The organism is Devosia elaeis (assembly GCF_001650025.1).
In the GTDB taxonomy this organism is placed as follows: Bacteria; Pseudomonadota; Alphaproteobacteria; order Rhizobiales; family Devosiaceae; genus Devosia; species Devosia elaeis.
In genome coordinates this window covers 54,551-110,695 of sequence record NZ_LVVY01000001.1, presented here as the reverse complement: position 1 = coordinate 110,695, position 56,145 = coordinate 54,551, and the positions used below count along the sequence as shown (strand labels likewise).

The 56,145-nt window shown below is 64.4% G+C and carries 55 protein-coding genes and 1 tRNA gene (2 of these 56 only partly in view); 34 read left to right on the top strand and 22 right to left on the bottom strand.

Annotated features, from left to right (window positions below; genetic code table 11):
- On the bottom strand, positions 1 to 747 hold the 5' portion of the coding sequence (locus A3840_RS00570) for an LptF/LptG family permease (protein WP_067450249.1). Its footprint begins 324 nt before the window's first position; only the first 747 of its 1,071 coding nucleotides appear in the window; it begins with the start codon at positions 745 to 747; its stop codon lies beyond the left edge, outside the window.
- A gap of 150 nt (positions 748 to 897) precedes the next feature.
- Here A3840_RS00570 and A3840_RS00565 point away from each other — a divergent pair, with 150 nt between their 5' ends.
- The gene (locus A3840_RS00565; RefSeq protein WP_067450246.1) at positions 898 to 1,341 is read left to right on the top strand and encodes a DNA polymerase III subunit chi; all 444 of its coding nucleotides are present in this window, start codon (positions 898 to 900) and stop codon (positions 1,339 to 1,341) included.
- Complete coding sequence (locus tag A3840_RS00560) at positions 1,338 to 1,955, top strand: YitT family protein (protein ID WP_067450243.1); 618 nt, start codon at positions 1,338 to 1,340, stop codon at positions 1,953 to 1,955. The genes A3840_RS00565 and A3840_RS00560 overlap by 4 nt, the downstream gene beginning before the upstream one ends.
- Here A3840_RS00560 and A3840_RS00555 read toward each other — a convergent pair.
- Both A3840_RS00555 and A3840_RS00550 read right to left on the bottom strand, forming a co-directional pair.
- A complete protein-coding gene (locus tag A3840_RS00555; protein WP_067450240.1) occupies positions 1,952 to 2,761 on the bottom strand; it encodes a DUF4344 domain-containing metallopeptidase in 810 nt (269 codons plus the stop codon). The genes A3840_RS00560 and A3840_RS00555 overlap by 4 nt on opposite strands.
- 407 nt (positions 2,762 to 3,168) lie before the next feature.
- Positions 3,169 to 5,034, bottom strand: coding sequence for an ABC-F family ATP-binding cassette domain-containing protein (locus tag A3840_RS00550; RefSeq protein ID WP_067450237.1), 1,866 nt, complete (start codon positions 5,032 to 5,034; stop codon positions 3,169 to 3,171).
- Positions 5,035 to 5,218: 184 nt separating this feature from the next.
- On the opposite strand from A3840_RS00550, the gene A3840_RS00545 reads away from it, so the two are divergent.
- From A3840_RS00545 to A3840_RS00535, 3 genes are all read left to right on the top strand, one after another.
- Positions 5,219 to 5,596 (top strand): hypothetical protein, encoded by a 378-nt coding sequence (locus tag A3840_RS00545; RefSeq protein WP_067450234.1) that lies wholly within the window; start codon positions 5,219 to 5,221, stop codon positions 5,594 to 5,596.
- Positions 5,597 to 5,852: 256 nt separating this feature from the next.
- On the top strand, positions 5,853 to 6,275 hold the full coding sequence (gene ndk / locus A3840_RS00540; protein ID WP_067450394.1) for a nucleoside-diphosphate kinase: 423 nt from the start codon (positions 5,853 to 5,855) through the stop codon (positions 6,273 to 6,275).
- A gap of 325 nt (positions 6,276 to 6,600) precedes the next feature.
- Complete coding sequence (locus tag A3840_RS00535; RefSeq protein WP_067450231.1) at positions 6,601 to 8,520, top strand: DEAD/DEAH box helicase; 1,920 nt, start codon at positions 6,601 to 6,603, stop codon at positions 8,518 to 8,520.
- 53 nt (positions 8,521 to 8,573) lie between these two features.
- Here A3840_RS00535 and A3840_RS00530 read toward each other — a convergent pair whose 3' ends face one another.
- Both A3840_RS00530 and A3840_RS00525 read right to left on the bottom strand, forming a co-directional pair.
- The gene (locus tag A3840_RS00530; protein ID WP_082903533.1) at positions 8,574 to 9,782 is read right to left on the bottom strand and encodes an MFS transporter; all 1,209 of its coding nucleotides are present in this window, start codon (positions 9,780 to 9,782) and stop codon (positions 8,574 to 8,576) included.
- A gap of 79 nt (positions 9,783 to 9,861) precedes the next feature.
- Entirely contained in the window at positions 9,862 to 10,464 is a 603-nt protein-coding gene (locus A3840_RS00525) for a MarR family winged helix-turn-helix transcriptional regulator (protein WP_067450225.1), read from the bottom strand.
- Between the two features lie 140 nt (positions 10,465 to 10,604).
- Here A3840_RS00525 and A3840_RS00520 point away from each other — a divergent pair, with 140 nt between their 5' ends.
- The 3 genes from A3840_RS00520 (at position 10,605) to A3840_RS00510 (ending at position 15,306) form a co-directional block, all read left to right on the top strand.
- Positions 10,605 to 12,182: an MDR family MFS transporter gene (locus A3840_RS00520; RefSeq protein ID WP_067450222.1), complete on the top strand. Its 1,578-nt coding sequence runs from the start codon at positions 10,605 to 10,607 to the stop codon at positions 12,180 to 12,182.
- 214 nt (positions 12,183 to 12,396) lie between these two features.
- Complete coding sequence (locus A3840_RS00515) at positions 12,397 to 13,014, top strand: hypothetical protein (RefSeq protein ID WP_131798197.1); 618 nt, start codon at positions 12,397 to 12,399, stop codon at positions 13,012 to 13,014.
- Between the two features lie 201 nt (positions 13,015 to 13,215).
- The gene (locus tag A3840_RS00510) at positions 13,216 to 15,306 is read left to right on the top strand and encodes a molybdopterin-containing oxidoreductase family protein (protein ID WP_067450216.1); all 2,091 of its coding nucleotides are present in this window, start codon (positions 13,216 to 13,218) and stop codon (positions 15,304 to 15,306) included.
- A 140-nt stretch (positions 15,307 to 15,446) separates the two neighbouring features.
- Here the strand turns inward: A3840_RS00510 and A3840_RS00505 are convergent, their stop codons facing one another.
- A complete protein-coding gene (locus A3840_RS00505; RefSeq protein ID WP_067450213.1) occupies positions 15,447 to 16,214 on the bottom strand; it encodes a sulfite exporter TauE/SafE family protein in 768 nt (255 codons plus the stop codon).
- Positions 16,215 to 16,494: 280 nt separating this feature from the next.
- Here A3840_RS00505 and A3840_RS00500 point away from each other — a divergent pair, with 280 nt between their 5' ends.
- The 3 genes from A3840_RS00500 (at position 16,495) to A3840_RS00490 (ending at position 19,228) form a co-directional block, all read left to right on the top strand.
- Positions 16,495 to 16,935, top strand: a complete 441-nt coding sequence (locus A3840_RS00500; protein ID WP_067450210.1) for a glyoxalase superfamily protein — start codon at positions 16,495 to 16,497, stop codon at positions 16,933 to 16,935.
- Positions 16,936 to 17,100: 165 nt separating this feature from the next.
- Positions 17,101 to 18,102 carry a serine hydrolase domain-containing protein gene (locus A3840_RS00495; RefSeq protein ID WP_067450207.1) on the top strand — a complete coding sequence of 334 codons (1,002 nt, stop codon included), beginning with the start codon at positions 17,101 to 17,103 and terminating at the stop codon, positions 18,100 to 18,102.
- Between the two features lie 7 nt (positions 18,103 to 18,109).
- Positions 18,110 to 19,228, top strand: a complete 1,119-nt coding sequence (locus A3840_RS00490) for an anhydro-N-acetylmuramic acid kinase (protein ID WP_067450204.1) — start codon at positions 18,110 to 18,112, stop codon at positions 19,226 to 19,228.
- 109 nt (positions 19,229 to 19,337) lie between these two features.
- Here A3840_RS00490 and A3840_RS00485 read toward each other — a convergent pair whose 3' ends face one another.
- The 8 genes from A3840_RS00485 to murQ form a co-directional block, all read right to left on the bottom strand.
- On the bottom strand, positions 19,338 to 20,258 hold the full coding sequence (locus A3840_RS00485; protein ID WP_067450202.1) for an ABC transporter ATP-binding protein: 921 nt from the start codon (positions 20,256 to 20,258) through the stop codon (positions 19,338 to 19,340).
- Positions 20,255 to 21,073, bottom strand: a complete 819-nt coding sequence (locus A3840_RS00480; RefSeq protein WP_067450199.1) for an ABC transporter ATP-binding protein — start codon at positions 21,071 to 21,073, stop codon at positions 20,255 to 20,257. The genes A3840_RS00485 and A3840_RS00480 overlap by 4 nt, the downstream gene beginning before the upstream one ends.
- Positions 21,070 to 21,957, bottom strand: a complete 888-nt coding sequence (locus A3840_RS00475) for an ABC transporter permease (RefSeq protein WP_067450196.1) — start codon at positions 21,955 to 21,957, stop codon at positions 21,070 to 21,072. The genes A3840_RS00480 and A3840_RS00475 overlap by 4 nt, the downstream gene beginning before the upstream one ends.
- A 3-nt stretch (positions 21,958 to 21,960) precedes the next feature.
- Positions 21,961 to 22,938 carry an ABC transporter permease gene (locus tag A3840_RS00470; protein ID WP_067450391.1) on the bottom strand — a complete coding sequence of 326 codons (978 nt, stop codon included), beginning with the start codon at positions 22,936 to 22,938 and terminating at the stop codon, positions 21,961 to 21,963.
- A gap of 184 nt (positions 22,939 to 23,122) precedes the next feature.
- Positions 23,123 to 24,787, bottom strand: a complete 1,665-nt coding sequence (locus A3840_RS00465; RefSeq protein WP_067450193.1) for an ABC transporter substrate-binding protein — start codon at positions 24,785 to 24,787, stop codon at positions 23,123 to 23,125.
- A 30-nt stretch (positions 24,788 to 24,817) separates the two neighbouring features.
- Entirely contained in the window at positions 24,818 to 25,843 is a 1,026-nt protein-coding gene (locus tag A3840_RS00460) for a glycoside hydrolase family 3 N-terminal domain-containing protein (protein ID WP_067450389.1), read from the bottom strand.
- Between the two features lie 2 nt (positions 25,844 to 25,845).
- A complete protein-coding gene (locus A3840_RS00455; RefSeq protein WP_067450190.1) occupies positions 25,846 to 26,337 on the bottom strand; it encodes a GNAT family N-acetyltransferase in 492 nt (163 codons plus the stop codon).
- Positions 26,338 to 26,342: 5 nt separating this feature from the next.
- Complete coding sequence (gene murQ / locus A3840_RS00450) at positions 26,343 to 27,275, bottom strand: N-acetylmuramic acid 6-phosphate etherase (protein WP_067450187.1); 933 nt, start codon at positions 27,273 to 27,275, stop codon at positions 26,343 to 26,345.
- A gap of 185 nt (positions 27,276 to 27,460) precedes the next feature.
- Here murQ and A3840_RS00445 point away from each other — a divergent pair, with 185 nt between their 5' ends.
- The 9 genes from A3840_RS00445 (at position 27,461) to A3840_RS00405 (ending at position 35,802) form a co-directional block, all read left to right on the top strand.
- Positions 27,461 to 28,312: a MurR/RpiR family transcriptional regulator gene (locus A3840_RS00445; RefSeq protein WP_067450184.1), complete on the top strand. Its 852-nt coding sequence runs from the start codon at positions 27,461 to 27,463 to the stop codon at positions 28,310 to 28,312.
- Positions 28,313 to 28,492: 180 nt separating this feature from the next.
- Entirely contained in the window at positions 28,493 to 29,554 is a 1,062-nt protein-coding gene (locus tag A3840_RS00440) for an ABC transporter ATP-binding protein (RefSeq protein ID WP_067450181.1), read from the top strand.
- Between the two features lie 50 nt (positions 29,555 to 29,604).
- Complete coding sequence (locus A3840_RS00435; RefSeq protein ID WP_067450178.1) at positions 29,605 to 30,846, top strand: extracellular solute-binding protein; 1,242 nt, start codon at positions 29,605 to 29,607, stop codon at positions 30,844 to 30,846.
- 164 nt (positions 30,847 to 31,010) lie between these two features.
- Positions 31,011 to 31,931, top strand: coding sequence for a carbohydrate ABC transporter permease (locus A3840_RS00430; protein ID WP_067450175.1), 921 nt, complete (start codon positions 31,011 to 31,013; stop codon positions 31,929 to 31,931).
- The gene (locus A3840_RS00425) at positions 31,928 to 32,794 is read left to right on the top strand and encodes a carbohydrate ABC transporter permease (protein ID WP_067450172.1); all 867 of its coding nucleotides are present in this window, start codon (positions 31,928 to 31,930) and stop codon (positions 32,792 to 32,794) included. The genes A3840_RS00430 and A3840_RS00425 overlap by 4 nt, the downstream gene beginning before the upstream one ends.
- Positions 32,791 to 33,456 (top strand): N-acetylmannosamine-6-phosphate 2-epimerase, encoded by a 666-nt coding sequence (locus A3840_RS00420; protein WP_067450168.1) that lies wholly within the window; start codon positions 32,791 to 32,793, stop codon positions 33,454 to 33,456. Before A3840_RS00425 ends, A3840_RS00420 begins: the two co-directional genes overlap by 4 nt.
- On the top strand, positions 33,453 to 34,394 hold the full coding sequence (locus A3840_RS00415) for an N-acetylglucosamine kinase (protein ID WP_082903532.1): 942 nt from the start codon (positions 33,453 to 33,455) through the stop codon (positions 34,392 to 34,394). The genes A3840_RS00420 and A3840_RS00415 overlap by 4 nt, the downstream gene beginning before the upstream one ends.
- 46 nt (positions 34,395 to 34,440) lie before the next feature.
- On the top strand, positions 34,441 to 34,797 hold the full coding sequence (locus A3840_RS00410; protein WP_067450165.1) for an iron chaperone: 357 nt from the start codon (positions 34,441 to 34,443) through the stop codon (positions 34,795 to 34,797).
- 144 nt (positions 34,798 to 34,941) lie between these two features.
- Complete coding sequence (locus A3840_RS00405; protein ID WP_067450162.1) at positions 34,942 to 35,802, top strand: hypothetical protein; 861 nt, start codon at positions 34,942 to 34,944, stop codon at positions 35,800 to 35,802.
- 9 nt (positions 35,803 to 35,811) lie between these two features.
- On the opposite strand, the gene A3840_RS00400 is transcribed toward A3840_RS00405, so the two are convergent.
- Positions 35,812 to 36,699 carry a LysR family transcriptional regulator gene (locus A3840_RS00400; RefSeq protein ID WP_067450159.1) on the bottom strand — a complete coding sequence of 296 codons (888 nt, stop codon included), beginning with the start codon at positions 36,697 to 36,699 and terminating at the stop codon, positions 35,812 to 35,814.
- A 96-nt stretch (positions 36,700 to 36,795) separates the two neighbouring features.
- Here A3840_RS00400 and A3840_RS00395 point away from each other — a divergent pair, with 96 nt between their 5' ends.
- A complete protein-coding gene (locus tag A3840_RS00395) occupies positions 36,796 to 37,518 on the top strand; it encodes an SDR family oxidoreductase (RefSeq protein WP_067450156.1) in 723 nt (240 codons plus the stop codon).
- 57 nt (positions 37,519 to 37,575) lie between these two features.
- Entirely contained in the window at positions 37,576 to 37,887 is a 312-nt protein-coding gene (locus tag A3840_RS00390; protein WP_067450153.1) for an Atu4866 domain-containing protein, read from the top strand.
- 114 nt (positions 37,888 to 38,001) lie between these two features.
- On the opposite strand, the gene A3840_RS00385 is transcribed toward A3840_RS00390, so the two are convergent.
- Positions 38,002 to 38,205 carry a YMGG-like glycine zipper-containing protein gene (locus A3840_RS00385; RefSeq protein WP_067450150.1) on the bottom strand — a complete coding sequence of 68 codons (204 nt, stop codon included), beginning with the start codon at positions 38,203 to 38,205 and terminating at the stop codon, positions 38,002 to 38,004.
- A 344-nt stretch (positions 38,206 to 38,549) separates the two neighbouring features.
- Between A3840_RS00385 and A3840_RS00380 the strand changes: the two genes are divergently transcribed.
- Positions 38,550 to 39,077, top strand: a complete 528-nt coding sequence (locus A3840_RS00380; protein WP_067450147.1) for a hypothetical protein — start codon at positions 38,550 to 38,552, stop codon at positions 39,075 to 39,077.
- Positions 39,078 to 39,303: 226 nt separating this feature from the next.
- A complete protein-coding gene (locus A3840_RS00375; protein ID WP_067450144.1) occupies positions 39,304 to 39,837 on the top strand; it encodes a hypothetical protein in 534 nt (177 codons plus the stop codon).
- Positions 39,838 to 40,157: 320 nt separating this feature from the next.
- Here the strand turns inward: A3840_RS00375 and A3840_RS00370 are convergent.
- A tRNA-Ser gene (locus tag A3840_RS00370) sits at positions 40,158 to 40,247 on the bottom strand.
- A gap of 212 nt (positions 40,248 to 40,459) precedes the next feature.
- Between A3840_RS00370 and A3840_RS00365 the strand changes: the two genes are divergently transcribed.
- The gene (locus tag A3840_RS00365; protein WP_082903531.1) at positions 40,460 to 42,892 is read left to right on the top strand and encodes a bifunctional diguanylate cyclase/phosphodiesterase; all 2,433 of its coding nucleotides are present in this window, start codon (positions 40,460 to 40,462) and stop codon (positions 42,890 to 42,892) included.
- A 63-nt stretch (positions 42,893 to 42,955) separates the two neighbouring features.
- On the opposite strand, the gene A3840_RS00360 is transcribed toward A3840_RS00365, so the two are convergent.
- Positions 42,956 to 43,432 (bottom strand): SRPBCC family protein, encoded by a 477-nt coding sequence (locus A3840_RS00360; RefSeq protein WP_067450381.1) that lies wholly within the window; start codon positions 43,430 to 43,432, stop codon positions 42,956 to 42,958.
- A gap of 176 nt (positions 43,433 to 43,608) precedes the next feature.
- Positions 43,609 to 44,514: an N-acetylmuramic acid 6-phosphate etherase gene (locus A3840_RS00355; RefSeq protein ID WP_067450141.1), complete on the bottom strand. Its 906-nt coding sequence runs from the start codon at positions 44,512 to 44,514 to the stop codon at positions 43,609 to 43,611.
- Positions 44,515 to 44,738: 224 nt separating this feature from the next.
- Here A3840_RS00355 and A3840_RS00350 point away from each other — a divergent pair, with 224 nt between their 5' ends.
- From A3840_RS00350 to nagA, 3 genes are read left to right on the top strand one after another with little or no spacing between them, the layout of a single operon-like run.
- Entirely contained in the window at positions 44,739 to 45,521 is a 783-nt protein-coding gene (locus A3840_RS00350) for a GntR family transcriptional regulator (protein ID WP_067450138.1), read from the top strand.
- Positions 45,518 to 46,546 (top strand): SIS domain-containing protein, encoded by a 1,029-nt coding sequence (locus A3840_RS00345; RefSeq protein ID WP_067450136.1) that lies wholly within the window; start codon positions 45,518 to 45,520, stop codon positions 46,544 to 46,546. Before A3840_RS00350 ends, A3840_RS00345 begins: the two co-directional genes overlap by 4 nt.
- Complete coding sequence (nagA, locus tag A3840_RS00340; protein ID WP_067450133.1) at positions 46,543 to 47,712, top strand: N-acetylglucosamine-6-phosphate deacetylase; 1,170 nt, start codon at positions 46,543 to 46,545, stop codon at positions 47,710 to 47,712. Before A3840_RS00345 ends, nagA begins: the two co-directional genes overlap by 4 nt.
- An 8-nt stretch (positions 47,713 to 47,720) precedes the next feature.
- On the opposite strand, the gene A3840_RS00335 is transcribed toward nagA, so the two are convergent.
- On the bottom strand, positions 47,721 to 48,461 hold the full coding sequence (locus tag A3840_RS00335) for an SDR family oxidoreductase (protein WP_067450130.1): 741 nt from the start codon (positions 48,459 to 48,461) through the stop codon (positions 47,721 to 47,723).
- Positions 48,462 to 48,841: 380 nt separating this feature from the next.
- Here A3840_RS00335 and A3840_RS19535 point away from each other — a divergent pair, with 380 nt between their 5' ends.
- A complete protein-coding gene (locus A3840_RS19535; protein ID WP_067450126.1) occupies positions 48,842 to 50,203 on the top strand; it encodes a hypothetical protein in 1,362 nt (453 codons plus the stop codon).
- Positions 50,204 to 50,390: 187 nt separating this feature from the next.
- Complete coding sequence (locus A3840_RS00325; RefSeq protein ID WP_067450123.1) at positions 50,391 to 51,875, top strand: OmpA family protein; 1,485 nt, start codon at positions 50,391 to 50,393, stop codon at positions 51,873 to 51,875.
- A gap of 21 nt (positions 51,876 to 51,896) precedes the next feature.
- On the opposite strand, the gene A3840_RS00320 is transcribed toward A3840_RS00325, so the two are convergent.
- Complete coding sequence (locus tag A3840_RS00320) at positions 51,897 to 52,841, bottom strand: alpha/beta fold hydrolase (protein ID WP_067450120.1); 945 nt, start codon at positions 52,839 to 52,841, stop codon at positions 51,897 to 51,899.
- Positions 52,842 to 53,008: 167 nt separating this feature from the next.
- On the opposite strand from A3840_RS00320, the gene dapA reads away from it, so the two are divergent.
- On the top strand, positions 53,009 to 53,884 hold the full coding sequence (gene dapA / locus A3840_RS00315) for a 4-hydroxy-tetrahydrodipicolinate synthase (RefSeq protein ID WP_067450379.1): 876 nt from the start codon (positions 53,009 to 53,011) through the stop codon (positions 53,882 to 53,884).
- A gap of 93 nt (positions 53,885 to 53,977) precedes the next feature.
- Entirely contained in the window at positions 53,978 to 54,475 is a 498-nt protein-coding gene (gene smpB, locus A3840_RS00310; protein ID WP_067450117.1) for an SsrA-binding protein SmpB, read from the top strand.
- A 63-nt stretch (positions 54,476 to 54,538) separates the two neighbouring features.
- On the opposite strand, the gene A3840_RS00305 is transcribed toward smpB, so the two are convergent.
- Positions 54,539 to 55,090, bottom strand: coding sequence for a LabA-like NYN domain-containing protein (locus A3840_RS00305; protein WP_067450114.1), 552 nt, complete (start codon positions 55,088 to 55,090; stop codon positions 54,539 to 54,541).
- 222 nt (positions 55,091 to 55,312) lie between these two features.
- On the opposite strand from A3840_RS00305, the gene rpoZ reads away from it, so the two are divergent.
- Positions 55,313 to 55,681: a DNA-directed RNA polymerase subunit omega gene (rpoZ, locus tag A3840_RS00300; protein WP_067450376.1), complete on the top strand. Its 369-nt coding sequence runs from the start codon at positions 55,313 to 55,315 to the stop codon at positions 55,679 to 55,681.
- A 112-nt stretch (positions 55,682 to 55,793) separates the two neighbouring features.
- Positions 55,794 to 56,145, top strand: the 5' end (the start) of a protein-coding gene (locus tag A3840_RS00295) for a RelA/SpoT family protein (RefSeq protein WP_067450111.1). It continues 1,934 nt past the right edge of the window; the window shows 352 of its 2,286 coding nt (coding positions 1-352); the start codon lies at positions 55,794 to 55,796; its stop codon lies beyond the right edge, outside the window.

Genomic DNA, 56,145 nt, shown 5'->3' with positions numbered 1-56,145 from the left:
GAAGCTGTTCCGTTCCAGCAGCGGATCGGCCCAGGCTGCCGGCTGGCTCAGGCTTTCCACATTGATGTCGTAGCGCGCGAAGCGGATTTCCGAATAGCGCCCGTCATCGCCCAGATATTGCATCACCCCGTCATGCAGCTCGAGGATATATTCATCGCCCAGCGCCATCACCCGCGCCGATTTGGCAATATAAGTGCGGCGCGTTTCCGGGTCGCGGCGGTCGTCGGCGAAGAATTCGGTGATTGCCCCGCCATCCTCGCGCCCGCCGATCAGCATCACCACGCCCGGCGTCGCCTGGGTGAAGCGATTGGGCTTGAGCGTCGAGCTGACCAGGTCCGCCGCGATGGCCGAGGACAGCACGTTGAGCTGCCGGTTGGCCCAGGGCTCGGCGACATGGGACAGCAGCAGCGCCGCCACGCACGCCGCGCCGATCGTGGCCATGGTCGCGTGCCACAGGCCGGGCAGGCCGCGGCTCGTATGGATGATGTGCAATTCGTGGCTGTTCTGCAACGCCGTCAGCGCCCGCACCATGCCGATGCCCACGCAGATATAGAAGAACGACAGCGCCAGCGGCGGCATCGTATAGAGCGCCTGCAGGGCCAGCGTCCCGAAGCCCTGACCCTTCACCGACACCACCTCGAACGAGCGCAGGCAGTTCACCAGCCACAGCAGCACGCAGACGATCCCGAACAGGACCAGCGAGTCGGTCGCGAACAGGCGCGTCAAATAGGCGGTGAGTTTCTTCATCGATATCCGTTCGAGGTCCGGCCGGCGGCACCTTGCGGTAGTTCGCGTGGCGAAACAATGGTCGATTGACCCATCCCCGTTCGCAGGTCCACCCCTCGTGGCCGCAAAATGCCCTAGCCGAAACACCGCGCGAAACGCTAAGCTCCGGCCATGGCCGAAGTCCTTTTCTACCACCTCGAATCCCAGCCGCTGGAGGCCGTCATTCCGCTCCTGCTGGAAAAGACGCTGGAGCGCGGCTGGCGCGCCGTCATCGAGGTGGGCTCGCGCGAACGCGCCGAGGCGCTGGACAGCCATCTCTGGACCTTTCGCGACGACAGTTTCCTGCCCCATGGCCTGGCCGGGGACGAGGCCGATGCGCTCCAGCCCATCGTGCTGACCACCGAGCCGGACAATCCGAACGGCGCCTCGGTGCGCTTCTTCGTGGATCGCGCCGTGCCGCAGTCCGGCGATGGCTATCAGCGCCTCGTCTATCTCTTTTCTGGCCACGATCCCGATGCCGTCGCCGAGGCGCGCCTCGCCTGGAAGGCGTTGCGCGAGGGCAACGCGGTCACCTATTGGCAGCAGGAATCGGGCCGCTGGGTGAAACGGGCATGACCCCCGACCTGTCCTCGCCCAGCCATCACCGCTGGTACGAGGACATCTTCGCCATTCTCATCGGCACCATGCTGGTATCGCTCGGCATCGCCTTCTATGCCGAGGCGCAATTGACCACCGGCAGCACGGCCGGCCTGGCGCTGCTGTTGCAATATGTCACCGGCATTCCCTTCGGCTGGCTGTTCTTCGCCATCAATCTGCCCTTCTACGCGCTGGCTCTGCTGCGCATGGGCTGGCCCTTCGCCCTCAAGACCATGGCTTCGGTGGCGCTGGTCTCCCTGTTTACCGGCCAGGTGCCGGGCTGGATCGGCATCGAGCGCATCGATCCGCTGTTCGCCGCCCTGGTCGGGGGCGGGCTCATGGGCCTGGGCATTCTCTCGCTGTTCCGCCACAAGGCCAGCGTCGGCGGCATCAATATCCTGGCGCTCTATCTCCAGGACAATTTCAACATCCGCGCCGGCTATTTCCAGCTCGGCGTCGATGCGGTGATCCTGGTCGCGGCCTTCTTCATCCTGCCCTTCGACCGGGTGCTCTATTCGGTGGCCGGCGCGCTGGTGCTCAACATGATCATCGCGCTCAATCACCGGCCCGGCCGCTATGTCGGCTTCAGCTAATAGCGCCGGCCGGGGCCGCCGATCTCGGCGGCATACATGTCGAGAAAATCCTGCACCAATTCGTAGCAGAAGATCACTTCGGTCGTTTCGGTATCGTAGAAGGCATTGGGCTCGCCGCAGCGCTGCGCGGTGAATTTCACTCGCCCTTCCATGCGATAACCCCGACGCACCTCGTCGGCCACGGCGTCGAAAATGCCGCTCTGGCGCAGCACGCGCTCGGCCTGGCGCAGCCGCCCGCCCGAAGCCTGGTAGTCCACGACGACCTTGGTGCCCGGCCCCTGGCCGTCCAGCAGCGCGCTGATGGAGCGGTCGACCACCTCGTAGTCGAAATGGCAGCTCCGCTGGCGCTCGGCCTGCATGGAGAAGGAATTGGCCACCGGCCGGAAGGCCGAGCCATCCGCGCCCACCATCAGGCAGACGATCTGCATCGAGCGATGCCGGTCCGGCGTATAGCCGGCGGCGAAATCGGCGTCGTCATAGCGGTCGCCGTAGAGCTCGCCCGACATTTTCCAGCCCTTGGCCGCGTCTTCCAGCGCCTGGTTGGCCTCGGGCGTGCCCTTCTGCAACAGGATCCAGGTGGCGATATTGTCCGCCGCGTCCTCTTCCCGCCCCAGAAGCGGCAGCTTCAGCTTGTCGATGAGCAGGTGCCCCACCTCGTGATAGAGCGTGAACAGGCTGTTATTGACCGCGAAACGCAGCGTCTCGGCGCGCTGCGCCTTGCTCATCCCGGCCAGCGGATCGGCCTGCGCGGGGCTGGCGACAAGGCCCGAAAGGGCGACGATCATAAAGAAAAACAGCCGTCGCATTACATCCCTCAAGCCAGTCACCGGGCCAGCAAAGGTCAAGACCGCCGCCAAGTCAACGCCCTCGCGCCGGCTTGGTGAACATGTGGAAGGTCCGGGCGCCATCCCCCTTCGCGGAAGTGTTCACGTTGAACGCTTCCGCTCGTTGTGCACGTTCGGCTCTTTCTCTCCCTCCCCCTTGAGGGGAGGGCCGGGGTGGGGGTTCTGAAGGTGCAGCATGCTCACATGCTTGTGGGGATTGCTGATAGGCCTGAACCCCCACCCTCATCCTTATCCTCATCCCCATCGTCATTGCCGGGCTTGTCCCGGCAATCCAGTCTTGCCGTTGCATCGCATAGACCACCGGGACAAGCCCGGTGGTGACGGAGCCGCGGGGCGCTGGCCCCGCACCCCCAAACGCAAAACGCCCCCTAAACCCGCTCCGCCTCTTCCAGCTCCGCGCTCAGCTCCAGCCATTTTTCCTCGATGGCTTCGAGGTCGCTGCTGAACCGCGCCTTGTCCTTGCCCAGCGCGATCAGCCGGTCCGGCGCCCCGTTATAGACCGCAGGATCGGCCAGTTGCGCCTCGATCTTGTCGATCTCGGTCTTGAGCCTGCCGATCTTGTTTTCGGCATCGCTGATGGATTTCTTGAGCGGGGCCAGTTCCGCCCGCCGCGCCGCCGCCTCCTGCTTGCTGGCCTTGCGCGCGCCGGTTCCCCCGCCGCCCTTGCCGTCCTTGTTGGAGGTGATGTTGCGCTGGTAGCTGTCGAGGTCCTCGTCCAGCTCGCGGATCGTCCCGCCCTCGGCGATCCACAGCGTGTCGCAGGTCGCCTCGATCAGGTGCCGGTCGTGCGAAATGATCAGCACCGCGCCCTGGTAATCGTTGAGCGCATAGACCAGCGCATCGCGGCTATCGATATCCAGATGGTTGGTCGGCTCGTCGAGGATCATCATCGATGGCCCCGAAAAGGTGATCAGCCCCATCAGCAGCCGCGCCCGCTCGCCACCCGAAAGGTTTTTCGCCTTGGTGTCCATGCGGCTCGTGGTCAGGCCCATCTGCGCCAGCCGGCTCCGGCGCCTGGCCTCGTTGTCCAGCGGCATCAGCTCGGCCACATGCTCCAGCGGCGTCTGCTCGGGCTTGAGCTTGTCCATCTGGTGCTGCGCGAAATGGGCGATATTGAGCTTCTTGTGGATCCGCATATGGCCGTCGATCACCGGAATGTCGCCCGCCAGGAGCTTGGCAAAGGTTGACTTGCCGTTGCCGTTGACGCCGATCAGCGCGATGCGGGCATCGGGGTCGATGCGCTGGGTGATATTGCGCAGGATCACCTTGTCGCCATAGCCCGTGGAGACGCCGTCCAGCGTGATCATCGGCGTCGGCAATTCCACCTTGGGCTGCTGGAACTGGAACGGCGCCGCATGCTCGTCGAACATCGCCTCGGGCGGCTTGAGCTTTTCGATCATCTTCACGCGCGCCTGCGCCTGCTTGGCCTTGGTCGCCTTGGCCTTGAAGCGGTCGACGAATTTCTGCAGATGCGCGATCTGCTCCAGCGTCTTTTCGCGGCTCTTGTTGTTGAGCTCCATCTGCATCCGGCGCGTCGTCTCGAACGTGTCGTAATTGCCCTTGTAGAAGGTCAATTTGCGATGCTCGAGATGCACGATGGAATTGACCGCCTTGTTGAGCAGGTCGCGATCGTGGCTGATGAGAAAGACCGTATAGGGATAGGTGGCCAAGTATTTTTCCAGCCACAGCGTTCCTTCGAGGTCGAGATAGTTCGTCGGCTCGTCCAGCAGCAGCAGGTCGGGCTGGCTGAACAACACCGCCGCCAGGGCCACGCGCATGCGCCAGCCGCCGGAGAGTTCCCGCGTGGGCGCATTCTGCTTGTCCTGCTCGAAGCCGAGGCCCTTGAGGATCGACGATGCCCGCGCTTCGGCCGTATGCGCGTCGATATCGGCCAGCCGCGTGTAGATTTCGCCGATCCGGTCCGGATCGGTCGCCGTCTCGGCCTCCGCCATCAGCGCCGTGCGCTCCTTGTCGGCGGCCAGCACCACGTCCAGAACGCTTTCCTCGCCGGCCGGCGCTTCCTGCGCCACCGCGCCGATCCGCGCCTTTCTATTGACGTCGATGGAGCCCGAATCCGCGCCGATATGGCCCTGGATCAGATGAAACAGGGTGGTCTTGCCCGTGCCGTTCTTGCCCACGAAGCCGGCCTTCACCCCGTCGGGCAGCACCAGCGAGGTGTCTTCCAGCAGCACGCGGCCCTGGATGCGATAGGTCAGGTTATTGATGCTCAGCATGGCAATTCGTCTATCCGCTGCGCGTCGACCCCGCGCGCGCAGAGGGGCAGGGGACGCAAGAAATTCCTTGCCGCTGAATTAGTTTCTCTGCACCGATAAGGCAACCGCACGTCACTCTGTCGCCCGATTTGTCTCTATCCATGCGGATCGGGCGGATGTTCATCGCCAGCAAAAGAGGTTTTCAATGATCGCCAATCGTATTGCCATCGTCGCCCTGGCCAGCGCCGCCCTCGCATTCCCCGCCATGGCCCAGGACCGCGTCAAGCTCGACGATCTCGATGCCGACCGCCTCAATTCCCGCCAGGTGCTGATCGAATTCGAATATGACGGCGGCGCCTGCGAGGAAGTCGGCGAAGCTCAGCTCGGCGACGTCACCGACGGCACGCTCGCAGTGACCCTGCAGATCGCCAGCACCGCCGAAGTCTGCACCATGCAATTGGTCGAACACGAGATCAAGGAAGCCATCCCCGCCGGCCCCGAAGTTACCCGCGTCGAAGTGACCTTGCTCGCCCCCGACGGCCAGGTCATGGCCGTCGACACCACCGAAGTCGACAAGGACTGATCACGGCAAACGCCGGACTTCACCTCTCCGCTAGGGGGAGGATGCGCCATCGTGGCTGGCACACCGCCACGGCAAACACCGGACTTCACCTCCCCCTCGATGGGGGAGGTAGCGCAGCTTGGCCGAACGCCTAGCGGAGCTAGGAGGGGGTGCTCCCACACACCGGCGCCCAATACCAAACACCCCGTCTTGCGCCCGACACAGGCTCCCGCTAAAAGGCCCCACCTTTTCCAAGCTAATGCAGGACATGACCGCCATGGCGATCGAACGTACCTTCTCCATCATCAAGCCCGATGCCGTCCGCCGCAACCTGATCGGCCAGATCATCGCCAAGTTCGAAGAGAACGGCCTGCGCCCGATCGCGCTGAAGAAGATCCACATGACCCGCGAACAGGCCGAAGGCTTCTACGCGGTCCACAAGGAACGCCCCTTCTTCGGCGAACTGGTCGAGCAGATGATTGCCTCGCCCGTCGTGGTCCAGGTCCTGGAAGGCGAAGGCGCCATCCTCAAGAACCGTGAGATCATGGGCGCCACCAACCCGGAAAACGCCGCCGAAGGCACCATCCGCAAGCTCTTCGCCCTCTCCGTCGGCGAAAACTCGGTCCACGGCTCCGACGCGCCGGAAACCGCCGCCCAGGAAATCAAGTTCTTCTTCTCCGACGACGAATTGGTCGGCTAACCTCTGACAAGGGGCGGCTCTTTCTATTCCTCTCCCCCTCGGGGAGAGGGTGGATCGGCCAAAGGCCGAGACGGGTGAGGGGGATTCCTCCCAGCCGTTACGGCCATCCCCTCATCCGGCGCTTCGCGCCACCTTCTCCCCGAGGGGGAGAAGAATAGGGGCCGCCCGCCGGGCGGCCTTTTTGCTTGTTCGTGCTATAGTGCCGAATGTTGACCGGTCCGCCATGATGGCCAGGACCCCAAAGATGAACACCATTTTTCTGTCGGAGCACCCCACATGAACGGGGCACGGCACCCATGGTGTAATCCGCTCCGAAAGAACGACATTGTCTCTGCCTGAAACTATTTCGCCCCCCATCGCCCGCGCCCTCACGGCCAAGGGCTATGAAACCCTCACCCCGGTCCAGTCCGCTGTCATCGAGGACAATATCGATGGCCGCGACCTTCTGGTCTCGGCCCAGACCGGCTCCGGCAAGACCGTCGCCTTCGGCATGGCCATCGCGCCGACCCTGCTGGGCGAGGCCGACATGCTGCCGCCGCCCGGGGCGCCGCTGGCCCTGGTCATCGCCCCGACCCGCGAACTGGCCATGCAGGTGCAGCGTGAGCTGACCTGGCTCTATGCCGAAACCGGCGCCCAGACCGCCGCCGGCGTCGGCGGCATGGACCAGCGCACCGAGCGCCGGGCGCTGGAACGCGGCGCCCATATTGTCGTCGGCACGCCGGGCCGCCTGCGCGATCACATCACCCGCGGAGCGCTCGACATGTCGGCCCTGCGCGCCGTCGTGCTCGACGAGGCCGACGAAATGCTCGATCTCGGCTTCCGCGAGGATCTCGAATTCATCCTCGCCGCCGCCCCCGAAGATCGCCGCACGCTGCTCTTCTCGGCCACCGTGCCCAAGCCGATCGCCGAACTGGCCAAGACCTTCCAGCGCGATGCCCTGCGCATCAGCGCCGCCGCCACCGGCCAGCAGCATGCCGACATCGAATACAAGCTGATGTCGGTCCCCGCCGCCGAGCGCGAAAACGCCGTCATCAACACGCTGCTCTGGTATGACAGCACCAATACCATCGTCTTCGCCTCCACCCGCGAGGCGGTAAAACACCTCTCCGCCCGTCTCCACAATCGCGGCTTCGACGTCGTTACCCTCTCGGGCGAACTGAGCCAGGCCGAGCGCACCAGCGCGCTGCAATCCATGCGCGATGGCCGCGCCCGCATCTGCGTGGCCACCGACGTCGCCGCGCGCGGTATCGATCTGCCCAATCTCGATCTGGTCATCCATGCCGACCTGCCGATGAATGCCGAAACCCTGCTGCACCGTTCGGGCCGCACCGGCCGGGCAGGGCGCAAGGGCACCTGCGTCGTCATCTCCCCCGCCCATCGCAAGCGCGTCGCGCTGTCCATTTTGCGGACGGCGAAAGTTGAGGCGGAAATGATCGCGCCGCCCTCCGCCGAGGCCATCGATGCCCGCTATCGCGAGTCCATTCTCACCAATGCGCTTTTGAGTGACGCGATCACCGAAGAGGAGAGGGTCAGCGTTGACAGTCTGCTAGCGAATTGGGCCCCGGAGGCACTGGCTGCGGCCTATCTGCGCCTGCAATTGGCGGCCCGTCCCATCCCCGAGGAAATCACCGCCACCGAGCCGGATTCGCCCCGCGAAGCCCGCAATCGCGAGGCTTTCGCCGGCGGCACCTGGTTCCGCATCAGCGTCGGCCGCAAGCAGCGCGCCGAGCCGCGCTGGCTCCTGCCCATCATCTGCAAGGCCGGCGGCGTCACCAAGCAAGCCATTGGTTCCATTCGTATTTTTGACACCGAAACCATCTTCGAAATCGCCGCCGACAAGGCCGATTCCTTCCTCCGCAATGTCGGCAAGAACGGCACCGGCGAAAAAGGCGTCCATATCAACGCCGTAGACGGCCCCGGCGAACGTCCGCAGTCCAGGAGGCGTCCGCCCGGCCCGCCGGAAAAATACGATCCGATGAAGCCGCGCCCGGAAAAAGCCGACCGCAAGGAACGCTATGCAAAGCCCAGGTCCGACGACTTCGAGGCCTTTATGGAAAGCCCCAGGCCGCCCCGCGATGCCAAGCCTTCTAAGGCCGCAAAGCCTTTTGCAGCCAAGGAAAAACCGGTCTCCAAGGATAAGGGTAAGCCCAAATGGTCCAAGCCCGTCGCCGAGGGCGAGGCGCGGCCACCCAAGAAGAAACCGGCCAAGCCCAAGGACCACAAGAAGAAGCGGGCCGAAGACTGACCGACGATTTATCCCCGCCCTCCGGCGGGGATTTATTCTTGCGGGTAAAAACTCTAGGCCGCCGCTTTTTTCAAGACGCCCAGCCTTGAGACATTGCCCAGGGCCATGATCGCCGCGCCGAGGACCGAAATCCCCGCCGCGACCATCAGCGCGAAACGGTAATCGCCGCCGGCTGCCAAAACGCCAAAAGCCGCCGCGCCCAACAGGTTGGCGGCAATGGCCACCACATCCATCAGCGATGTCGACAGCCCGACCCGGCCTTTGATGGCGTCCTGCACATAGGCGATGTTGACGCTCATCAGCGCCGCCGTGCCCAGCCCGTTGAGGGCCAGCAGCCAGAACAATTCCGCCACGTTGCTCAGCATGCTCGCCAGCCCGATGAACAAAGCCATGACCAGCCCAGCCCCGGCCAGCAGCGTTTCCTTGCTCACCCGCGTGGTGAGATAGGCGAGCAGCAGCATGAGCGGCGCCTCCGTCGCCGCCGTGATCCCGGCATAAAGCCCCACATCGGTCAGCGAGCCGCCCAGATCGGTGACGATGAACAGCGCGATCGTCAGGGTCAGCAGCCGCATCGCCCCGGTCATCACGACAAGGCCGGCCAGGCCCGCCAATATGCCCGGCTGCAGGGCGAAGACGGAAAGCCATGAGGCACCCTCGGCCCTGACGGGGGCGGGCATCTGCACGGCGGTCGCCCTGTCGCGGATCAGCAGGGCGAAAATGGCGGCGATGCCCGCATAGCTCAGGGACGAAGCGAGGAAGACGTCGAAAATGCTGAAGGTTGCGGCCAGCCAGCCGGCAACAGGCGGCACCACGATCCAGGCCAGGGTGAACACCGTGCGCAAAGCCGTGACCATGAAATCGGCCCGCTGCGGCTGGTGGGTGAGATAATAGACCCGCACATAACCGAAACATTGCCCATAGCAGGCGCCGGCCAGCGGCATGATCCCCGCCATGGCGATGGTGAAGCCGGCCTGTGTGGGCCACAGATAGATCAGGCCGTGGGCGAATATGCCGGCCAGCGCGGTGATCAGCACCAGAAGACGCCGGTCCCGCAGCTTGTCGGAAAGATATCCCAATCCCAGCGAAACGAAGGTGCCCAGGATCGAGCCCGCGGCCATGATCGTGGCGAACCAGGCCGGCGTCAGGCCCAGGATGTCCACGCCCACCAGCGAGGCGGAGGGTATCGTGGCGGCATAGGTGACGCCCGAGAAGAACATGTTCATCCCGAGCAATGCCGTTACCTTCAGCCGCGCTACACCCATTGTCCGTTCCTCCCAGAACGGCAGGATTGCTACCGCGCGGCCTCCGGCCTGTCTAACAAATGGTTTTCATGGCATCCATTCACGCCGCGACATCGGGTTTGCCGGCCGCCGGTGACAGCGCCTTGATCTCGTCCGCATATTTCTCCGCGGCCGCGTCGATCCCGTCGCTCCATTTGGCGAAGCGCTTGAGCAGGGGCACGAAGGCGGCCAGGTCCTCCGGGGCCCAATGGCTGAGGAAATCCCCCATTATGAGATATTTATAGGCCCGCACCGCATCGACGATGGCGCGCCCCTGTTCGGACAGCTCGATAATGGTGCGCCGCGCATCCGCCTGGCTCACGGCCCGCCGCGCGAAACCCCGTTCCACCATGTCGCTCACCAGCCGGCTGGCCCGCGACGGGTCGATGTTCAGCCGTTCGGCCACCGTCGCCACCATGATTTCGCCGCGCGCCTCGCCGAATTCCGGCTCCGGGCCTTCGATGGCCACCAGCACGTCGAATTGCGCCAGGTCGATGCCCACACCCAGGTCTACCAGGGCGCGCTGCCCCAGCTCGCGCTTCATGGCGCGCCGCCGCCATTGCTGCAACATGCCGTCAATATCCATCACCGCCTCTCGAATGGACGCGTCGATCCCCGCCTTGCGCAGCAGCGCGTCGAGTTCGGTCTGTGCCGTCAGAGGCATGGCTGCCCTTGTCATTTTGCATGTTTCCGGCAAATGCATGCTATTGACATGTAATTGCTGGAAGCACATGTGTGCCCGCGGAATTGATTTCGCAAGGGCCGACGCTGGGCGCCGACCCTCTCTCTTTGAGGATTGCCCCAATGTCTGAACCCATGCAATCGGCCGATGCGCCGCAGGAACAGTCCGTTCGACTGGTCATCGGCGCCGTGGCGGTCACGCTGCTGCTGGCCTCGCTCGGTCAGACCATCGTTTCCACCGCCCTGCCAGTCATTGTCGGGCAATTGGGCGGTCTTGATCACCTCACCTGGGTGGTCATCGCCTATCTGCTCAGCTCCACCGTGGTCGCGCCGATCTATGGCAAGCTCGGCGACCTTTTCGGTCGCAAGATCGTGTTGCAGGCCGCCATAATCATCTTCCTGATCGGCGCCGTGCTCTCGGCCATGGCTACCTCCATGGCCTTCCTCATCATCGCCCGGGCCATCCAGGGCCTCGGGGGCGGGGGGCTCATGGTGGTCGCCATGACGGTGGTGGCCGACATCATTCCCCCGCGCCAGCGCGGCAAGGTCCAAGGCCTGTTCGGCGCTGTTTTCGGCGTCGCCACCGTTATCGGCCCCCTGGCCGGCGGCTTCATCGTCGAGCACCTGTCCTGGCAGTGGATTTTCCTCATCAACCTGCCGCTGGGCGTGCTGGCGCTGGCCGTCATCGCGCTGGCGCTCAAGCCGCGGGGCGAGCGCGTCAAGCATTCCATCGACTATGCCGGCTTCGTCCTGCTCTCGGGCGGGCTCACGGCCTTCGTGCTGGCCACCTCGCTGGGCGGCAATACCTGGCCCTGGCTTTCGGTCCAGATCATCGGCCTCGTCGTCTTTGCCGTCGCCGCGCTCGGCGCCTTCCTCTGGGTCGAATCCCGCGCGGCCGAGCCGGTCCTGCCGCTCAGCCTCTTCCGCAACAACACTTTCGCCGTCACCAGCGCCGTCGGCTTCCTGGTGGGCATGGCCATGTTCGGCTCCATCACCTTCCTGCCCATGTATCTGCAATTGGCCAAGGGCATTTCCCCCACCGATTCCGCGCTGCAATTGGTGCCGATGATGGTGGGGCTCATCGGCGCCTCCATGACCTCGGGCTTCATCATGACCCGAACCGGCCGCTACAAGCTGCTGCCGACGCTGGCCACGGCCGTGCTGACCATCGGCCTGCTGCTGCTGGCCAATATGCAGCTCGATACGCCCGCCTGGCTCGTCGCGATCTACATGTTCCTCGTCGGCGCCGGCATCGGTCCGGTCAACAGCGTCAGCGTCACCGCCACCCAGAACGCCGTGCCGCGCGAGGTGGTGGGCACGGCCACGGCTGGCACGACCCTGTTCCGCCAGATCGGCGGCTCCGTCGGCGTGTCGATCTTCGGCGCCATCTTCTCCAGCGGCCTCGCCGCTCGCCTGGGCGATGTCATGCCCGAAGGCGGGGGCACCGGCGGCTTCAGCGCCCAGGCGGTAGCCGCCTTGCCGGAGCCGGTGCGCAACATGGTGCTGGAGGCTTTTGCCAATGCCCTCCATCCAGTCTTCTACACGGCCGCCGGAGCTGCCGTTCTGGCCTTCGCTCTGAGCTTCCTGCTCGAAGAACGCGCCTTGGCCACGACCCTGCGGCGCGAGCCCGAGGCGGAGATCGATGCCGAGGAGCAGGCCGCCGCCGCCGTGGTTGGCGCCCCGATCACGGTCACCCGTTAGGGTGCGAGCGGCCTGAAAAGGCAGCCCCGGCAAACTCTTATCGCCAATGGCGGACTCTTTTTGCCAGGCGCTTGAATCACCTTCTCAAGTGCCTGGAATCGGCCCGCCGCACTTATGGCGAAATTGTGAATAGCCAAATCACCCGTGATGCGTACCTTGACCGCATCAGATTTTGCCGAAATGCGTCGCCGGCCTGCACCCTGGAGAGACAAGCGTGCCTTTGCGTTGGCAGGAAGTGGCTTTGCCGCTCGTTACCATCACCCTTCTCATCATCCTGAAATATATCCCGGCCACCGAACATCTGCCGCTCGCGCGGACGGCGGGCGTCGTCGCCTTCGGCTATGCGGCCTTCCTGGCCCTGCGCCTGGTGCAGCCCGAAGAGGGGATCATGGTGGAGGGCGGCTGGGCCGAATTGCGGCCCTCGTTGGTGGAATATTTCGCCTGCTACGGCTCGGCCGCGCTGGCCGCGATACTGCTTTTCGCCGTCATCTTCATGGGTAGCGTCGCCGATCCCACCCAGTTGATCGCCACCTATATCGCCGTCGTCCTCCTCGGTGCCGGCGCGGTCGGCATCGGCATGGCCGGCCTGTTCACCCAGACGCGCTGGGACAATCGCCAGGTGCGCCATCGCTCCGCCATGGGCCGCGAAACCGTGCTCGACTGGTCGGATGTGCGCCATGTCCGGCCCAATTGGCGCGGCATCACCATCAGCGCCGGCAATGGCCGCATCACCTTCTCCCAGTTCCACGCCGGCGCGGCTCAGCTTGCCAAGCACGCCGCCACCCGGGCGAAGCGCAACGCGGAAACGGCCACCAGGGCTTTCGCGGCGTAATCAGGTCCAATCCCAGATCGTCACCCTCGGGCTTGACCCGAGGGCTCTTCACTTTCAGGCCTTAGGCACGCCCCCTCGGTTCAAGCCCGAGGGGGATGCGCGGTGTATGTGGAGCGGATAGCCGAACCCATCACCGGTCCTGATCCCTCCCATCACCACAATGCGATTGCCGCCATGCGCCGGCTCATTTAGCGTTCCTCCATGAACGCTCCGGTCCCGCAACGAACGATCCGCTCCGTCTGCCCGCATGACTGTCCTTCGGTCTGCGCGCTCGATGTCGATATCCTGCCCGACGGCACGATCGGCCGCGTGCGCGGCGCCAAGGACGATCCCTATACGGCGGGGGTGATCTGCGAGAAGGTCGCCCGCTATGCCGAGCGCATCCACCATCCCGAGCGCTTGACCCATCCCTTGCGCCGCGCTGGCCCCAAGGGGGCAGGGCATTGGCAGCGCATATCCTGGGACGAAGCCCTGGACGAGATTGCCTCCCGTTTCCTCGAAGTCGAGAACACGCACGGGCCCGAGGCGGTCTGGCCCTATTTCTATGCCGGCACCATGGGCCATGTGCATCGCGACGGCATCGAGCGCCTGCGCGCAGCGCGCGGCTATTCGCACCAATACGACACCATCTGCGTCGGTCTTCCCTGGCCAGGCTACATCGCCGGCACCGGCCTGCTCGGCGGCGTCAATCCCGAGCAGATGGCCGAGGCCGATTGCGTGGTCATCTGGGGAACCAATGCGGTCCATACCCAAGTCAACGTCATGACCCATGCCATGCGTGCCCGCAAGCAGCGCGGTGCGCAGATCGTGGTGATCGACATCTACCGCAATGCCACCATGGAACAGGCCGATATGGGTCTCGTGCTCCGCCCCGGCACCGATGGCGCGCTCGCGGTCGCCGCCATGCATGTGCTCCTGCGCGATGGCCTTGCGGATCGTGAATACATGTCCGAATTCACGGACTTCTCTCCCGAATTTGAATCACATCTTCAAACCCGCACGCCCCAATGGGCTTCGGAAATCACCGGCCTGTCCGTTGCCGAGATCGAAGCCTTCGCCCATCTGGTCGGCAAGACGCCCCGCACCTTCTTCCGCCTCGGCTATGGCTTTTCCCGCCAGCGCAACGGCTCCACCGCTGTCCACGCCGCCCTCTGCATTCCGGCTATGACCGGCGCCTGGCGTCATCGCGGCGGCGGCGCCTTTCACTCCAATTCCGGCACGTTCGGTCTCGACAAGTCGCGCCTAGAGGGCGCCCATCTGCAAAAGGGCAATCCCCGCCTGCTCGACATGTCGGAGATAGGCCCGATCCTCGCCGGCGACGCCAAGGCCTTGCAGGGCGGCGGCCCCGTCCATGCCATGATCGTGCAGAACACCAATCCCGCCACCGTCGCCCCCGACCAGCAGAAGGTCCGCGAGGGCTTGCTGCGTGACGATCTCTTCCTCGTCGTCCACGAGCAGTTCATGACCGAAACGGCGGAGCTGGCCGATATCGTCCTGCCCGCCACCATGTTCCTCGAACACAATGATTACTACACGCGCGGCGGCCATACCCGCGTGCTCTACGGTCCGGCTGTCGTGGATGCGCCGGGTGAGGCGCGCTCCAATCACGATGTCATCAATGCCATCGCGCTGCGCCTGGGCAGCGACGATCCGGCCTTCCGCACCAGCGACCGCGACGTCGTTGCCGACACCTTCGCCCGCTCGAATTATCCGGCGCTCGAAGAGGTGGAAAAGCAGGGCTATGTCGATCGCGAACGTCCCGACGACATTGCCCGCTTCGCCAATGGCTTCGGCTGGCCCGATGGCCGCTTCCGCTTCCAGCCCGATTGGCAGGACGTCGCCGACCGCAAGGGCTATCGCTGGACCTGCGATCCGGCCGACATGCCCCGCTTCGCCGACCATTGGGCCATCAACGAAGCCGCGGACGCCGAGCATCCGTTCAAGCTCGCCACCAGCCCGGCCCGCGCCTTCCTCAATTCCACCTTCAACCAGACCCCGGGCAGCCTGAAACGCGAGGGCGAACCCTCCGTCTTCATTCACCCCGAGGACGCCGTTCGCCTCGGCATCGTGGAAGGGGACGCGGTTTTCGTCGGCAATCGCCGTGGCCAGGTCGCGCTCACGGCGCGCCTGCACACCGGGCTACGCACCGGCGTGCTCATTGCCGAGGGCCTGCATCGCAACAAGGCCCATCGCGGCGGGCAGGGCATCAACATGCTGACCAGCGCGCAGCCCGCACCCCCCTTCGGCGGCGCTGCGTTCCATGATGCGGCGGCGTGGCTTCGGAAGACTTGAAGGAATAGGACCCGCCACCCGTCACGCCACCCCCACCACTCCACCGCGCGTCACCCTCGGGCTTGACCCGAGGGCTCTTTTCTTGCGGACGCCCCCCCTCGGGTCACGCCCGAGGGTGACGATCGAGCATGGCGGAAATGCTAGGCGAAATACGCCACCCAGAAGAAATAGCCCGTCATCCCGATCCCGTAGACGATGACGCCGAAACGGATCCAGTTGCGGGGAATATATTGCGCCAGCCTCGCGGCCACGTAGCCGCCTATGGTCACCCCGACCAGCGCGATCGAGCCGTGATACCAGTCGATGCTGCCATTGAACGCGAACCGCACCACGGCCACCAGGGCCACGATGGACGACACATAGAGCTTCAGCCCGTTCATGGCGTGGATATCGGTCATGCCCGCCATGGCCAGGAACGCCAGCAGCAATATGCCCAGCCCGGCATTGAAGAACCCGCCATAGACGCAGACCGCGGCGAGCATGGCGAGCAGCAGCACCGTGCCCAGCGCTTTCATGCCGCGCTTTTCCCCGCTCCGGGCCTTCAGCGCCGCATTGATCTGATTGCCGAAGATGAACAGCCCGACGGCGAAAGCCATCAGCCAGGGCACGACCTGGGAAAATTGCTCGTCGGAAACCACCAGCAGCAATTCGGCCCCGGCATAGCCGAACAGGGCGGCGATGATGCCATAGGCGATCAGCCGGTCGGTGTAGCCGGCCATTGCCTTCCAGTATCCGCTGGCCCCGCTCACATAGCCGGGCAGGGCGGCATAGGTATTGGACGCATTGGCCAGAACCGGCGGCACCCCTGAAAACAGCAGGGCCGGAAACACGATGAACGAACCGCCGCCCGCGAGCGAATTGAGCGCCCCGCCTATCAGGCCGGCCAGCAACAGCAGAATTTCTGTCATGACATTCCCCTCGACGGTCCGTTCCTACCCCCGTCCGCCGCCGTCGCCTAACACAATTGTCTGATCGCTCCATCACTGCAATTGATCGGGCCGGTCTTGACTTGGGGGCCATCCGGGCGCATCTACGCTTCCGGTTGCTGGCGCCGGCCGCCCGCGGATCTTGTGGTCCATGGTGAAGTCCAGCATCGATGATGATCCCTCGGTTGTTTTCTCCCAAGGCGCATCATGGCAATGCGGGCTCCCATGCAGAAAGTCGCCTCCCTATGGAGAGACCCGAACCATGTCTTTTTCCCTCGATACCCCCTCTGCCCAGACTCTGAAGTCCGAGGCCAAGATCCTGCGTGAAGAGCGCGCCCGCGCCGGGCAGGTCATGACTCATGGCGCTGCCCTGGAAGAAGTGGCCCGCGCCCATGGCTATCGCGATTGGAACACGGCCCGCGCCGCCCTGCCGGATCGCGTGGCCGTGCCCTTCCAGGTCGGCATGCGCGTCAAGGGCTATTATCTCGAACGGCCCTTCCGGGGCATGCTGATCGGCGTGCAACTGGCGGCCAGCATGCAGACCTATACATTGACGGTGATGTTCGATGAGCCCGTCAACGTGACGCCCGATTTCATGTTCGCCGCGCATCGCCAGCGGGTCACCGCCACCGTGGATATCCACGGCATTTCGCCGGCCCTGCGCGGCAATGGCCAACCCCAGATGCGGCTGATGAAAGAATAGGCCACGCCTCCCGACCCCGCGGCGAAGGACCTGCCGCGGGGTCAAGCCTTGTGGCGATTTTGCCATCTTGGGCGTCACCTTGAAGTGGTGACAAAGGCGCGAAACTTGTTGACCCGATGCCACAAGCAGCGCGCCAGGCGCATCGCGTTGCGGTATAAGGAGCCAATGAGCATAGCAGTTGATATTGAACGTGGATTCGCCCCGCTGGCCGAGGCAGTGGAGGCGGGCAGGATACCTGGCGGCGTGCTGGGCGTGGTCGATGCCTCGGGGCAGCGGGCCGTCCGCGCCATTGGGCAGGCGCAGCGTGTGCCCGTCTCGCGGCCGATGGCGGAAGACACCTGGTTTGATCTGGCATCGCTGACCAAGGTGCTGTTCACCACGCCGCAAATCCTCGAGCTGGCGGCGCGCGGCTCCATCGATCTCGATGCGCCCCTGGTGAGCGTCATTCCCGATTTCGCCCAGTATAATCCCGACAATTGGCAGCGGCGCATCACCTTCCGGCAATGCCTCGGGCACCAGACGCCGTTCCCCGGGGTATTCCCGCTCTATACCTATGGCACCGATCCCAACCTGCTGCGGCATTTCGTGCTGCAGCGCGATTGGCGGGCCGGCGCCTCGGTCTATTCCGACATCAATTTCATCCTTCTTGGCATTGCGCTCGAACGCCTGGCGGGCAAGACCATTCGCGATCTCGATCCCGGTCCCGGTTTCGCCTGGAGCGCCGATCCCGCGCAAACGGCGGCGACCGAACATTGTCCCTGGCGCGGCCGGGTTCTGGTCGGCGAGGTGCATGACGAGAACTGCGCCGCCTTGCAGGGGGCGGGGCATGCCGGCCTGTTCGGCACCGTCGATGCCGTGCTCGATTTCGCCCAGGGCGCGCTCGGTTCCGGCGCCCTCTCGCCCGGGACCATCGACCTGATGCGAACCCCATTATCCAGTCGGCGCACCCATGGCTGGGAGCGCCCCTATGAGGGCTGGTCCGGTGGCGAGCTTTGCACGCCCGAAACCATCGGCCATACCGGCTTCACCGGCACCGGTCTGTGGATCGATTTCGCCCGGGGCCGCGCCTGGACCCTGCTGACCAATCGCGTCCATCCGAGCCGGCATTTCGACAGCGGCATCTTCGCCCTGCGGCGGGCCATCGGCGACCGGATCAATAAGGACTGACACCGACATGAGCCCAATCTGGACACTCGGCCTGATGACCGGCACGGTGCTCGACGGCAATATCGATATCGCCATGCTCAGGACTGATGGCGAAGCGATCGACGGCTTCGGGCCTTACCGCCTGGCGCCCTACGCGCCTGAATTGCGTGTGCTGCTCGAAGAGACATTGGCCATTGCCCGCGACTGGAATTTCGAGGGCCCGGAGCCTGAGATATTCGCCCGGGCCGAGCGCGAGCTGACACGCGCCCAGGCCGAAGCCGTGGCCGCCTTCATCGCGGAGGCGGGCTTCCGCCCCGAGGATATCGGCGCCGTGGGCTTTCATGGCCAATCCGTCCTCCATCGCGCGCCCCAGCCGGGCCGGATCGGCGCCACGCGCCAGCTCGGCGATGGTGCGCTGATGCACGAAATTCTCGGCATCCCGGTCGTCTACGATTTCCGCTCGGCCGACATCGCCGCCGGCGGGCAGGGTGCGCCGCTGGCGCCGGTCTATCACCGCGCGCTGCTGTCCGGCATCGGTGCCCGGGGCGATACGGCCGTGCTCAATCTGGGTGGCGTCGCCAATCTCACCTGGTGGGATGGCGCGGATTCCATCATCGCCTTCGACACCGGCCCCGCCAATGCCCCCATCAACGATTTCGTCAAGGCACATGGCCATGGCGACATGGATCGCGACGGCGCCCTGGCCCTGCGCGGACAGGTGGATGAGGCGCGCCTGGTCGAGCTATTGAAGCATCCCTATCTCAGCGCCCCGGCGCCGAAATCGCTGGATCGGTTCGATTTCTCCTACCGCATGGCCGATGGCCTCGACCTCGAAACCGGCGCGGCAACGCTGACCGCCTTCACCGTCGGCGCTGTCGGCAAGGCGCTCGATCTCCTGCCGCAACGGCCCGACCGGCTGATCGTCTGTGGCGGCGGCCGGCACAATCCGGCGATCATGCAGATGCTGAACCAGCGCCTGGGCGTCAATTCTGTCCCGGCGGAGGCCGTGGGCTGGCGCGGCGATGCGGTGGAAGCGGAATGCTTCGCCTTCCTGGCCGCCCGCGTCCTGCGCGGCCTGCCCATCAGCTTCCCCACCACCACCGGCGCGCCGCACGCCATGACGGGCGGTCGCATTGCTGGAGCGTGATCCGACCTGGAGCGTTTCACTTCTGAGCTGAAACACCAGTAGACCTCGTCCTTCGACAGGCTCACCATGAGGTCTTCTAAAAACTTGTTTCAGACCGAACCTCAAAGGCTTAGCCGAGCACCATATCCGGTATCGGCCGGATGAAATGGTTCTCGCCCACCTGTTGAATGTCCGGCTGGGGCAGGGCGGATTGCCGGCGGATCGTCTCGATCTGTTCGAGTTCGCCGGGCTGGGCGGCGTCGAACCGGCGGTCCGGATCGGGCACGGCGGCCAGCAGCAGCCGCGTATAGGGATGCTGCGGATGGTCCAGCACGCTGTCCATCGCCCCCCATTCCACGATCTGTCCGGCATACATCACCATGATGTCCTCGGCCACGAAACGCGCCGTGGCGATATCGTGGGTGATGTAGAGCAGGGCCAGGTTGTCCTGCTTTTTCATGTCGTTGAGCAGGTTGAGAATGCCCAGCCGCACCGAGACGTCGAGCATCGACGTCGGCTCATCGGCCACGATGACCTGCGGATTGACCGCCAGGGCCCGGGCAATGCTGATGCGCTGCCGCTGCCCGCCCGAAAGCTCATGCGGAAATTTGCCCATGATCAGCTTCGGGTCGAGCTTCACCCGCTCCAGCAAGGCCTCGGCCGCCGCGCGGCGCTCGGATCCGCCAAGCTGGCGCTGGTGCAGCCGCAGCGGGCGTTCGAGATGATACCGGATCGTATGGGCGGGATTGAGCGAGGAAAACGGGTCCTGGAACACCATCTGCACCGAGGCGCGATAGGCCTTGATCGCCTTGGCGCTGGCCTTGCCCAGCGGCTCGCCACGAAACAGCAGCCGCCCCTCGTCGGGGTGATATTCGCGCATGATCAGGCGGGCAGCCGTGGTCTTGCCCGATCCCGATTCCCCCACCAGCGCCAGCGTGCGTCCGGCATGAAGGCCGAAGGAAACCGAGCGGGCGGCATAGATGGGCTGGTTGGCGCGGCCGAAGATTTTCGACACGTTGTCGAGCGCGAGAATGGGCTGGTTTTCGCTCATGCGCCTGCCTCCGGCCGGATTTGGTCGCCATGCAGCTTGGGCATGGAGGCCCAGAGGCGCTTGGTATAATCGTGCTGCGGCGACCGGTAGATGGTCTGCGCGTCGTTGACCTCCACTAATTCCCCTTCCAGCATGATGCCGATGCGGTCGCTGACCTGCACCATCAGGCCCAGGTCATGGGTGATGAACAGCACCGCAAAGCCCAGCCGCTTGCGCAGCACGTCGATGCGCTGCAAGATTTCGCGCTGCACCACCACGTCGAGCGCCGTGGTCGGCTCGTCCATGATCAAGAGCTTCGGATTGAGCGCCAGGCAGATGGCGATGACGATGCGCTGCCGCATGCCGCCCGAGCATTGGTGCGGATAGGCCGCAAGCCGATCCGGCGGAATATCCACCAGCTTCAGCAATTCGGCGGCGCGTTCGCGGGCCGCCTCCCGGCTCATGCCCTTATGGGTGTGCAGCACGTCGTAAAACTGCGCTTCGATGGTCAGCACCGGGTTGAGCGAATTCATCGCGCTCTGGAACACCATGGCCACTTCCCGCCAGCGGAACCGGCGCAGGGCGTCCTTGTCCAGCTCCAGCACGTCGCGGCCATCGACCAGGATTTCGCTGCCGGTGCGGATCAGGGCGGGGGGACGGTGCAGCCGGCTGACGGCAAAGGCGATGGTCGACTTGCCGCAACCCGATTCCCCGGCCAGCCCGAAGAATTCGCCCGGCGCGATATCGAAGCTCACGTCCTTGACCGCGCGGAAATTCGCCTCCGCGCCGATATAGTCGATATTGAGATTGCGGATGGAGAGGACCGGCGCGCTCATAGCTTGCCCTCCCCGAGCAGCACCATGCGGCTCCAGCTCTTGAGCATGCCACCGGTGCGCAGGCGCGGATTGGCCACTTCGTCGATGGCGAAGTTGAGCAGCGCCAGGCCCAGGCCCAGCAGCGCCAGCGCGAAACAGGGCGAGAGCAGGTCCCACCACGCCCCGACCGAAAGCGCCGAGGCATTCTGGGCGTTGAAAAGCATGATGCCCCAGGAGACGGTATTGGGATCGCCCAACCCCAGGAAGCCCAGTGTCGCCTCGGCGATCACCGCGAAGATGACGCTGCCGATGAAATTGATGCCGACGATGGAAATCAGGTTGGGGAAGATTTCGAGCGCCATGATCCGCCAGCTCGGCTCGCCCAGCATTTCGGCGGATTTGACATAATCGCGCTGGCGGATGGAAAGCGTTTCCGAACGGGTGACGCGCACGCCCCAGGCCCATGAGGTGAAGCCGAGGATGAGCGCGATCACCACCGGCCCCGCCTGTCCGACAAAGGCCGCGATGACCAAGAGCAGCGGCAGGTTGGGAACCACCAGCACCATATTGGTGAAGAAGTTGATGACCTCGTCGACCACGCCGCCCTTGTAGCCGGCGATGATGCCCAGCACGGTGCCGACGATGGTGATCATCAGTCCGGCGCCGAAGCCGACGGCCAGCGATACGCGCGCGCCATGCACCAGCCGCGAGAACACGTCATGTCCCAGCCGGGTCGTGCCCAGCCAATGATCCCATGACGGTGGCTGGTGCGGCCGCCCGACGCGGCGGGTCGGGCTATATTCGGTCAGGAGCGGCGCGAAGATTGCGATCAAGATGATCGCCACCAGGATGGTGAGACCCACCAGGGCCTTCTTGTTGCCGAGAAGCTGCTTGAACAGGGTCATGGCTTACGCCTTCTTCAGGCGTGGATCGAGCAGGACATAGCTCAGATCGACGACGAAATTGGAAACCAGCATGGCGCCGGTCATGATCAGCAATTGGCCCTGGATCACCGGATAATCGCGCGCCAGGATCGCCTGGTAGAGCGTGTTGCCCAGGCCGGGATAATTGAACACCACTTCCACGATGAGCGAACCGCCCAGCACCGTGCCCATGGCGATGGCCAGGCTCGATACGGTCGGCAGCAAGGCATTGCGCGCCGCGTAGAACAGCATGACCCGATTGTCGGCCAGCCCCTTGGCCCGGCCCATCACGATATAATCCTCGCCCAGGAGGTTGATCATGTTGTTGCGCATGGTCACCGCGAAGCCGCCCGTCAGCACGATCACCAGCGTCAGCATGGGCAGGGTGCCGTGATAGAGGACGCTGGAAATGTAGGTCCAGTTGAAGCCCGGATCGAGCAGCGGGTTGGCGGCATAGCCATTGGGGAACCAGCGCAAGGTATAGCCGAAGACGAAGAGCAGGATCAGCGAGACGACGATGGCCGGCACCGAGCTCGAAAAGATCGCCACCAGCGATACCGCCGAGTCGAACAGCGTGCCGCGCCGCCAGGCCGCCATCACCCCCAGAATGGTGCCGACGGCGAAGCTGATCAGGGTGGCGATGCCGACCAGGCCCAGCGTCCAGACCAGTGCCCGGCCCAGCAATTCCGTCACCGGCAGCGGGAAATATTTGATCGAGCGGCCGAGATCGCCGGTGAAGACGCTCTTGATATAGGCAAAATATTGCTCATGCAGCGGCGCATCGATGAAGCCGAAGGTCAGCTTGAGCGCGTTGAGGTTCTCCAGGCTCAGCTCCGAGCCGGCGCTGGCGAACATGATCTGGATCGGATCGCCCGGCATCAGCCGCGGCAGGAAGAAATTGACCGTCGCCGCCGCCAGGAAGGCCGCGAGGTAGAAGGCGAGACGGCGCAAAAGGAAGGCCATGTTTTTGTGTTCCTTTCTTTCGGCCGGTTCAGGCACGATCTTGCCCGGTTCACCGGGCGGCACCTCCCCCTTGACGGGGGAGGATGGGAGGGGGTGCGGGAGCCCCGACATCGTGGCTCTCACCCCCACCCTTGATCCCTCCCCGCAAGGGGGAGGGTGTCGACTGCGAAGGCCGCGTCAGCCCCTATTCCGCAACCGGCTCGAGATCGAGCAATTGCAGCAGGCGGGCCGGGTTGGCGTTGGAGACGACCGGCGAGAACTTCGGGTCCTCGGCATTGGCCCAGCCGGTGAAGCGGCTGGTATTGTATTCGTAGAAGGACGGGCTGTTATAGATCGGGATGATCGGCATGGCTTCCGCCACGATCATCTGGATGCGATCCATCGCCGCCTTCTGCTCGGCCGGGTCCTTGGTCTGGGTATATTGGCCCAGCAGGTCCATCACCTCGGCATTTTCCCAATGCGGAGCGGTGAAGCGGCTCTTGCCGAAATCATCGGGATTGAACGAGCGGATATAGGGGAAATAGGGGTCCGCCGCGGATGCCAGGGCATTGAGCGTCATCGAATAATCGCCGGCGATCAGGCTCGACGTCCACACCGCTGCTTCCGGCGTGCTCATCGAAACGTTGAGCCCGGCCTCATTCATGGTTTCCATCGAGATTTGGACGGCATCGATCCAGTCGGTCCAGCCATTGGGCACCATGAAGTCGATGACGATCGGGGTCCCGTCCGGATTGTCGCGGAAGCCGTCGCCATCGGCGTCGACATAGCCGGCCTCGTCCAGCAGGGCGATGGCGGCATCGTAGTCGAAGCGGCCATATTGACCGAATTCGGTCTGCACTTCGGGATTGGCGAAGGCGCTGTAGAGTTCGCCAAGCGAGGCGGGGTCCTCGTTGACCAGCGGATAGCCATAGCCGGCAATATCCACCACCGTCTGGCGGTCGATCAGCATGGACAGGGCGCGGCGGAAATTGACGTCGGTGAAGGCCTTGCGGTTGTTTTCATCCGGCGTGATCTGGCTGAGCTGGATCGAGACCAGGCTCGAAGGGGTAAACCAGTATTTGTGGTGCTCGGGGTCCTTGGCCACGAAGGTATTGTCGATATCGGGGATGAAGCTGGTCGCCCAGTCCAGCGTGCCATCGGCCAAAGCCGCCAGTACCTGCGGATTGTCGGCGAGCTGCGGCATGCGCAGGCAGTCCACGGCCAGGTTTTCCGCGTCCCAGTAATGCGGGTTGCGGCACTGCTCATAGACCTGCGGCGTGAAGCGGGTGATTTCGGTCATCGGCCCGGACGCCACCGGGTTCTCGTTGGCGAAGGTCACCGGGTCTTCGATTTCCGCCCAGACATGCTCGGGCACGATGGGCATGCCCACGATCGTATTGGCGATCAGCGAATTGGGCTCGTTGAGATTGAAGCGCACCGTGCGGTCATCGACCTTTTCCACCGAGGCCAGCTGCGCCGAGACGGAGATGAAATCGAGCGCCGGGAATTTCTTGATGTAGTCATAGGTGAAGACCACGTCGTCCGCCGTCAAATCCTCGCCATCGGACCACTTGAGGCCCTCGCGCAGGGTAAAGGTGATCGACTTGAGATCGTCCGCCAGCTCATAGCTTTCGGCCAGCCGGTAATGCGGGGTGTTGCCCTGCAGGCGGTTGAACACCACCAGCGGCTCATACATGAAATCCAGCGTCGTATAGCGCGCCGAAGTCTGCCCGAACGGGTTGAAATTGCGCACGAAGGTCGTGGTCTGCTCGGAACTGAGCGTGAGCACATTGCCCTCCTGCGCCTGCGCGGGCAGGGCGCTCAGTAGGGCCGTTGCCGATATGGCCGCAATCAGCGAAGTCTTTAGCATCGAAATCTCTCCTTGCTTGCCGGTCTCGCCTCAGGCGAAACCGTTCTCCCTTAGTATTTCTTCCGCCTCGGCGTGCAGGGCCTGCACATCGACGCGTCTTGACCCGAGCCGCTCCTGGCCACGGGCAATGCGGGCGAGGCTTTTTTCGCTCAGCGGCCGGGCCGCCTTGGCGGCCGCCTCGCTGGCGGCCAGATCGCCCTGGCTGTGCAGGGCAATGTCGTAGCCGGCGTCGAGCGCTGCGCGCACCCGTTCCGGCCAGGTTCCCTTGATCGCCTCCATGGTGAGGCAATCGGTGATCAGCACGCCGTCATAGCCCAGTTCCTCGCGGATCATCGCGCAGATGACGGGCGAGACCGATGCCGGACGTTCGGCGTCGAGGCGGGTGAAGATCAGATGCGCGACCATGGCCCATGGCGCATCGCGCAGGGCCATGAAGGGGCGGAAATCGCTGTCCCGCAGATCCTCCAGCGCGGCATCGACCACCGGGCAGTCGAAATGCGGATCGACATCGACCCGTCCATAGCCGGGAATGTGCTTGATGATGGGCATCTCGCCCACTTCCAGCATCGCCTCCACCACTACGCGCCCCAAAGCCGCCACCAGTTCGGGGTCGTCGCCGAAGGCGCGCTGGCCGATGACGTCATGCGTATTCTTGCGCGCCAGGTCGATCACCGGCGTCGTGCCGCTGCCGATGCCGAGCTCGGCCATCATCGATCCCATGGCGAGAGTTGAAAGCCGCAGCGCCTTCTTGCCCGCTTCGAAATCCTTGCGCGCCAGGGCGCCGAACGTGCCGAGCGGGCGGAACAGCGGCCAATTGCCATTGTCCAGCCGCTGCACGCGGCCGCCTTCCTGGTCGATATAGACTGGCGCATCTTCGCGCCCCACCGCCTCGCGGAACTGCGCGCAGAGCCGCCTGGTCTGGTCGGGATTGTCGAGATTGCGCCGGAACAGGAACAGCCCGAACGGATTGGCCTCGCGGAAAAACGCTTGCTCGGAGGCCGAAAGCTCCAGCCCCGGCATGCCGACGAAGAGGGCGAGTGGCGTGGTGGAGCTCATCATCACTGTCCTTCGCCCGAGGGCGGTTTGACCCGCAACAGGCCCTGGTAGATATCTTCCTTGTCGCCGGGAATGGGCATGGCGCCCACCGCCTTGACGTAGAAATCCACCGGCCCGGCCGAGCCGATTATGGCATAGGCGTAGCCCTGCGCCTTCATGGCCACGAGGCTGTGATAGAACAGCGCCAGCCCGATGCCCTTGCCGCGCTGGTCTTCCGAAACCCCGGTCGGGCCGAAAAAGCCGCGCGCCGTGGCGTCGTGGCAGGCAAAGCCGACCAATTGCCCGTCGACGACTGCGATGAGGCAACCGGGCGGCTGGTGCGCCATGGCGGCGCTGACTTCGCTCACCCAATATTCGCTGAAATGGGTGCGCACCCAATCCTTGATGATGTGCTGTTCCGGCGGCAGCGCCACGCGGATCGTCGCCTCGACCTGTTCGGCGCGCTCGCGCAGCGCGTCCAGCTTGCGGCTATAGAGGTTGACGAGCAGGTCCATGCCGCTCACCCCGCCGCGCGCGGCTGCTGTCCGGCGGCGCGGCGCAGAAAGCCATCGGCCTCCTCGAGCGCGCGCTGCCCGTCATCGGCATTCATGCCGGTCAGCCCCATCAGGATGGCCAGCTTCACATTCTTGCCGGCGGCCGCGATCAGCCGCTCCGCCTCCTCGGGCGCGCAGCCGGTGGCTTCCACCAGGATACGGATGGCGCGAGCCGCGAGCTTTTCATTGCTCACCGACAGGTCGACCATGAGATTTTCGTAGGATTTGCCGATGCGGATCATGCTGGCCGTGGTCAGCATGTTGAGCACCAGCTTCTGCGCCGTGCCGGATTTGAGCCGCGTCGAGCCGGTCAGCGCTTCAGGACCCACCACCGGGGAAATGGCGATATCGGCCATGCGCGCGATGACCGAGCCGGGATTGCAGGACAGGGCCACGCTGGTCGCGCCCACGCTCTTGGCATAATCGAGCCCGCCGATGACATAGGGCGTACGCCCGCTGACCGCGATACCCACCACCACGTCCTTGGCGGAAACACCGATCCGCTCCAGGTCGCGCCGGCCCTCGCCCGGATCGTCCTCGGCCCCTTCGATCGGGTGGCGCAGCGCATGGTCGCCGCCGGCAATGATGCCCACCACCATGCCCTCGGGCACCCCGAAAGTCGGCGGGCATTCCGACGCATCGAGCACGCCGAGCCGGCCGCTCGTGCCCGCGCCCATATAGATCAGCCGCCCGCCGGCCTTGAAGGCTTCGACCACGCGGTCGACCGCCGCGCCGATTTCGGGCAGCACCTTGCGCACGGCGCCGGCCACCAGCGCGTCCTCGGCGTTCATCGCTGCCAGGATTTGCGGCGTCGACATCAGGTCGATCTGCATGGTCTCGGGGTTGCGGGCCTCGGAAACGAGCTGCCCCAGTTCCGCGATCAGGGTGGTTTTTGCCATGATGCCTGTGCTCAAAGTCAGACTCGAATGCTAGAAGTGAATATTCCAGGTGTCAACGCAATCAGGAATATTGTATTCCATTGTGGATAGCGTCGCCGGCAAGCGGCTGTGACGCTGAGGAGAACGCAATTGCAATCGCGCGATCCCTGGCTCTAGTTCCGGGGATCTCTGTTCGGGAAGCAGGCATGTCCATTCTGAAAATTCTCAGCGCCAAGCTCGATTCCATGACCCAGGCGGATCGGCAGATCGCCCAGTTCATCATCGATCATCCCGAACAGATGCTGACCCTGTCCTCCGCCGCTTTGGCCGAGGCCACCGGCCGCAGCCAGTCCAGCGTGGTCAAGTTCAGCCAGAAGCTGGGCTATGGCGGCTATCAGCAATTGAAGCTGGCGGTGAACAAGGCCAAGGCGCTGGAATGGCACGCGCCGGGCGGGGTGATCCACGGCACGATCGATGCCAGCGATTCCTACGTCACCATTCTGCAGAAGCTTATCGGCAGCAAGCTGCTCTCCATGCGCGAGACCCTGGCCGCCAATAATGAACACACGGTCGACCAAGCCGTCGATGCACTGGTCGATGCGCGAAAGGTGCTGCTTGCCGGGGTAGGGGCCTCGTCGCTGGTGGCCAAGGATTTTTCCTACAAGCTGCTCAAGCTCGGCCGCATGGTGCTGATCGACAGTGACAGCCATATCCAGATTTCCAACGCCTCGGGGCTGAACGGATCGGACGTCCTGCTGGCTCTCTCCCATTCGGGGCGGAGCCTCGAAACCCTGCGAATCGCCGAAATCGCCAAGCAGCGCGGCGCCAGGGTGATCTCCATGACCGGCCTGCATCCCAACCCCTTGCAGGAACTGGCCGATATCCACCTCTATACCTTTGCCGACGAGGAGCGGGTCCGCTCCTCCGCCATCACCTCGCGCGATGCCCAGCTCATGCTGATGGACATGCTGTTCATCCTGCTCATCCGCCGCCAGGCCGACGCCCACGATTATATCCACAACAGCGAAACCGCCGTCACCGTGCTCAAGGCCCGCTGAAAGCTATGATTCTGCTGGGATTTGGCATCCCCGGCGAACCAGTTGTCATCGTCGTGTTGTAATTTCCTATTCTTGACACGGCGAAAATTTGGAATTTAGTATTCCACATAAGGGGGCGGAGCTGGAATGGCTGGGCCGCCCCGGCAGACCTGCCCAGGGCAGGACGGACGGAGGACAGGCGTGGCTCAGCTCTCGCTTCGCGGCATCAAGAAGCGCTTCAGGACCACCGATGTCCTGCACGGCATCGATCTCGAAATCGGCGATCGCGAATTCGTCGTCTTTGTCGGTCCCTCGGGCTGCGGCAAGTCCACCCTGCTGCGACTGATTGCCGGGCTCGATCCGATCACCGACGGGCAGTTCTTCCTCAATGGCAAGCTGATGAACGAGGTCGCGCCCTCGCGCCGCGGCATCGCCATGGTGTTCCAGTCCTATGCGCTCTATCCGCATATGGACGTCTACGAAAACATGGCCTTCGGCGCCCGCCTCATGGGCCTCGACAAGCCCGAGGTCGAGCGGCGCATCGCCGAAGCGGCCCGCATGCTGCGCCTCGATGAATTGCTGCAGCGCAAGCCGCGCGAATTGTCCGGCGGCCAGCGCCAGCGCGTCGCCATCGGCCGGGCTCTCGTGCGCAAGCCCGACGTGTTCCTGCTCGATGAGCCCCTGTCCAATCTCGATGCGGCCCTGCGCTCCGAAGTGCGGCTCGAAATCGCCCGCCTCCATCGCGAGATCGGCGGCACCATGATCTACGTCACCCACGACCAGGTCGAGGCCATGACCCTGGCCGACAAGATCGTGGTGATGAATGCCGGCCGCATCGAACAGGTCGGCTCGCCGCGCGAACTCTACGAGAGCCCGGCCAATACCTTCGTTGCCACCTTTATCGGTTCGCCGCGCATGAGCCTGGTCGACGTCACCCGCGAGGGGAACCGCCTCAACGTGCCCGATGGCGGCTCGCTGGCGTTGGACGCGCTGCCCCAGGTGCCGGCGCTCAAGCTCGGCCTGCGCCCCGACGCCGTCTCGCTGCATCGCGGCGGCGGGGAGGGGTTCGAAGCCCAGGTCGTCTACACCGAATATCTGGGCGACAATGCCTATGTCTATGTGCGCCTCGCCGATGGCACGGTGCTGGCCGCGCGCACCGCGCCCAACGATGCCTTCGCCCCCGACGCGCCGGTCCGCGTGACCCTGGCGCCGGGTGCCGCGCATTTCTTTTCCGCCGAGGATGGCCGGCGGCTGGTGCCATGAGGCACCGGGAGAAGACCATGCCGAAAAACCTTGCAAGGAGAGGGAACAGAATGAAAGCCAATCTTATCCGCACCGGCGCGGCCCTGGCGGCCGTGCTCGTGGCCGCTCCGGTCTTCGCCCAGGACCTGACCTTCTGGAGCTGGCGCCAGGAAGACCGCGCTGCCTATGAGCAGTTCATCGACACCTTTGAGGCCGCCAACCCCGGCATCACGGTGAAGTTCGAGAGCTTCGAGGCGGCCAATTACAACACCATCCTGTCCACCGCCCTGGCGGGCGGCACCGGTCCGGACGTGATGATGGTCCGCGCCTATGGCGGCCTCGAAAACGTCGCCGCCGCCGGCTATCTCGAGCCGCTCTCGGCCGAGAACGTGCCGGCCCTGGCCGAGTTCGCCGAACCGGCCCTGGCCGCCGAAAGCATGCGTTCCGATGGCGTGGTCTATGCCGTGCCCTTCGCCAGCCAGACCCAGCTCGTCATCTACAACAAGGCCATCTTCGATGCGAACGGCCTTGAGGAGCCGCAGAGCTGGGCCGATCTCGAAGCCGTGAGCCAGGCGCTCAAGGATGCGGGCGTGATCCCCTTCGCCAACGGCACCGCCACCGCCTGGCAGAACGAGACCGTCACCTTCGGCCTCGGCTCCAGCCTCATGGGCAAGGATTTCTACAACGCCCTGATGACCGGCGAGGCCGATTTCACCGACGAGCGCTTCACCAGCGCCCTGGCGGCGGTCAACGACCTGGCACAGGATTATTTCCCCGATGGCTTTATCGGCCTTGATTATCCCTCCGCCCAGCAGCTCTTCTCCTCGGGCATGGCCGGCATGTTCGTCGGCGGCTCCTATGAGCTGGCGACCTTCAAGGCCCAGAACCCCGATATCGAGCTGGGCGTCTTCGCCGCCCCCGGCGCCGCCGCCGAGGACGACAAGCTGGTCGGCCTCTATTTCGACGGCGGCTATGCCGCCAACGCCGCCGGCGCCAACAAGGAAGCTGCGATCACCTTCCTCAACTATCTGGCGAGCCAGGAATTCGGCCAGGCCTTCGCCAATACGCTGAGCAATATCTCGACCGTCCCGGGCGTCTCCTTCGACGATCCGCTCCTCGCCGAGGTCAACGAGCTCAACCAGTCCTCGATCCCCTATCTGATGCTCGCCCATTTCCGTTATGGCGAGCCCTCAGGCTCGGTGCTGATCCAGGGCGAAATGCAGAAGCTGTTCGCGGGTGAAACCACGCCCGAAGCCATCGGCGAAGCGCTGACCACCGGCCTCGCCGCCTGGTACGAGCCCTTCCAGAACTAAGCGCTGCTGAAGGGCCTTAGGCCCCTCCCAGTCCCACCGATCGTCACCACCCGGCTCGTCCGGGTGGTCCATGGGATGCCTAAGATGGATTGCCCGGACAGGCCGGGCAATGACGGTGACTGATAAGGCGGACGCCGCCTGTCGCGGCAGAGAAAGAGCCTCAAATGCCCCAGCTCAGGATGACCGGACGCGGCCTCTGGATCACGGTGCTCATCGTACCGCCCCTGGCCTTCATCGCCCTGTTCATCGTCTATCCGATCCTGTCGGCCTTCGCTTATGCCTTCTTCGATTGGCAGGGCCTGCGCCGTCTCGACTTCGTGGGGCTGGAAAATTTCCACACCGTCCTCTTCGTCGAGCCCTATCGGAGCTGGACGCTCAATGCGTTCCGCAACAACGTCATCGTCTTCTTCGCGCTGATGGTGCTGCAGAACGGCCTCGGCTTCCTCCTGGCCTATGCGCTCTGGCGCGAATTGCCCGGCGCGCGCTTCCACCGCATCGCGGTCTTCCTGCCGGTGGTGCTCTCCACCATCATCGTCGCGTACCTCTTCAAGCTCTTCTACCATCCGCTTTTCGGCGTGGTGAACATCACCCTCAAGAGCATCGGCCTCGGCTGGCTGGCGCAGCCATGGCTGGGGCAGGGGGGCACGGCCCTCTGGGCGCTGATCGTCGCCCAGGCCTGGCACATGGTGGGTTTCCCCACCCTGGTTTTCCTCGCCGGCATGCAGCGCATTCCCGGCGAAATCCTCGATGCCGCGCGCATGGAAACCGAAAGCGAATGGGTCAAGATCACCAAGATCGTCTGGCCGCTGGTCGCCCCCAGCGCCACCATCGTCTTCACGCTGCTCTTCGTGGGCGCGTTCAACTGGTTCGAGCTGCCCTATATCATGGCCGGGCTCGATGGTTCCCCCTTCGGCTCCACTGACGTGCTGGGCCTTTATTTCTACCGCACCGCCTTCGGCAATGTTTCGGCCGGCCAGCAGGATTTCGGCCTCGGCAGCGCGCTGGCCGTGCTCATCTTCCTCTTCATCGCCGCCATCGCCACCGTCATCACGGTGCGCCTGCGCGCCCGGGAGATTCAGCTATGAGCGCCGCCGCCGACAATGCCTATTACCAGCGCCGGGGTATCCTCGGCACGCTGGGCCGCGACGGGCTGCTGCAGATCATCCTCATCGCCAATACCATCATCATGCTGGCGCCGATCATCATCATGGTGTTCTCGGCCTTCAAGACCACGCCGCAGATCTTCCAGTCGCCCTTTTCGCTTCCCGATTTCAGCCATATCGGCAATTTCGTGAAGATCTGGACCGAAACGAATTTCCTGCGCTACCTGCTCAATTCCTTCGTGGTCACCGGCGCCTCCATGGTGCTGATCCTCACCCTGGGCACCATGGCGGCCTATGCCATCGGGCGCTATCAGTTCACCGGTTCCGGCTTCATCCTGATGTTCTTCCTGGCGGGCCTCACCCTGCCATTGAAGCTCGCCATCATCCCGCTCTTCATGCTGATGCGCGACCTGTCCATCCTCAACAACCAGCTCAGCCTCATCTTCGTCTATACCGCCATGGGCCTGCCCACGACGGTCTTCATCATGACCGGCTTCATCCGCACCTTGCCCAACGAGCTGGAAGACGCCGCGCGCATGGACGGGGCTTCCGAAGCCCGCATCATGTGGTCGATCATGCTGCCCCTGGTGCGCCCGGCCATGGTCATTGCCGGCATCCAGAACGTCGTGCCGATCTGGAACGATTTCTTCTTCCCGCTGGTCTTCATCCAGAACGACAATCTGAAAACCCTGCCGCAGGGGCTCACCACCTTCATGGGCGAATACACCACCGATTGGGGCGTGCTCTTTGCCGGCCTGACGCTCTCGGCGGCGCCGATCATTCTCATCTATATCGTGCTCTCCAAGCAGTTCATCGCCGGCATGACCTCGGGAGCGGTCAAATGAAGCTTGGCCGTGGTCTCATCGTGTCCTGCCAGGCGCGGGCGGATAATCCCCTGCATGGCCCTCAATTCATGGGCGCCATGGCCCTGGCCGCCCGCGATGGCGGCGCCATCGCCATCCGCGCCAATGGCCCTGAGGATATTGCCGCCGTAAAGGCCGCCGGCCTGCCCGTCATCGGCATCCACAAGGTCTTTTCCGAGGCCTACCCGGTCTATATCACCCCCGATTTCGCCGCCGCCGAGGCCATCGTGGCCGCCGGCGCCGAAATCGTGGCGCTCGACTGCACCGAGCGCCCGCGCCAGGGCGAAGCGCCTTCCATCCTCGTCCGCCGCATCCGCGAGGAGCTGGGCGCCGAAGTCTTTGCCGATATCTCCACCTTCGATGAAGGGCTCAGGGCCGCCGATTGGGGCGCCACCTATCTGGCCACCACGCTGTCCGGCTATACGGCGGCGACCGAGCCCCGGCCTTCCGGTCCCGACCTCGCCCTGCTCGAGGCTCTGGCGGGTAAATCGGGCCTGCCCGTCGTCGCCGAAGGGCGCTATAATACGCCCGCCCTGGTGCGCCAGGGCTTCGAGGCCGGCGCTCATGCCGTCGTGGTGGGAACCATGATCACCAATCCGCGCGAAATCACCCGCCGCTTCGTGGCCGAAGGATTGCCCGCGTGAAGCCTGTATATCTGGGCATCGATATCGGCGGCACGGCCAGCCGCTGGGTTGCCTGCGACGACAATGGCGCCGAGATCGCCCGGGGTAGGGCCTCGGGCGCCACCGGCCATCTGTTCAACCCCACCGAAAAGGCCCGCCTCGCCGCAGCCCTGACCGCCATCGCCGCCGATCTGGCCGCGTCCGGCCTCGCCCCGCGTGCCGTCACCGCGGGCATCACCGGCTATGGCGCCATGGTCATGGCCGACATGGAAGCGCTGCTGGGCAGCACTTTCGGCCTGTCCGGGGAAGCGATCGTCGCCACCGACGATATCGTCATGGCCTATCTCGCCAATTACGCGCCGGGCCAGGGGCATCTCATCTCGGCGGGCACGGGCTCGATCGGCGTCTTCATCGGCGCCGACCAGGGCTTTGTGCGCGTGGGCGGCCGCGGCATTCTCATCGACGATGCCGGCTCGGGCAGCTGGATCGCCCTCAATGCGCTGGATCGCCTCTATCGCGTGGTCGATGCCGAAGGCCCGGTCGGCGACGACAATATCCTGGCCCGGCATCTCTTCGCCGCCATCGGCGGCAGTCAGTGGCAGGATGTGCGCCAATTCGTCTATGGCGGCGATCGGGGCCGGATCGGCATGCTGGCCATGGCCGTCGCCAATGCCGCCACCGAGCACGATCCCACCGCGCTTGCCATCCTGCGCCAGGCCGGCGCCGAACTGGCCCGCCTGGCCGCCGCCCTCATTGCCCGCGCGGGGCCGCGTCCCATCGGCTTCGTCGGCGGCGTGCTCAAGCTGCATCCCCTGATCCTGGAGGGGATTATCGAGGATTTGCCCGGCAGCCAGGTCAGTCTGCTCGAAGCCGACACTGCCCTTGCCGCCGCCCGACTCCCCGCCCACGGCGATCCGCGCTGGAAGCCATTGCTGCAGACCCGCGCTTCCATCGGCTGAGCCATCCCCCGCTTGCGCGGACCGGCCCGATTGCCGATGATGCGGCATGACCGCTTCTGCCGCCCATGACGCCTATATCGCTGCGGCGCCCGACGCGCTGCGGCCGCTGCTGATCCATCTCCGCGCCCGGCTCGCGCAGGCGCTTCCCGACGCCGATGAAATCATGCGCTACGACATGCCGGGCTTCGCCTCCGCAGGCCAGGTCATCGCCGCCTACGCCGCCTTCAGCAAGCAATGCGGTCTCTATGTCGCCAAGGGTGCCATCAGCGCCCATGCGGACGACATCGCCGCCGCCGGGCTCAAACCTACCAAAACCGGCGTCACCTTCTCGCCGGGCCGCCCCCTCCCGGACCATCTCATCGCCGCACTCGCCCTGGCCTCACGCCGGGACCTGGGCGTCTGAGCGGGCCGATATAGCCGGGCCATGGCCGGCCGGTCGGAAGTTGCGGCAAAGTAAACGTCGCGCCGAAAACCGCATATGAGCGCCGGAGTGATTGTTAAATCTTGCATGGTGTATTCGCCCCATTGCCGTTTGGGGGAACATATCATGCAAAAGCAATCGCTTGCTGGCGTCGAGAACTGCCGCAAGAGGGCCGGTTCAGTGAAGAACAGGTTCATCCTTGTTGCGGCAGCTTGCCTGCTGGCGGCGCCCGCGGCCGCGCAAACCTATGATCCGGTGGACTGGGTTGAAACCGATCCTGCCGGCGAGCGGGCCCTGGCCTTGTTCCCGGAGAATGCGGCGGCGCTCGCAATGGATCGGGGGCGGCCGCACCATGTCTACCTTGCCGACATCGACTATCCTGCCGGTCCGTTGACCTTCGCGATGTGGGTCGGCCCAGGCGTCTGCGGCATGAACAATTGCGGGCTCAGGATTTTCGACGACAGCGACCGCTACCTGGGCGGTGCCGAGGTCTGCGACCAGCCGGGGGCCATCGAGATCGACCCGACCGCCCAATTCGTGCGCCTGTGCTCCGATACGGCGCGGGCTGTGGCCGATCTGTTCTGGGCCTATTCGCCGCCCACCGCCACCAATAGCCTCGGGCAATGGCAATCGCAGGACGAGCGCTATCTCTATCACAACGGCTCGCGCATGCTCGTCTCGCCGGCCGAGGGCACGATTCGCTACGATCGGGTGCGCGACGGGCTGCGGGGCGTCATCGCGGACGGCACGGTCCTGTTCCAGGGCGAGCCATGGCAGCCGGGCGGCGCTTTCCAGGGCATTGCCTATACTTTCCGCAAAGGCTGCGATCCGGCGCCCTATGAAGTCGTCGCCGGATATGAAGGCTTCCAGGAAATCCTCACCCTGCGCGGCGAGGCGCCGGTGCGGATCGAGGGCGGCTGCGCCGTGGCGCGCTATACCGCCGACAGCGGCAATGCCGTCCTGATATTCGATCCCACATTCGACTGACCCCGGGCGCTATCGCCAGTGCCGGACATGTTCGATCAGCGCCCGCAGCTTGGGCGCCATGTTGCGGCGCTGGGGGAAATAGAGGAAAAATCCCGGAAAGGGCGGCAGGAATTCGCCCAATAGCGGCACGAGCGCGCCCGTTTCCACGAAGGGGCGGAAGGCGTCCTCCGGTGCGAAGGTTATGCCACCCCCGGCAAGCGCCGTCCGGATCATTAGGCGCAGGTCATTGGTGGTGATCTGCGGTTCCACCGCCACGTCGAACGGTACCCCACCTTCCGCGAATTCCCACCGATAGGGCGCGACATCGGGCGCCGGCCGCCAGCCGATGCAGCGATGATGCACGAGCTCGCGCGGGTGCCGCGGCGCGCCGTGGCGCTCCAGATAGGCCGGCGCGGCCACCACCATTTCCCGCTGCGCGCCCGTCAGCGGCACGGCGATCATGTCCTGCTCGATCACCTCGCCCAGCCGGACGCCGGCATCGTAACCGGCGGCGACGATGTCGAATTCCTCATCCGTCACCGTGACGTCGACGACGATGCCCGGATGGGCGGCCGCGAAGGAGGCGATGAGCGGCCCCGAGAGGAAGCGCTCGGCGATCGAGGTCGCCGCGATCCGCAGCAGCCCATGCGGCGCGCTTTCCCCGGCCACGCCCTCCAGCGCCGCCTCGATATCCGAAAGCGGTCGCGACAGGGCCTCGCGCAGGCGTTCGCCGGCTTCCGTAAGGCGCACCGAACGCGTCGTGCGCATCACCAGCGCCGTGCCGAAACTGTCCTCGAGCCGCCTGATGCCCTGGCTCACGGCCGAGCGCGTCACGCCCAGCCGGTCGGCGGCGGCGCGGAAATTATGCGCCTCAGCAACGGCGAGGAACAGCGGCAACAGGTTCAGGTCGATCTTCATTGTCCAGTATTGCTAACCAGCAAGTCCAGCAGAAGACAGATACCATCACCACTCGCCGGAATCCATCCTGGCTCCGACATCACAGCGGAGCATGACATGGACAAGATCATTCTGATCACGGGCGCCTCCAGCGGCATTGGCGCCGGGATTGCCAGGGAATTGGGCGACGCCGGCGCAAGGCTGCTGCTGGGCGCCCGCCGGCTGGACCGCATCGAAGCCCTCGCCGCCGAAATCCGCGCTGCCGGCGGCCAGGCCGAAGCCCGCGCGCTCGACGTCACCGATCGCCTCTCGATGGCCGCTTTCGTGCAGGCGGCGCTCGACATCTGGGGCCGCATCGACGTTCTCGTCAACAATGCCGGAATCATGCCGCTCTCCCCGCTCGCCGCCGGCAAGCAGGACGAATGGGAGCGCATGGTCGACGTCAATATCAAGGGCGTGCTCTGGGGCATCGGCGCCGTGCTCCCGGTCATGGAGGCGCAGGGCAGGGGGCAGATCATCAATATCGGCTCCATCGGCGCCCTGTCGGTCGTGCCCAGCGCCGCCGTCTATTGCGCCACCAAATTCGCCGTCCGCGCCATTTCGGACGGGCTGCGCCAGGAAAGCACCAATATCCGCGTCACCTGCATCAATCCCGGCGTCGTGGAAAGCGAGCTCGCCGCCACCATCACCCATGCCGAAACCATGGCCGCCATGGCCGCCTATCGCGCCATCGCGCTTCAGCCCGCCGACATTGCCCGCGCCGTCCGGCAGGTCATCGAAGCCCCCGCCGGCGTGGACACGACCGAAATCACCATCCGCCCGACGGCACCGGCCAATTGACCCGGCGAAGGTCCGTAACGCCCCCGACAATGCACGAACGAACCGAGGAGACCGACAATGCCGCCAGCCCTTAAAATCCTGATCGCCGCCACGCTATTGCTCCAGCCCGCCTTTGCCGAGGAAGAACCGATGCCAGCCAATCACCCCTATATCGGCCTCTGGGTCACCGCGGACGGCCATATCCGCCACGAACTCCTGCCCAATGGCCGCTATGTCGAAGCCCGTGGCACCCGCGAGCGCGCCTATCAGGGCCGCTACGAGGTCACCGGCACCCATATCGAATATTGGGACGACACCGGCTTCACCGCCGACGGCGATTTCATCGACGACGTCCTGCACCACGCCGGCATGATCCTTTATCGCCAGTAGGCCCCACCAAACCGCGCGCCGTTCAAACCTTCAAAGGATCAGGCTTCGGCCCCGGCATCGGCAAGAAAAAGCCCCGGCTGACGCCGGGGCCGAATTCGCGGCTCTGCCAGCCGATCAGTTGTTGGCGAGCAAGGCGCCCGCCGCCGCGCCGCCCGCGCCGCCGATCACCGCGCCGGTGTAGCCGCCAACAGCACCACCCACCAGGGCGCCACCGGCACCACCGATTGCCGCGCCGGAGATCGTACGTTGCGTTGAGGTGCAGGCGCTCATCGACAGGGCAGCGACGACGACGAGTGCGACGGGAGCGATCTTCTTCATGTTTTTCCTCGGATATCGTGAGAATCGAAGATTAGCGCGCGGCCGACAATCGCAACAGGCCGACCATCTTCAAATTTTTCGTCCCATGCTGTGAGCGGCCGACAAACCGCCGGATGCATCGCTGGTCCGCTGTTTCCCCAAAGGGGGATGCAGGTGGGATAGCTGGCGCGCGAGCACTTGTGCGGCGCCAGACATGCCCCATGGCACCACGTGATAACCGACGCTTATCACGTAATGGCGATTCATGATCGACAGCAACAACTTAGCCGAGTCCAATCAGAATTTGATAATATGAAGTGCGATATGGTTGACGGGCTAGATCAATTGGACCTTGGGGGGCTCCTATGGACAAGACCACTATCTCCGGCCACGACATTCTGACGAAGTCAGGCACGATCGAGTCGGTGGGGAACGCCAACGTAACATCGCATTATTCGGATTTCGCGGCGGTAAACTTTACCGATGGCGAGGCTATCCGTCACCGCGTTCTGGCGGAGGGCGCGATCAGCGGCCTGGTGAGCCCGGATACGTCCGGCCGCTTCTTCTTCGCACCGTGGGGCAATAAGCGCGTTTTGCTAGCTGTTGATCTGGACGGACGAGGACGCCGCACCGCCGATCCGCGCTACTTCTCTCGAGCGAGGAATGTAAGCATCTGCCTTTTCGTCGCGTGCCTTCCGTTCCTGGGCCTGTTTGCGCTTTCCCTGGCATTCGGCGCGATCGGTGTCGTGATCACGGGTGTTGCCCTGCTCATAGCCATCCAGCCCCTTCGCCAAGCAGTGGTGTTTGGCCGGATGGCGAAGATGATCGAGGCCCTCGACAAGGACCGTCAGGTGCAGGTCGTCCCCGAAGCGGTCGGCCCCGTCGTCGTGTAAGCACTCGGGAGCACGCCATAAGTCGAAATCTCCCAACAACCGAAGTGGACAGCCTTTAGCTTCGGATAGCACATATTGCTGAAATAACCCGCGTCACATCGTGATAATCGACGCTTATCACGATGTGACCCTGTTGGCCTGCCTTGCCTAAAATGCGCCGGAAAACTAAGTAGATAGGTAAGAAGTTCCCAATAGAATCCCCATGTCAGTCAGTTATGGGGGTACCATGAAAACTACCGAGTTGAGCGGGCATAAAGTCCAGGTCAAGCGCGGAACAGTCGAAACGATCGGCAACGAAATTGTAGCCGGCGATTCTTCCACGTTCGCCGGCCTGACGTTCACGGACGGTGAAACGGTGCGGCGGACCATAATGGTCGAAAGTAGCATCGTTCCGTATCTCAGCCCCGGTACGACGGGCACTTTCGTGTTCGCGGACGGCCCGGCCGGCAGGGCTTTTGTTGTTGCAGTAGACGTTGAGGGACGGGGCCTTAGAGTAGCCGATGCGAGACCGTTTCAGAAAGCCCGAAATGGCGGTGTACTCCCGGTGGCCGGGGTTCTGGGAATCACCGTCTTTATTGCCTTTGGAGCTGTCATAGTTCCGTTGATGGCCCCGCTCGCTTTGATCCCGGCAGGTTTTTCGATAAAGGGCATATTCACCCTTACCGGGCTGTCGAAGCTTATCTCGATCATCAAAATCGTGGATCGGACACGTCACGTACCTGATGCAGACCGCATTCAGGGCACGCTCGCCGCGGCATGATTGGCCAAGGCTTGGAATTACAATCCTTGGGCATCCTGCCCCCGCTGTCTGGCTTTCCGGAAGCTGGCTACGCGGCCATGCGCTCCACGACGGAGGCCAGACGGCGGCTTCGTTCGGCATGTCGGCCTCCTGGCCTCTAGCCTCGGTCCTTTCGCGAATGGCCTTGATCGCAGCCGGAACGTAGATCATCACGCGACCAATGTGTGCGGCGTGGTGGGTGATGGTGAGGCCGGACATGTACCACCCGCTTGTACCAGCGGTAGGCTTACAAGCCCTTGATCTAGCTGAATTTCTGGAAATCTTACGCCCTTTGAGGGCAATGGCGGAGAGGAAGGGATTCGAACCCTCGAGACCGTTCCCGATCTGCACCCTTAGCAGGGGTGTGCCTTCGACCACTCGGCCACCTCTCCGGCGGGGTCGGGTCTAGCGGGACCCTCTCGGGATGGCAAGTGCTTTTTGTGCTTTCCCCGGCCGCCTGCCGCCGGGGCGCCGTGGGCAAGACATTTCTAAGCATAAAATGCGCCAGGTCTGGATCATCGGGGCGGCGCGCTTGCCGCATAAGGGGCAGGTAAGGGATTGTCGCTAGTCGTGATCCCTTGTTCCGCGCCGCTTCAGGTGTTCCGTGCTCGATTTCTTTCTCGTTCGCCATGATCTGCCCTTCGTCCTCCTGGCGGCCCTGGTCTGCCTGATCGCGTCGCATGCCTGTATCGGCCTGATGCATCATGCCCGCCAGGCCGATGGCCGCATGCGCTATGTCTGGAACGGGGTCTCCGCGCTCGCCGTCGGCCTGGGCATATGGGCCACCCATTTCATCGCCGTCCTGGCCTTCCGGCCCGGTTTCGCGCTGTCCTACGATCCGGGCGTCACGGCCCTGTCGCTGCTGATCGCCATCCTGGTCTGCGGCGGGGGCATCGGCCTCGCCGTGCACAGCAAGGGGCGGCTCGATCGCGTCCTGGGCGGCGCCACTGTCGGCGTCGGCATTTCCACCATGCATTATACCGGCATTGCCGCGCTGATGCTGGAAGGCGACATTGCCTGGCAATCGGGCGCAGTCACCCTGTCGGTCCTGGCTGGTATCGTGCTGTCGGCCCTGGCCTTCGCCGTCACCCTGCGCCCGGGCTGGCGCTGGAGCCTGGCGGCCGCGGGCCTTCTCACCGCCGCCATCTGCGCCATGCATTTCACCGCCATGGCCGCCGCCGATTTCAGCAAGTGCCTGCCCATGAGCGGCGGCGCCGATATCGATGCCGGCCTGATGGCGCTCGCCGTGGCGCTCATTTCCATCCTGGTCCTGGCCGCCGCCATCGGCAGCCTGGTGCTGGACGAGGCCGATCGCCGCCGCACCGCGCGCGAAATGGCGCGCCGCGCCGAGGATGCGGCCCGCCTGGCCGAAGCCAATGAACGGCTCAACCTGGCGCTGACCCATATGGGGCAGGGGCTGGCCCTGTTCGGCGCCAACGGCGCCCTGCAATTGCACAATGAGCGCCTGTCCGAGCTGCTCGGCCTGTCCCAGGGGCAGGCCCTGGCCGGCGCCGGGCTCGAGGAAATCCTCCGGCGCAGCTTTATGGCCCTGGGCGCCGCCGCGCCCGAAGCCGCCCGCCGGGCCGGTGAGCTCGCGGCCCAATATCACCAATTGATCGAGGCGGGTGGCGGCGAGGTGGTGCAGCCCGTCTCCGACGATCGCGCCTTCCGCGTCCGCCATAGCCCGGCCGGCAATGGCGCCTGGATCACCACGGTGGAAGACATTTCCGAGAGCCGGCGCAATGCGGCGGCCATCGCCCATCTGGCCCATCACGATCCGCTCACCGGCCTGCCCAATCGCATTCGCTTCGACGAAATCCTCGCCGTCGAGCTCGCGGCCCTGGGCGATGGCGAAACCCGGTTGGCCGTCGTGGCGCTCGATCTCGATCGTTTCAAGGACATCAATGACGGCTATGGCCACGCCGCCGGCGATCATGTGCTGCAGCAATTGGCCGCCCGCTTCGGTGCGCTCCTCAAGGAGGGGGAGATCGTGGCCAGGCTCGGCGGCGACGAATTCACCGCGCTCAAGTCCTTTTCCAGCATGCATGCCCTGCGCGATTTCCTGGCCCGCATCGAGGAGGCTGTCGGCACGCGCATCGCCTATGGCGGCAATATGCTGGCTATCGGCGGCAGTATCGGGGTGGCCATCGCGCCCGATGACGGGCTCGACAGCTCGAAACTGCTCAACAATGCCGATCTGGCGCTTTATCGCGCCAAGGCCGAGCTCGACCGCCATGTCTGCTATTACGAACAGGAAATGGACGAGGCCGCCCGCCAGCGCCGCGCCATGGGCAAGGATCTCTGGCAGGCCGTGGAAAACGGCGATTTCCACCTCGTCTTTCAGGTGCAGAAATCCGTCACCACCGATGCGGTCACCGGCTACGAGGTGCTGCTGCGCTGGGATCGGCCCGGCCATGGCATGGTGCCGCCGAGCGAATTCATCCCCGTGGCCGAGGAATGCGGCGCCATCAACGCCATCGGCGCCTGGGTCCTGCACCATGCCTGCCGCGAGGCCGCCACCTGGCCCGAGCCGCACAAGATCGCCGTCAATGTCTCCGGCCTGCAATTGGCGCAGCTCGAACTGGTCGACCTGGTCAAGATGGTGCTGGACGAAAGCGGCCTGGCGCCGTCGCGGCTGGAGCTCGAAGTCACCGAAACCGCCATCATCGCCGATCGCAAGCGGGCGCTGGCCGTGCTCAACGCCATCAAGGCGCTGGGCGTCTCCATCGCCATCGACGATTTCGGCACCGGCTATTCCTCGCTCGATACCCTGCGCAGCTTCCCGTTCGACAAGATCAAGCTCGATCGCTCCTTCATGGTCGAGGTCGGGCGCGACGACCAGGCCAAGGCCATTGTCCGCGCCATCCTGGCGCTGGGCAAAAGCCTTTCGATCCCGGTCCTCGCCGAGGGGGTGGAAACGGTCGAGCAGATGGATGTGCTGCGCGCCGAAGGCTGTACGGAAGCCCAGGGCTTTCTGCTCGGCCGGCCCGGCCGCATCGACTGGACCGCGATGCCGGGACGGCTGCTCATGGCCTGATCGGGGGGAGGGGCGGCGGCCGGCGCATTCATGGCGGAACGGGCCGGCCTGTCACCGCGTGGGTCAGAGGCCCCGGGCCACGTCTTCCAATTGCGCGGCGCAAAGGCCCCAGCCTTCGTGGAAGCCCATCTTTTCATGGTTCTCCCGATCCTCGACGGTCCAGTGGCGGGCAATGGCCGTGTAGCGGGTTTTGCCGTTTTCCGGCTCGAAGGTCAGGATGCAGGTGAAGAACGGCTTTTCCGAGGGCACCCAATCGCCGGTATAGGCATCGGTAAACACCAGCTTACGGTTCGGCACCACTTCGAGATATTGGCCGGGATTGGGATATTCGGTGCCGTTCTCGTCGGCCATCACCACCAGCGAGGCGCCGCCGGGCCGGACATCGATCGTCGCGCGCGGCACGCTCCAGGGCTTGGGCGCGAACCATTTCGGCAACAAGGCCGGGTCGGTCCAGCAGCGATAGACCGCCTCGGGCGAGGCGTCGATCAGGCGGGTCAGAACCAGGTCGCGGTTCGGGTCGGTTGCGGCAGCATTGGTCATGATGATCTCCTGGGATTTGGATGGGCCGTCATCCAGGCGACGAAGCATCCCGCGCCCCTTCGACATTTTGCCGCCGATTTTTTTAAATGCTTCCGGGCGGTCGTCGCCGGGGCGTCCTTTTCCGCGCAAGTGCACCGCTCGGTGTTAACAGTCTGCTCACCAATTCGTCCCATGCGTCACGATTGCCGCACGCCGCGCAGGCCATCCAGCGCCGGCCGCAGATAGCCGCCATTTTGCGCCAGCAGCGCCTCGGCCTCCGCCGTCCCGGCGCCCGCCGCGATCAGCACCGCCGCCTTCACCGCGCCCCCGCTCAGCTCCAGCGCCCGGCCCGCAATCCCCGCGTCCACCTCGGCGATGGCCGCCACCATGCCGCGCGCCCTGCCGCGCAATTTCTCGTTATCCGCCAAGAGGTTGACCATGAAACCATCATGCACGTGCCCCAGCCGGATCGCCATCAGCGTCGACAGCATATTGAGCGCGATCTTCTGCGCCGTCCCCGCGCCCATGCGCGTCGATCCCGCGATCACCTCCGGCGGCGTCGGCAGCAGCACCGCAATGTCGGCCAGCTCGAACAAAGCCGCGCCGGCATTATTGGCAATCCCGACCACGCCCGCGCCCGCCGCCTTGCCCGCCCGCGCCGCCTCGAGCGGGTAGGGCGTCTGTCCGCTCGCCGTGAGCACGATCACGCAATCCGCCGGGCCCGGATCGAGCTCCAGCATGGCCTGCCGCCCTGCCGCGCCGTCGTCCTCGGGCCCGCCCTTCATGTCCACCAGCGCGTCCATGCCCCCGGCCAGCAGCACCACGATCCGCTCGCGGGAAATGCCATAGGTTCCGGGCAATTCCAGCGCATCCGCCAGCGCCATCAGCCCCGAACTGCCTGCCGCCACATAGATCAGCCTGCCGCCCTCCTGCAGGCTTTTCGCCGCCCGTCCGGCCGCCTGCGCCAAGGCCGGCACCGCCTCGCGCGCCGACGCGGCGGCCTCCGCCTGGCCCCGCGCCAGCAGGTTCAGGATGTCGGCATCGCCGCGCAGGTCCAGTCCTCTTGCCGCGCCATGGCGCTTCTCGGTCTGCTTTTCTGTCATTGGGCCTCCCGTTCCCGCGATAATGCCAAAAAAATACCACTTGTCCATATCGGCGGCACTCTGCATAAGAGCGTGCACCACAATCCGTTCGCGTAGCCGGATCGTGACCGAAAGGCTGCGACCAGATTGCGCTTGGTGAATGGTATTTTATTGGTATTGTGCAGCCGGCGGCCATTGCCGCAACCTGATCTGATGAGCGCCTCGGAACGCCAACGGAGGAATGTGTGACCGACCGGTCCGGGAATATCTTTGGCGATGGTCCCCTGGTCCTGCCGGCGGGCGGGCCGCTCTATCTCCAGCTCAAGCGCTGGATCGAGGATGCCATAAAGCGCGGCACGATCAAGCCCGGCGATGCGTTGCCCTCCGAGCGCGACCTCGCCCAGCGCGCCGATGTCTCCCGCGTCACCGTCCGCAAGGCGGTGCAGCATCTGGTTCAGGACGGCGTCCTTCTGCAACGCCATGGCTCGGGCACGTTCGTCGCGCCCGAAACGCAGCGCGTCGAGCAGTCGCTGTCCCAGCTCACCTCCTTCACCGAGGACATGGCCCGCCGCGGCATGTCGGTCCGCGCCGAATGGCTGGATCGCGGTCTTTATGCCGCCTCGCCCGAGGAGACGATCATTCTCGGCCTGGCTTCGGGCGAGCGCGTGGCGCGCATTTCGCGCCTCCGCCTCAGCGATGACATGCCCCTGGCCATCGAGCGCGCCAGCCTCGCCTCGAGCGTCCTGCCCGATCCGGGCGCCATTGCCGATTCCCTCTACAAATATCTCGAAAAGTTCGGCACCCGCCCGGTCCGCGCCATTCAGCGGATTCGCGCCGCCAATATATCGGAGGACGATGCCCATCTGCTCCGCGTGCCGGCCGGTTCGGCGGGGCTCCATATCGAACGCATCTCCTATCTGGCGACCGGCCGCGTCATCGAATTCACCCGCTCCATCTATCGGGGCGATACCTACGATTTCGTCGCCGAGCTGCGGCTGGGCGACCCTAGTGCCGGAGCCAAGTCATGAGCGCTCAAACCCACATGCGTCAGGAAGTCGACCAGATCCCCGATGTGGTCGCCGGGTTCCTCGCCGCCTCGCGGCCCGTTCTCGAAGATGCGTCCGCTCGCCTGCGGGCGCTTGATCCTGCCGTGCTGGTCACGGTGGCGCGCGGTTCCTCCGATCATGCCGCGACCTATCTCAAATATGCCGTCGAGCTCACTTTGGGGCTGCCCGTGGCGTCGGTCGGCCCCTCCATCGCCTCCATCTATGGGCGGGATCTGAAGCTGGCGCGGGCTGCCGCCATCGCCATTTCCCAATCGGGCAAGAGCCCCGATATCGTCGGCATGGCGCAGTCTGCCCGGCGCAGCGGGGCGGCGACCATTGCCATAACCAATACGATGGGGTCGCCCCTGGCCGAGGCCAGCGATTACGCCATCGACCTCCATGCCGGTGTCGAGAAGAGCGTTGCCGCGACCAAGACCTTCGTAACCTCCGTGGTGGCCGGGCTTGCCCTGCTGGCCCGGTGGAGCGGCGATGCCGACCTGCTGCGGGCCGTCGAGGCGCTGCCTGACAGCCTCGGCAGGGCCGTCGCCTGCGATTGGTCGGACATGATTCCAGCCCTCGATGGCCATTCGGCGCTCTATGTCCTGGGGCGTGGCCCCGGCTTCGCCATCGCCAATGAGGCTGCCCTGAAATTCAAGGAAACCTGCGGCATCCAGGGCGAGTCCTACAGCGCCGCCGAAGTGATGCATGGTCCCGTTTCCATCGTGACCTCGGGCTATCCCGTGCTGGGCCTGGCCGCCCGCGATGCCGCCGAGGCCTCGGTGGCCGACATGGCCCACAAGCTGGCAGGGCAGGGCGCCCGCGCCTTTCTCACCAGCGATCGCCTCGGCGCCGCCACCCGCCTGCCTTTCGCGGCCACCGGCCATCCGATCACCGATCCCCTCACGCTCATCGTTTCCTTCTACGGATTCGTAGAGGCCCTGGCCCGCCACCGCGGCCTCAATCCCGATGAGCCCCCCATGCTGCGCAAGGTCACGGAAACCCTATGAGCGACCTCCTCGCGATTACCGGCGCCCGCATCTTCGATGGTGCCGATTGGCACGACGATGCCGTCCTGCTCATCGAATTCGGCTTCGTTTGCGGCCTCGTCCGGCGCGATGCCATTCCCGCCCATGCCGGCCGCACCGAGCTGGATGGCGGCATGATCGTGCCCGGCTTCATCGATCTTCAGGTCAATGGCGGCGGCGGCGTGCTCTTCAACAATGCGCCGACGCTCGATTCCATCCGCACGATCTGCCGCGCTCATACCCAGTTCGGCACCACCGCTCTACTGCCGACGCTGATCACCGACACGGTCGAGGTGAACGAGGCGGCGATCGCGGCCGGCATCGCCGCCCATGAACAGCGCGTGCCCGGTTTCCTGGGGCTGCATCTCGAAGGCCCGCACCTGGCCTTGTCCCGCAAGGGCACGCACGATCCCGCCCTGATCCGGCCGATGGACGACGCCGATCTCGCCCGCCTCACGCAAGCCGCCCTTTCATTGCCCAACCTGCTCTGCACCTTGGCCGTTGAATCGAGCAGTCCGCAGCAGATCGCCGCCCTGGCCGCTGCCGGCGCGGTGGTCAGCCTCGGCCACACCGATGCAAGCTATGCCGCCGCCGAAACCGCCTTCGCGGCGGGCGCGAGCATGGCGACGCACCTCTTCAATGCCATGAGCCAATTGGGCAATCGCGAGCCGGGCCTGGTCGGCGCTGTTCTGGACGCGGGACAGGTTTTTGCCGGCCTCATCGCCGATGGCATCCACGTGCATCCGGCCTCCATCGCTGTCGCCTTGCGCGCCAAGAAGCAGGACACGGGACGAATCTTCCTCGTCACCGATGCCATGTCGCAGACCGGCACGGATATCACCTCCTTTACCCTCAACGGCCGCACCATTGCCCGCGCCGATGGCGCGCTGCGCCTGGCCGACGGTACCCTGGCCGGCGCCGATCTCGATATGATCGACGCTGTCAATTTCATGATCGACACGATTGGTCTGCCGCCCGAAGAGGTCTTCCGCATGGCTGCCCTCTATCCGGCCCAGGCCATGGGCATCGCGGAAACTCACGGCCATCTTCGCCCCCGGGCGCAGGCCAGCTTCGTGCACCTGTCCGATACGCGTCAGGTCCGGTCGACCTGGATAAGCGGTGAGGCGGTGTGGAAGGCGGGCGGATAGGCTCGCTTTTATCCCCGCCCGATATAGGGCATGTTCGTCGCCATCACGGTCATGAACTGCACATTGGCCGATAGCGGCAGGCCGGCCACATAGAGAACGGCGTCCACCACATGGGCGACGTCGAATGTCGGCTCCGGCATCATCGTGCCATTGGCCTGCAGAGAGCCTGAATTCATGTCGCTGGTCATGTCGGTTGCGGCGTTGCCGATATCGATCTGTCCGCAGGCGATGTTGAACGCCCGCCCGTCGAGGGAAATGGCCTTGGTGAGGCCGGTAATGGCGTGCTTGGTGGTGGTATAGGAGGCGGCCTGCGGCCGGGGCACATAGGCCGAGATCGATCCGTTATTGATGATGCGGCCCCCTTGCGGGCTTTGCGCCCGCATCATCCGGAACGCGGCCCGGGCCACGTAGAAGGCGCCGTTGAGATTGGTATCGACCATTTCCTGCCAGGTCTCGATATCCAGGTCGCCAAAGGACGTTGCCGGGGCGAAACGGCCGGCATTGTTGAAAACCAGGTCCAGCCGGCCATGCCGCTCCTCTATATCGGCGAAGAGGGCGGTCACCGCCTGCGGGGCGGTGACGTCGCAGACCACGCCATCGATTCCATCCTGTTCGGCCAGCGCCGCCAGCCTGTCGGCCCGCCTGCCGCAGGCCACCACCCTCCAGCCGGCCTTGCGCAAGCCCGTGGCCACGGCCTGTCCAATGCCCGACGTGGCCCCCGTCACCAGGGCAATATTGGCCTCGCTCATACCGCTCTCCATATTTCCACCATCTCGCCGCCATGCTTGCGGCAGGCCGGTTAAATCACCGCTAACCATGTATATCCGGGCCGCATCGCCCGCATTGCCCTTAATTTTAAGGATTTCTTTAATCCGGTTAACAGCTCGTTTCCGGCTGTGTGCTGAATCTGCAACAAGTGATGGGCAACCACATTGTGTCAGCGGCAAAACCTGCTCGCCGCGATTGCGTCAGCATTTTGCATGCGTAGAGTGGGTCTTGCGAATCCATGCATGGGATCGTTTGTCGGTCGCAACGCGACGGCAACACACAGCACCACGAATTGTGTGGTCGCGTTTCGACAAACCGCTGGGTAACCGGCACAAGAATGACTGACTTTGGAGGTCAACTAATGAAACTCAAGAGCCTTTTCCTCGGTTCTGTCGCTGCTGCCGGTCTCTCGACTGCTGGCTTCGCTGCCGATCTGGGTGTGCTCACCTCGCTGGACGTCTGCGACTCGCTGGGTATTTCCGGCCTGACCATCTCGTCCTCGGACAACTGCCTCGCCCTGTCGGGCGGCGTTTCCTATGAATTCGGCTACGGCGAATTCCGCGATGAAGTGCCGGTTGCTCGTACCATCGATCCGCGTCAGGTTGCCGTTGGCGGCAGCGGTGAAGACTGGGATAGCCGTGTTATTTCCTGGGTCAAGGCCGTTGGCACTGCTTCCAGCGACTTTGGTCCCGCTTCGGCTACCATCAAGCTGAAGAGCGACTACCGCTACCGTACCCGCAATGGCGTTCAGGACCTTGCTGAAGACGGCAACTTCTTTGCTGACGAAGCCTTCGTGCAGATCGGCGACACCACGACCATCATGGCTGGTAAGAAGGGCTCGATCGCCAACCTCGGCGATGACGCTCCGTTCAACTATCTCGGTCTGTTCAACTCGTCTTCGCTCGACGGCAATGGCGTTGGTATCGATGCCGACACCGATTACCTCGGTGGTCACGTCATCCAGGTTGTCTCGCAGGTCGGCAACGGCCTGACGGTCGGTGTTGGTCTCGAAGCTCTGCAGCTTGGCCCCGCATTTGACGCGGCCTTCACCACCGACTCGCCCGGCACCCTGGTCGGCGTTGTCTCCTACGCTGGCGAAGGCATCACGGCTCACCTGACCGCTGCTGCTTTTGAAGTTCTGAGCGGCGACGTCGAGTCCTGGCTGATCCATGCCGGTGCCACCGGCACCTTCGATGCCTTCAAGGTCCGCGCTGCGGCTTCGTACTTCAACGACTCGCTGATCGGCGTGCCCGGCAAGCACCGCGGTGCTGACGTCTTCAACGGCCTCGTGTCCGTCGAAGGCAGTTTCGACCTGTTCACCCTCGCCCTTAGCGGTGAAGTGCAGAACGTCACCGACGGCCCGGTTGCCGATTTCACCGACTACGGCTTCGGTGGTTCGATTGGCGTGAACGTGACCGAAGGCGTTGCCATCAACCTCGGCGCTCGTTACTTCCGTGACGGTCTGCTCGATGAAGACACCGTTCAGGTCGCCGCTCAGGTGGTTGCCGCTGTCACCGAAACCCTCAAGGTTACCGGTGAGCTCGGTGGCTACTTCGGTAGCGCTATCGAGAACAATGCCGCCTTCACCAACGACAACATCATCTATGGTGCTGCCGAGCTGGCTTGGGCTCCGGGCGGTGGTTTCACCTCCTCGCTCCGCGGCGAAGTCAACAGCGAAGAGGCCTACAAGGTCACCTTCAAGGCTGCCAAGGAATTCAAGTAATCCTCGGATTACTGCTGAATTGGGAAAGGCCCGGCTCTGCCGGGCCTTTCTTTTTGGGCTTTGGCCGGGCAAGTGCTGCCGAACGTCCGATCAACTGCGCTCTCCTCCTCCAGCGCGCCATTTCTCTTTGTCCGGCAGCGCAAATCATCTACCCTTTGGAAAATTGCGGTTTTCCAATGGATTCGGGATGATCAGGGACCTCCTGAAATGGGTGGCGCCAATTGCGCTGACGATGTCTGTCGGCACCATGGCTGCACTGGCGATGAATATGCCGGCCGACAGGCCGGGGCAGGGTGGGGACGGATTCCCGGCCTTCGAGAGGCTTCCAGCGCCGAAATCGCTCAATGCGCCGAACCCGGTCCCTCATCTGGTCGAGATCGCCCAGACCGGCACGGCGCCCAATTCCGGCTCCATCGTGCAGCTTTCCCTGCCGCGCGTCAGTGATTATTGGGTGAGTGTCACCCGGCAAGCGGGCGGTATCCTGGTTTTCGATGGCTATGCGCCGGACCAGGCCACGCGCGACAGCTTCGCCGAACTGGCCGATGCCGACGTGAATTTCCTGAAATTGGGCGGCGGCGCTCCGGGCCATTATCGCGCAGGCGTCGAACTGGGCCTGGCTTTGTTGGCGCAGATGTCCGAGGGGCGCTTTACGCTCAACAGCGAGGGGCTCTCGGTCACCGGCATGGCCCGGGACCCAGCCGGCTATCGCGCCATAGAGACGCTGCTTGAGGATGTGCCGGCGGAAATTGCACTCGCCACCATGGATATCGGTGCGCCCGAAGGCATGGAGTCGGCAGACCCAGTCGAAGCGCCGGAAGCGCTACCCACCCCCGGGGCGACAGAGACAGTGCCCACGGAGGAAGCGACCGCAGCACCCGTCGAGGCCGAAGTCCCGGCGCCTACTCCCGAGACCGCACCTGCCGAGGCCGCATCAACCGTCGAATCCCCAGCGCCCGCGATCGATCCTGCCTATCATTTTTCCGCCTCACGCAATGCGCAGGGCGTCATCACCCTAGCTGGGCAGGTGCCCGCCGATGCCACGGCGCGCTATCTCGCCAGCCTGGCTAAAGCAGAACATGCGGATTTGGCCGTAACGCCCGGTGCACCCGACAATTTTGCCAACAATGCTCAGGCCGGCATGCGAGCGCTGCTGCAATTGCAGGACGGGCGCCTGCAATTCGACAAGGGCGCCTGGAGCCTTTCCGGCACGGCGCCGGGCGAAGCCGAAAAGGTCGCCATCGAAGCGGATCTGGCGGCGGCGGGCTCCTGGTCCCTCGCCATTGGCGTGCAGGTTCCGGTCGCCCTGTGCCAGGCGCGCCTCGCCGAGCTCTCCGCGCACAATGCCATCCTGTTCCAATCGGGAAATGCCGTCATCGCCGACAGCGCCAATGCCGAGCTCGACCTTTTCGCTGAAGCGCTGAAACTGTGCCCGCAATCGAAGATTTACGTGGAAGGCCACACCGATAGCGATGGCGATGATCGGCTGAACCTGGCGCTGTCCGTGGCGCGGGCCGAGGCGGTCGTCGATGCCCTGATCGCGCGCGGCGTGGATATGACCCGGCTCTATGCGGTCGGCTATGGCGAATCCCAGCCGGTGGCCGACAATGCCAGCGCCGAGGGCAAGCGGCAGAACCGGCGCATCGTCGTCACAGTGGATGCGCCAGCGGATTGAACCTGTTGCGCCGGCCCGGCCTCAGGCCGCCTGGCGCAGCTTGCCGGCCGCCGCCACGAAGGCCCAGACCGCCTCGGTCTCCGCACTCTGGTCGAACAGGGCAGGGGAGCCTTGTCCCGCGATCACCAGCGCCTGGGCATCCGGCCGCCGGCGCATCATTTCCTCAAAGGTTTCTCGCCGCACCTGGTCGGTCAATTGCGTGCGCAGCAGCAGCAATGGCGCGCAGGCGAGCGCGTCGTAAAGCGGCCATTGCGCCACCATAACATCGTCGAAGCTGAAATCCTTCAGCAACTCGATCAGCCCGGTATCGAACAGCGGATGCGGCCGTCCGCGCTTGTCGAAATAATGTGTGCGCAGCGCCAGCGCATCGAGAACGGCATCGGGCAATCCCGGATGATCGCCGCCCAGCATGCGGCGAAAGCCGGCGATCGCGTTCTGGCCGCGCAGGCCCGCTACATGGTTCAGATTGTTGCGCGAGCGCACGATGCCGCGCGAATCCGTCACCGGCCCTGCATCGAGCAGGATCGTGCCGCCGACCAGGAGCGGATGGGCCGCCGCGAGCGCCATGGCCACCTGTCCGCCATGTCCCTGCCCGAGCAGGATGGCCTTGCCGATGCCCAGCGCCGCCAGGATATCGGCTATGTCCGCGGCGTCGGCGAGCGAGTTGTAATCGGCGAGCCGCGCGCAGTCGTCGGCCCGTCCGCGGCCCGGCAAATCCACCAGCACCAGCGGCCAGTCGCCGGGGCCCATACGCCGGAAATGCTCGGCGAAGCCGCTGAAATCGCTCATATTGCGGTGATAGCCCGGGACGCAGACCAGCGGCATGCGGCCAGCCGCGAAGTCGCCGCGCAGATGCACCGCGGCGCGGCTGCGCGCGTCCCGGGTCAGGATGTGCCGTATGGGCAGGCCCGCAAAGGCGGGATGATCGTCCGGAACGGTTCTGGGGCGCTGGAACAAGGCAAACATGGCTCCATTTACCGATGCCGCAGCCAGTCTCACAAGGCGTTTCGCGCGCCTTGTGGCGCGCCGCCGATAAAAGTATGGTGCGGCCTGTTCGGCGCCCGCGCGCGCCGGGCCAATTCAACACCAATGCCGGCCAGCGCGCCGGCGTCCCAATTGAGGAATATCGACAAATGCTGCGAGGCTCGATCCCGGCTCTCATCACCCCCATGCGCAATGGGATCGTGGATGAGAAAGCCTTCGCCAGCTTCGTCGAATGGCAGATAGAGCAGGGCTCCCATGGCCTTGTGCCGGTTGGCACCACCGGCGAAAGCCCCACGGTCAGCCACGAGGAACACAATCGCGTCGTCGAGATTTGCGTCGAGGTGGCCAATGGCCGTGTCCCGGTCCTGGCGGGCGCGGGCTCCAATTCCACCGCCGAGGCGATCTCCCTGGCCCAGCATGCCGAAAAGTCCGGCGCCGACGCCGTCCTTTCGGTCGTGCCCTATTACAACAAGCCCAGCCAGGAAGGCCTGTTCCAGCATTTTTCCGCCGTGGCCAAGGCCGTCGGCATTCCCGTCATTCTCTATTCCGTGCCCGGCCGCACCGTCGCCGATCTGACGGTCGACACCATTGCGCGCCTGCACGAGGCCCATCCCAACATTATCGGCGTCAAAGACGCGACCGCCGATCTTGGCCGTGCCAGCCTACAACGCATCAAGCTGGGCCCCGATTTCATCCTGCTGTCGGGCGAGGACATCACCGCTCTCGGCTTCAACGCGCATGGCGGCAATGGCTGCATTTCGGTCACCGCCAATGTCGCGCCGCGCCTTTGCTCGCAGATGCAGGAGCTTTCCCTGGCCGGCGATTTCAAGGGCGCGCTCGCCATCCAGGACAAGCTGGTCTATCTGCACAAGGCCGTCTTTGTGGAGCCGAGCCCGGCTCCGGCCAAGTATGGCGCCAGCCGGCTCAACCTGTGCGCCAACGAATTGCGGCTGCCCCTGGTCCCCGCTACCCCGGCGGCCGAAGAGGCCATGGACTTTGCAATGCGCCACGCCGGCATTATCTAGACATAAACGTCCGGCATCAACGCTGATCGTCATTGCCCGGCCATTCTCGGTTTGCCCCGAGGACCGGGCAATCCTTTTGAATAGAATGGCGCCATGTCCAGCAAGAACGACAAGAACAAGAATGGATGGATCAGCCACGGCCTCGTGGCCGAGAACCGCCGCGCGCGCTTCGATTACGAAATCGGCGATACGCTGGAAGCCGGCATCGTGCTGACCGGCACGGAGGTGAAGTCGCTGCGCCTGGGCAAGGCCCAGATCACTGAATCCTATGCTTCCCCGGAAAATGGCGAGCTCTGGCTCATCAATGCGCATATTCCGGAATATCTGCAGGCAAACCGCTTCAATCACCAGGAGCGCCGCCCGCGCAAATTGCTTGTGTCCAAAAAGCAGTTGTCCAAGCTCGATCAGGAAGTCGCCCGCGCCGGCAACACCATCGTGCCGCTAAAACTCTTCTTCAACGATCACGGCAAGGCCAAGCTGCTGATCGGCATCGGCAAGGGCAAGAAGAATTTCGACAAGCGCGCCACCAGCCGCGACCGCGACTGGAACCGCGACAAGGCCCGCATCATGAAGGAAGGCGGACGCGGGTAATCTTCTTCACCTCTCCCTTGGGGGAGAGGTTGGCGCGGAGCGCCGGGTGAGGGGGCCTTTCGCCTAGGCCTCTGCCGGCCTTTGCGCCTGTGGCCGGCCCACGCTCTTGGCCAGGTCGGCCACGTCGAGAAAGAAATCCGCCTGCCGGCGCAGGTCGTCCGAAATCATCGGCGTCGAGGTGGTCAGCGTCGACACCACGGTCACCCGTTTGCCGCGCCGCTGCAAGGCCGCGACCAGGGCGGTAAAATCGCCGTCGCCGGAAAACAGCACCAAATGGTCGTAATAGGGCGCCAGTTCGAGGGCATCGACGGTCAGCTCGATATCCATATTGCCCTTCACCTTGCGCCGGCCCGTCGCATCGGTGAATTCCTTGGCCGGCTTGGTCACCACCGTATAGCCGTTATAATCGAGCCAATCGATCAGCGGGCGGATCGAGGAATATTCCTGGTCCTCCACCAGCGCGGTGTAATAATTGGCGCGCAGCAGATAGGCCTTGCTGCTGAATTCGGTGAGCAATTTGCGGTAGTCGATGTCCACGCCGACCGCCTTGGAGGCGGCGTAGAGATTGGCGCCGTCGATGAACAGGGCGATCTTCTCGCGCGGGTCGATGGCCATCGAAAAACTCCGTCAGGGCAGGCGAGCCTGCCATTGCAATGCGCCGCCGAAGCGGCCGGCCAGGAATGAATATCATCGAAAATTTGCTTAAGTTCGGTGTTCGCACATTTTCGCCGGACGAACAAGGCGGGTGCCTCCGTCCCTTTCCAGGGCGGTAAACCTTGCCAGCAGCGGCTGCATCGTGTATTGCGACCCTTCATCCCCCCTATTGTGGAGACGTTCGTGGCACGCGTCACCGTTGAAGACTGCATTGAAAAGGTCGATAACCGCTTCGACCTCGTCCTCATGGCCGCACATCGCGCGCGCATGATTTCCTCCGGCGCCCAGATCACCGTGCCGCGCGACAACGACAAGAATCCCGTCGTTGCCCTGCGTGAAATCGGCGATGGCACTATTTCGCCCGAGGATTTGCATGAGGACCTGATCCATTCGCTGCAGAAATATGTCGAGGTCGACGAACCCGAATCCAGCGCTGCCCCGCTCATCGAGAGCGCCGGCGACGACGATTCGATCAATTTCGACACGATCAGCGAAGAAGAGCTTCTGCGCGGCATCGAGAGCCTGGCTCCCCCGGAGCGCCGCGACGATTAATTTGCGTCGCCGCTCAATGCAATTATATGAAGAGCGTCCGGCATGCGTCGGGCGCTCTTTTCATTTCTGTTACAGGCGCTAAGCTCGTTTCCTCGAGCGAGCGGCTAAACCCATGATGCGTCAGTACGAACTCGTCGAACGCGTTCAGGCCTACAACCCGAACGCTGACGAGAATTTGTTGAACAAGGCCTATGTCTACGCCATGCAGAAGCATGGCTCGCAGAAGCGCGCCTCCGGCGACCCCTATTTCAACCATCCCCTCGAAGTCGCCGCCATCCTCACCGAGCTCAAGCTCGATGATGCCTCGATCGCCGTGGGGCTGTTGCATGACACCATCGAGGATACCGACGCCACCCGCGCCGAGATCGACCAGCTTTTCGGGCCCGAGATCGGCACCATTGTCGACGGCCTGACCAAGATCGAGCGCCTGAACCTGGTGTCCCGCGAGGAGGCCCAGGCCGAAA

Coding starts and splice junctions, on each gene's coding strand:
- A3840_RS00510 (WP_067450216.1), top strand. CDS start 13,216: ATGAACGCTCCGGTCCCGCAACGAACGATCCGCTCCGTCTGCCCGCAT.
- A3840_RS00360 (WP_067450381.1), bottom strand. CDS start 43,432: ATGACCAATGCTGCCGCAACCGACCCGAACCGCGACCTGGTTCTGACC.
- A3840_RS00465 (WP_067450193.1), bottom strand. CDS start 24,787: ATGCTAAAGACTTCGCTGATTGCGGCCATATCGGCAACGGCCCTACTG.
- A3840_RS00505 (WP_067450213.1), bottom strand. CDS start 16,214: ATGACAGAAATTCTGCTGTTGCTGGCCGGCCTGATAGGCGGGGCGCTC.
- murQ (WP_067450187.1), bottom strand. CDS start 27,275: ATGGCAAAAACCACCCTGATCGCGGAACTGGGGCAGCTCGTTTCCGAG.
- A3840_RS00560 (WP_067450243.1), top strand. CDS start 1,338: ATGACCCCCGACCTGTCCTCGCCCAGCCATCACCGCTGGTACGAGGAC.
- A3840_RS00390 (WP_067450153.1), top strand. CDS start 37,576: ATGCCGCCAGCCCTTAAAATCCTGATCGCCGCCACGCTATTGCTCCAG.
- A3840_RS00480 (WP_067450199.1), bottom strand. CDS start 21,073: ATGAGCGCGCCGGTCCTCTCCATCCGCAATCTCAATATCGACTATATC.
- A3840_RS00395 (WP_067450156.1), top strand. CDS start 36,796: ATGGACAAGATCATTCTGATCACGGGCGCCTCCAGCGGCATTGGCGCC.
- A3840_RS00305 (WP_067450114.1), bottom strand. CDS start 55,090: ATGGCCATCGACCCGCGCGAGAAGATCGCCCTGTTCATCGACGGCGCC.
- A3840_RS00385 (WP_067450150.1), bottom strand. CDS start 38,205: ATGAAGAAGATCGCTCCCGTCGCACTCGTCGTCGTCGCTGCCCTGTCG.
- dapA (WP_067450379.1), top strand. CDS start 53,009: ATGCTGCGAGGCTCGATCCCGGCTCTCATCACCCCCATGCGCAATGGG.
- A3840_RS00435 (WP_067450178.1), top strand. CDS start 29,605: ATGAAAGCCAATCTTATCCGCACCGGCGCGGCCCTGGCGGCCGTGCTC.
- A3840_RS00475 (WP_067450196.1), bottom strand. CDS start 21,957: ATGACCCTGTTCAAGCAGCTTCTCGGCAACAAGAAGGCCCTGGTGGGT.
- A3840_RS00335 (WP_067450130.1), bottom strand. CDS start 48,461: ATGAGCGAGGCCAATATTGCCCTGGTGACGGGGGCCACGTCGGGCATT.
- nagA (WP_067450133.1), top strand. CDS start 46,543: ATGAGCGACCTCCTCGCGATTACCGGCGCCCGCATCTTCGATGGTGCC.
- A3840_RS00345 (WP_067450136.1), top strand. CDS start 45,518: ATGAGCGCTCAAACCCACATGCGTCAGGAAGTCGACCAGATCCCCGAT.
- A3840_RS00445 (WP_067450184.1), top strand. CDS start 27,461: ATGTCCATTCTGAAAATTCTCAGCGCCAAGCTCGATTCCATGACCCAG.
- A3840_RS00555 (WP_067450240.1), bottom strand. CDS start 2,761: ATGCGACGGCTGTTTTTCTTTATGATCGTCGCCCTTTCGGGCCTTGTC.
- A3840_RS00550 (WP_067450237.1), bottom strand. CDS start 5,034: ATGCTGAGCATCAATAACCTGACCTATCGCATCCAGGGCCGCGTGCTG.
- A3840_RS00490 (WP_067450204.1), top strand. CDS start 18,110: ATGAGCCCAATCTGGACACTCGGCCTGATGACCGGCACGGTGCTCGAC.
- ndk (WP_067450394.1), top strand. CDS start 5,853: ATGGCGATCGAACGTACCTTCTCCATCATCAAGCCCGATGCCGTCCGC.
- A3840_RS00520 (WP_067450222.1), top strand. CDS start 10,605: ATGTCTGAACCCATGCAATCGGCCGATGCGCCGCAGGAACAGTCCGTT.
- A3840_RS00460 (WP_067450389.1), bottom strand. CDS start 25,843: ATGAGCTCCACCACGCCACTCGCCCTCTTCGTCGGCATGCCGGGGCTG.
- A3840_RS00485 (WP_067450202.1), bottom strand. CDS start 20,258: ATGAGCGAAAACCAGCCCATTCTCGCGCTCGACAACGTGTCGAAAATC.
- A3840_RS00470 (WP_067450391.1), bottom strand. CDS start 22,938: ATGGCCTTCCTTTTGCGCCGTCTCGCCTTCTACCTCGCGGCCTTCCTG.
- A3840_RS00495 (WP_067450207.1), top strand. CDS start 17,101: ATGAGCATAGCAGTTGATATTGAACGTGGATTCGCCCCGCTGGCCGAG.
- A3840_RS00380 (WP_067450147.1), top strand. CDS start 38,550: ATGGACAAGACCACTATCTCCGGCCACGACATTCTGACGAAGTCAGGC.
- A3840_RS00420 (WP_067450168.1), top strand. CDS start 32,791: ATGAAGCTTGGCCGTGGTCTCATCGTGTCCTGCCAGGCGCGGGCGGAT.
- A3840_RS00375 (WP_067450144.1), top strand. CDS start 39,304: ATGAAAACTACCGAGTTGAGCGGGCATAAAGTCCAGGTCAAGCGCGGA.
- A3840_RS00410 (WP_067450165.1), top strand. CDS start 34,441: ATGACCGCTTCTGCCGCCCATGACGCCTATATCGCTGCGGCGCCCGAC.
- A3840_RS00430 (WP_067450175.1), top strand. CDS start 31,011: ATGCCCCAGCTCAGGATGACCGGACGCGGCCTCTGGATCACGGTGCTC.
- smpB (WP_067450117.1), top strand. CDS start 53,978: ATGTCCAGCAAGAACGACAAGAACAAGAATGGATGGATCAGCCACGGC.
- A3840_RS00530 (WP_082903533.1), bottom strand. CDS start 9,782: ATGGGTGTAGCGCGGCTGAAGGTAACGGCATTGCTCGGGATGAACATG.
- A3840_RS00500 (WP_067450210.1), top strand. CDS start 16,495: ATGTCTTTTTCCCTCGATACCCCCTCTGCCCAGACTCTGAAGTCCGAG.
- A3840_RS00405 (WP_067450162.1), top strand. CDS start 34,942: ATGCAAAAGCAATCGCTTGCTGGCGTCGAGAACTGCCGCAAGAGGGCC.
- A3840_RS00425 (WP_067450172.1), top strand. CDS start 31,928: ATGAGCGCCGCCGCCGACAATGCCTATTACCAGCGCCGGGGTATCCTC.
- A3840_RS19535 (WP_067450126.1), top strand. CDS start 48,842: ATGAAACTCAAGAGCCTTTTCCTCGGTTCTGTCGCTGCTGCCGGTCTC.
- A3840_RS00455 (WP_067450190.1), bottom strand. CDS start 26,337: ATGGACCTGCTCGTCAACCTCTATAGCCGCAAGCTGGACGCGCTGCGC.
- A3840_RS00565 (WP_067450246.1), top strand. CDS start 898: ATGGCCGAAGTCCTTTTCTACCACCTCGAATCCCAGCCGCTGGAGGCC.
- A3840_RS00545 (WP_067450234.1), top strand. CDS start 5,219: ATGATCGCCAATCGTATTGCCATCGTCGCCCTGGCCAGCGCCGCCCTC.
- A3840_RS00355 (WP_067450141.1), bottom strand. CDS start 44,514: ATGACAGAAAAGCAGACCGAGAAGCGCCATGGCGCGGCAAGAGGACTG.
- A3840_RS00325 (WP_067450123.1), top strand. CDS start 50,391: ATGATCAGGGACCTCCTGAAATGGGTGGCGCCAATTGCGCTGACGATG.
- A3840_RS00400 (WP_067450159.1), bottom strand. CDS start 36,699: ATGAAGATCGACCTGAACCTGTTGCCGCTGTTCCTCGCCGTTGCTGAG.
- A3840_RS00525 (WP_067450225.1), bottom strand. CDS start 10,464: ATGCCTCTGACGGCACAGACCGAACTCGACGCGCTGCTGCGCAAGGCG.
- A3840_RS00320 (WP_067450120.1), bottom strand. CDS start 52,841: ATGTTTGCCTTGTTCCAGCGCCCCAGAACCGTTCCGGACGATCATCCC.